This is a genomic window from Halorubrum sp. SD690R (genome assembly GCF_005435035.1).
Classification (GTDB): Archaea; Halobacteriota; Halobacteria; order Halobacteriales; family Haloferacaceae; genus Halorubrum; species Halorubrum ezzemoulense.
The window spans coordinates 1-44,315 of record NZ_SGTV01000025.1; the positions used below are offsets into that span (position 1 = coordinate 1).

The 44,315-nt window shown below is 56.1% G+C and carries 32 protein-coding genes and 4 pseudogenes; 18 read left to right on the plus strand and 18 right to left on the minus strand.

What is annotated here, in order from left to right; genetic code table 11:
- Positions 1-119, plus strand: a pseudogene (locus tag EXE41_RS13900) (IS630 family transposase); the annotation flags it as partial.
- A gap of 2 nt (positions 120-121) precedes the next feature.
- Entirely contained in the window at positions 122-1,021 is a 900-nt protein-coding gene (locus tag EXE41_RS13905) for a sensor histidine kinase (protein WP_241987252.1), read from the plus strand.
- 52 nt (positions 1,022-1,073) lie between these two features.
- Here the strand turns inward: EXE41_RS13905 and EXE41_RS13910 are convergent, their stop codons facing one another.
- From EXE41_RS13910 to EXE41_RS19355, 10 genes and pseudogenes are all read right to left on the minus strand, one after another.
- Entirely contained in the window at positions 1,074-2,393 is a 1,320-nt protein-coding gene (locus EXE41_RS13910) for a methyl-accepting chemotaxis protein (RefSeq protein WP_137691319.1), read from the minus strand.
- A gap of 176 nt (positions 2,394-2,569) precedes the next feature.
- Complete coding sequence (locus tag EXE41_RS13915; RefSeq protein ID WP_137691320.1) at positions 2,570-3,844, minus strand: RNA-guided endonuclease TnpB family protein; 1,275 nt, start codon at positions 3,842-3,844, stop codon at positions 2,570-2,572.
- Positions 3,841-4,221, minus strand: a complete 381-nt coding sequence (gene tnpA / locus EXE41_RS13920; RefSeq protein WP_137691321.1) for an IS200/IS605 family transposase — start codon at positions 4,219-4,221, stop codon at positions 3,841-3,843. Before tnpA ends, EXE41_RS13915 begins: the two co-directional genes overlap by 4 nt.
- A 269-nt stretch (positions 4,222-4,490) precedes the next feature.
- A complete protein-coding gene (gene rdfA / locus EXE41_RS13925) occupies positions 4,491-5,087 on the minus strand; it encodes a rod-determining factor RdfA (RefSeq protein ID WP_137691322.1) in 597 nt (198 codons plus the stop codon).
- Between the two features lie 162 nt (positions 5,088-5,249).
- Positions 5,250-8,189, minus strand: a complete 2,940-nt coding sequence (locus EXE41_RS19700) for a plasmid replication protein RepH (RefSeq protein ID WP_241987253.1) — start codon at positions 8,187-8,189, stop codon at positions 5,250-5,252.
- Positions 8,189-8,533: a hypothetical protein gene (locus EXE41_RS13940; RefSeq protein WP_137691324.1), complete on the minus strand. Its 345-nt coding sequence runs from the start codon at positions 8,531-8,533 to the stop codon at positions 8,189-8,191. The genes EXE41_RS19700 and EXE41_RS13940 overlap by 1 nt, the downstream gene beginning before the upstream one ends.
- On the minus strand, positions 8,533-9,036 hold the full coding sequence (locus EXE41_RS13945) for a hypothetical protein (RefSeq protein WP_137691325.1): 504 nt from the start codon (positions 9,034-9,036) through the stop codon (positions 8,533-8,535). Before EXE41_RS13945 ends, EXE41_RS13940 begins: the two co-directional genes overlap by 1 nt.
- 216 nt (positions 9,037-9,252) lie before the next feature.
- Complete coding sequence (locus tag EXE41_RS13950) at positions 9,253-9,552, minus strand: helix-turn-helix transcriptional regulator (RefSeq protein WP_137691326.1); 300 nt, start codon at positions 9,550-9,552, stop codon at positions 9,253-9,255.
- A gap of 14 nt (positions 9,553-9,566) precedes the next feature.
- A pseudogene (locus EXE41_RS13955) lies at positions 9,567-9,878 on the minus strand (hypothetical protein); the annotation flags it as partial.
- Positions 9,879-10,950: 1,072 nt separating this feature from the next.
- Complete coding sequence (locus tag EXE41_RS19355; RefSeq protein WP_199240889.1) at positions 10,951-12,159, minus strand: HNH endonuclease; 1,209 nt, start codon at positions 12,157-12,159, stop codon at positions 10,951-10,953.
- Between the two features lie 152 nt (positions 12,160-12,311).
- Between EXE41_RS19355 and EXE41_RS13975 the strand changes: the two genes are divergently transcribed.
- Entirely contained in the window at positions 12,312-13,349 is a 1,038-nt protein-coding gene (locus EXE41_RS13975; RefSeq protein WP_137691328.1) for a hypothetical protein, read from the plus strand.
- A gap of 127 nt (positions 13,350-13,476) precedes the next feature.
- Here EXE41_RS13975 and EXE41_RS19360 read toward each other — a convergent pair whose 3' ends face one another.
- The 4 genes from EXE41_RS19360 to EXE41_RS13995 form a co-directional block, all read right to left on the minus strand.
- Positions 13,477-14,283: a hypothetical protein gene (locus EXE41_RS19360; protein ID WP_199240890.1), complete on the minus strand. Its 807-nt coding sequence runs from the start codon at positions 14,281-14,283 to the stop codon at positions 13,477-13,479.
- A 60-nt stretch (positions 14,284-14,343) separates the two neighbouring features.
- Positions 14,344-16,911, minus strand: coding sequence for a DEAD/DEAH box helicase family protein (locus EXE41_RS13985; RefSeq protein WP_137691329.1), 2,568 nt, complete (start codon positions 16,909-16,911; stop codon positions 14,344-14,346).
- Positions 16,912-17,016: 105 nt separating this feature from the next.
- A complete protein-coding gene (locus EXE41_RS13990; protein ID WP_137691330.1) occupies positions 17,017-18,378 on the minus strand; it encodes a hypothetical protein in 1,362 nt (453 codons plus the stop codon).
- Positions 18,375-21,551, minus strand: coding sequence for an AAA family ATPase (locus tag EXE41_RS13995; RefSeq protein ID WP_137691331.1), 3,177 nt, complete (start codon positions 21,549-21,551; stop codon positions 18,375-18,377). Before EXE41_RS13995 ends, EXE41_RS13990 begins: the two co-directional genes overlap by 4 nt.
- A 201-nt stretch (positions 21,552-21,752) precedes the next feature.
- Between EXE41_RS13995 and EXE41_RS14000 the strand changes: the two genes are divergently transcribed.
- The 3 genes from EXE41_RS14000 (at position 21,753) to EXE41_RS14010 (ending at position 26,868) form a co-directional block, all read left to right on the plus strand.
- Positions 21,753-22,622 (plus strand): DNA adenine methylase, encoded by an 870-nt coding sequence (locus tag EXE41_RS14000; protein ID WP_137691332.1) that lies wholly within the window; start codon positions 21,753-21,755, stop codon positions 22,620-22,622.
- Positions 22,623-22,693: 71 nt separating this feature from the next.
- The gene (locus EXE41_RS14005; RefSeq protein WP_137691333.1) at positions 22,694-24,322 is read left to right on the plus strand and encodes a ribonuclease H-like domain-containing protein; all 1,629 of its coding nucleotides are present in this window, start codon (positions 22,694-22,696) and stop codon (positions 24,320-24,322) included.
- Positions 24,323-24,357: 35 nt separating this feature from the next.
- Positions 24,358-26,868 carry a DEAD/DEAH box helicase gene (locus tag EXE41_RS14010; RefSeq protein WP_241987256.1) on the plus strand — a complete coding sequence of 837 codons (2,511 nt, stop codon included), beginning with the start codon at positions 24,358-24,360 and terminating at the stop codon, positions 26,866-26,868.
- An 86-nt stretch (positions 26,869-26,954) separates the two neighbouring features.
- Here the strand turns inward: EXE41_RS14010 and EXE41_RS14015 are convergent, their stop codons facing one another.
- Complete coding sequence (locus tag EXE41_RS14015; protein ID WP_137691334.1) at positions 26,955-28,202, minus strand: hypothetical protein; 1,248 nt, start codon at positions 28,200-28,202, stop codon at positions 26,955-26,957.
- A gap of 196 nt (positions 28,203-28,398) precedes the next feature.
- Between EXE41_RS14015 and EXE41_RS14020 the strand changes: the two genes are divergently transcribed.
- The 5 genes from EXE41_RS14020 (at position 28,399) to EXE41_RS14040 (ending at position 32,791) form a co-directional block, all read left to right on the plus strand.
- Entirely contained in the window at positions 28,399-28,860 is a 462-nt protein-coding gene (locus EXE41_RS14020; protein WP_094520216.1) for a 6-pyruvoyl tetrahydropterin synthase family protein, read from the plus strand.
- Complete coding sequence (locus EXE41_RS14025) at positions 28,860-29,636, plus strand: 7-carboxy-7-deazaguanine synthase QueE (protein WP_137691335.1); 777 nt, start codon at positions 28,860-28,862, stop codon at positions 29,634-29,636. The genes EXE41_RS14020 and EXE41_RS14025 overlap by 1 nt, the downstream gene beginning before the upstream one ends.
- 94 nt (positions 29,637-29,730) lie before the next feature.
- Positions 29,731-30,420: a 7-cyano-7-deazaguanine synthase QueC gene (gene queC, locus EXE41_RS14030; protein ID WP_137691336.1), complete on the plus strand. Its 690-nt coding sequence runs from the start codon at positions 29,731-29,733 to the stop codon at positions 30,418-30,420.
- 255 nt (positions 30,421-30,675) lie between these two features.
- A complete protein-coding gene (locus EXE41_RS14035; RefSeq protein WP_137691337.1) occupies positions 30,676-31,188 on the plus strand; it encodes a hypothetical protein in 513 nt (170 codons plus the stop codon).
- 238 nt (positions 31,189-31,426) lie between these two features.
- Entirely contained in the window at positions 31,427-32,791 is a 1,365-nt protein-coding gene (locus EXE41_RS14040; RefSeq protein WP_137691338.1) for a hypothetical protein, read from the plus strand.
- Between the two features lie 77 nt (positions 32,792-32,868).
- On the opposite strand, the gene EXE41_RS14045 is transcribed toward EXE41_RS14040, so the two are convergent.
- Positions 32,869-35,259, minus strand: coding sequence for an MBL fold metallo-hydrolase (locus tag EXE41_RS14045; protein ID WP_158294419.1), 2,391 nt, complete (start codon positions 35,257-35,259; stop codon positions 32,869-32,871).
- 223 nt (positions 35,260-35,482) lie between these two features.
- Here EXE41_RS14045 and EXE41_RS14050 point away from each other — a divergent pair, with 223 nt between their 5' ends.
- Entirely contained in the window at positions 35,483-37,354 is a 1,872-nt protein-coding gene (locus tag EXE41_RS14050; protein ID WP_137691340.1) for a hypothetical protein, read from the plus strand.
- Between the two features lie 343 nt (positions 37,355-37,697).
- On the opposite strand, the gene EXE41_RS14055 is transcribed toward EXE41_RS14050, so the two are convergent.
- Complete coding sequence (locus tag EXE41_RS14055; protein WP_137691341.1) at positions 37,698-38,465, minus strand: SDR family oxidoreductase; 768 nt, start codon at positions 38,463-38,465, stop codon at positions 37,698-37,700.
- Positions 38,466-38,724: 259 nt separating this feature from the next.
- Positions 38,725-39,402: a helix-turn-helix domain-containing protein gene (locus tag EXE41_RS14060; RefSeq protein ID WP_137691342.1), complete on the minus strand. Its 678-nt coding sequence runs from the start codon at positions 39,400-39,402 to the stop codon at positions 38,725-38,727.
- A 239-nt stretch (positions 39,403-39,641) separates the two neighbouring features.
- Here EXE41_RS14060 and EXE41_RS14065 point away from each other — a divergent pair.
- The 6 genes and pseudogenes from EXE41_RS14065 to EXE41_RS14090 all read left to right on the plus strand — a co-directional run.
- Positions 39,642-40,280: pseudogene (locus EXE41_RS14065) on the plus strand (IS6 family transposase).
- A 169-nt stretch (positions 40,281-40,449) separates the two neighbouring features.
- Positions 40,450-41,436 (plus strand): PstS family phosphate ABC transporter substrate-binding protein, encoded by a 987-nt coding sequence (locus EXE41_RS14070; RefSeq protein WP_049933002.1) that lies wholly within the window; start codon positions 40,450-40,452, stop codon positions 41,434-41,436.
- The gene (gene pstC / locus EXE41_RS14075) at positions 41,430-42,377 is read left to right on the plus strand and encodes a phosphate ABC transporter permease subunit PstC (protein ID WP_394338103.1); all 948 of its coding nucleotides are present in this window, start codon (positions 41,430-41,432) and stop codon (positions 42,375-42,377) included. The genes EXE41_RS14070 and pstC overlap by 7 nt, the downstream gene beginning before the upstream one ends.
- A complete protein-coding gene (locus EXE41_RS14080; RefSeq protein ID WP_049933000.1) occupies positions 42,374-43,231 on the plus strand; it encodes a PstA family ABC transporter permease in 858 nt (285 codons plus the stop codon). Before pstC ends, EXE41_RS14080 begins: the two co-directional genes overlap by 4 nt.
- Positions 43,228-44,088, plus strand: coding sequence for a phosphate ABC transporter ATP-binding protein (locus tag EXE41_RS14085; protein ID WP_089309028.1), 861 nt, complete (start codon positions 43,228-43,230; stop codon positions 44,086-44,088). The genes EXE41_RS14080 and EXE41_RS14085 overlap by 4 nt, the downstream gene beginning before the upstream one ends.
- Positions 44,089-44,149: 61 nt before the next feature.
- Positions 44,150-44,315 (plus strand): annotated as a pseudogene (locus EXE41_RS14090) (IS1595 family transposase); the annotation flags it as partial.

Sequence of the window (44,315 nt, forward strand, 5' to 3'; positions counted from 1 at the left end):
AACTTGATCAAGAACTTGGGAACCGCCTGTTTGACACACTCGACGATCTCCGTGAGGCTGCTCTCTCTGCACTCGACCGGGTCGAAATCCCAGATGTGTTTACGTATTTATGTCCGTGAGTATGAATGACAACGTGATTAACGTCAATGGTCCAGCACTAGAGATGCTTAATGTACAAAGAGACGAACTGCTCGGATCATCTGCGCCAGAGACGATTCCTAAGTACGAGGCATTTCCAGATTCTGGAGTATTTGAAGACTTCCTTACGATACAAACCCACTCAGGTAAGCGGGACTTCAAGATCAAAACTGTCGAGATTACCACACAGCGAGGGCAGGTCATTGGGAGCATGGTGACGTTACAGGACGTGACTGAGTTCTTGCGCCAAGAACAGCGTCTACAGGTTCTCAATCGCGTGCTTCGCCACAACATCAAGACAGAAACTAACCTGATACTTGGGTATAGCGAGGACCTGCCGACGGAAGCAGCCGAGCGCGTAAAACAAAGCGCATTTCAAATCGATGAGTTAGGACAGAAAGGTCGCGAGGCAATCCGGCTTTTCAGTCGCGCTCGAGAAGAATCCGACGTCAGATCGATAGAGATGATACTTAAAGAGCGGCTGAGAGAGGTTAGATCACGCTTTTCCGACGTTACATTCGAGCTTCAGTGTCCTGACCAGGATGTACCCGTCGATGTGCTTGTTAGTCCAGTGCTTTCGAACGCTATCGAAAACGCTGCTGAACACAATACCAGTGACAGTCCACATGTTGAGATTGTCGCCAGCGTAGGCGAGCAGGTACAGATCGAAATCCGCGATAACGGGCCGGGGATACCCGAGCACGAACTATCCGTACTTTCTGAAAGAACCGAATCTGTGCTTCACCATGGAAGTGGGCTCGGGCTCTGGATCATCAAGTGGGGAACCGATCTCCTCGGCGGTCGTGTCCAGTTTGGCGAAAATGAGGTGACCGGAACTGTCGTCAGCATCTCACTCCCACGAAAAGAGCCGTCAGCGAACTAGAGCGGAAACGTGGGATGAGACTGTTCGTCTGTCCGATCACGAGACGTCTACCTTAGACAGACGTGTTCATGACCTCTGCGAGTTCGCGGTCAATTTGTTTGACCTGCCGGGTTAGCCCCGCGACCATCTCTGTTTGATTGTCGTTTTCGTCAGCAATCTCTGTGACTTCTTCACTCACGAGGGCAGCCCGTTCAGAGACATCGTCGACAGCGCTCGATATCCCTTCGGCCACGCTCGCCTGCTCATCCGTTGCGTCTGCGATCTCGGTGATCCCGCTTTCGGTTTGCTCAACCACCGTTAGAATCTGTTTCTGGTTTTCGAGGAGGCCTTGGATGTCGTCTCTCGCGGACTGGATCTCGGCGTTTCCTGCTCTTACTTCGGTAGTCGCCGTCGCAGCCTTCTCTTTGATTCTTGCGACGATTTCTTCGATCTCGTCAGCTTGATCTTGTGAGCGATTGGCGAGGTTCTTCACCTCGTCGGCGACGACCGCGAACCCATCACTGTCGCTGCGTGCCGCTTCGATGTTGGCGTTCAACGCGAGCATGTTCGTCTGTTCGGCGATATCGTTGATCACGCCGACGAGCTCTTCGACTTGTTCGATCTCGTTTTTCAACTCAGCGACGTCGTCTGCGACCGAAGCTGACTTCTCGGCTGTGTCGTCCACTTGGTCGATAACCTCCCCCGCGGTGTCGACGGACTCTTCGGCGAGGGTTCTCGATTCCGCGCTTTGGTTGCTGACTTCCTCGGCACTGGACGCAATCTCTTCGATAGTGGCGCTGAATCCGGAGATCTCGCCTTGGGTACTCTCGAGCTCGGCTGCTTGCTCGTCGACGAGCTGGCTGATTTCATTCGAGCGATTCGCAACTTCGGTTGTCGACTCGCTCAGCTGTTCCATGGATGTCTCGACATTGTCCGAGAGCTCTTCTTGGAGGTCGGCGAGCGTCTCCCGCTGTTCGACGACGGTGGTGACATCGAAGAGCAACTCGACAGCCCCAACGACCTTGCCAGTGGGTGTCTGTATCGGGGTTCCGATCGCGCGGGCGTGTGCTTTCGTGCCGTCCGGTCGTTCTGCGGATCGGAACTGGTCTTCACGGAGGGGGGTTCCAGTACGGAGGACTTCTTCGGCGAGGGTCTCATCTTCGCCTTCAGTGCCGAAGACATCGTATGCGTTCATGCCGACGGCTTTGCTTGCGGGAAGGCCGAGGAGGTCGGCTGTTGCGGTGTTCCACTGGGTGATGTCACCATCGGCGTCGACGACGAATGCTGCTTCAGGAAGGTCCTCGATGAACTGCTCGAACGACTGTCGCCAGAAGTCCCCGCCAGATTCGGCGCTACTCTCTTGTAGCTGGTCGTTGTCTGTGGCTGCGGCCATATCGGGAGGCGTCTATCGGGGTTGATATGGGTTTTGACTGTATTACTATATTTGATAGAGATGTGTAACAAATCCGCCTCATACGATGATCATGAGTCTTATATCACCGCCTATTTTACCAGCTGTTGACATCCTCCCCGCGCTAAAGCGCGAGGATTCCTCCGTTGGGGGTTCGGCTACCGACCCACGGAGGCAACTTGCGGGTTTGTGCGCACTTCTTTGGGACTTTCGTGAGGGTGTGGTTTCCCCGACCAGTCGTGGTCGTCCCACTCGAATCGCACGGGCCGTGCCATCGGCCTGATTTCGGTATCGCTGTTTTCTCGAAGGAACGTCTCTGACGCCGTGAGGTCGGCGTGTCCCTCGAAACCGCACGGACACGTCAGCGTATCCTCATGGCGAACCGTCTCCTCGTGGTCGCCACACTCGGGACACATCTGACTCGTCCACGCTTCCGACTCGACTTCGAGAGAGATGCCGTATTCCTCACAGACACACGCGAGACGATGGATGAACTTCTTGAACGCCCAGAAGTTGTGCGTCTTCTCGTTCACCCTGACCGACCAGTGCGTGTCCAGCACGTCGGTCAAGTCGCCCACGTACACCGTTGCCACGCCCTCGTCGTACAGCCGTTCAACGAGGTCACGCACCAGCGCGTTCTGTGCGTGGTCACGGCGCTTCGTCCGCTGTCGGTACAACCGTCGAATCCGTTTGGAACTGTAGCATCCCTCTCGGAGTTTCGACTGTAGGCGGGCGATTTCGTCGGTCGTCTCGCGGAACCGTCCGAACAACTCTCGACCGTCGTAGAGGTACTGGTTCCCAGTAGTCGTGGAACAGGCGACGAGATTGTTTGCGCCAACGTCGAGGGCGGCTTCGTGAGAAGCCAGTGGTGAATCCAGTCGAGAATCAGGCACGGTGACTGGTTGGAAGGCCCTGAATGTGTCACTAACCTCGTCGTACTCAAGTTCCAGACGGCCCTGTTTGCCGTCCCACTTCGGGTTGCCTCGGACTTCGAGGCGGAGTCGTTCGTGGTAGCCGAGTCCGTATTCGTCTTTCAGTTCTTGACCGACAGGGATTTCGAGACGGCTGCGCTTCCCCCACTGAATCGTGTACTGGTTGCATCGGATGTATGTGCGGAGTTCGCGTCCGTCCTCTTCGTTCCCCCAGTACGACGGTGGGTTGGCGTACTCGCCTTTCTCCTTGAGGGCAAAGAACGACCGCCACGCTTCACTGTTCTTGCGCGTGACCTGTTGGACGGTCGCGCTTCCGACGACGCCGTTGTACTGTCCACGGTACTCGGAGGTTTCCCACACGTCGCCGTCGCCGAAGTAGTTCTGACGACGTTCGTAGGTCAGTTCGTTCCACAGGGAGGCTGAGGCGTCGAGTAGCCGTAGAAGGCACTTTTTGTCGTTCTCGGTCTGTGGCACGACCTCGAAGGTGTTGACGCGCTTCATTCGTCCTCACCCTCTTGTTCAGCGATGTATCGTTCGACAGCGCCTTTCGATGCGCTCCCCGCCGTACCGACGTAGTACGAGCGAGTCCACTTCACGCGGTCGTCGTACCGCTGGTTATACTTCCGCGCCGAGATGCCCTTCACCCAGTTGACGATGAGTGATGGGGCGTTCTTGGGTGGACTTCCGATGAACAGGTGTACGTGGTCTGGCATGACCTCGGACTCGGCCAGTTCAAGATCTTTGTTTTCACAGATTTCCGCGAAGATGGTTTCGAGACGTTCCTTCGTCTTCCCCGTCAGGTGCGAACGCCGATATTTCGGCACGAATACTATGTGGTAGTAGAGTTCGTATTTCGCGTGACGGGTACTCTTTACCATCTATGTATACTATCTGGTCAGATGGCTTAAAAATTGCGTTGGAACCCCGTCTATGCCATCGACGGCAGTTGAATACTGTTAGTCGGCTTCATCCCCGCCCTGAAGGGCGAGGCTTTCGCCTCGAATTTTCCGTAAATTAACACTTGCTCAGTAGTATGTCGGTTTCCTCTCCGGCCTACTCGCTCCCTCCGGTCGCTCCTTGAGGCCGGAGGCTCCACCTCAAAGTATGCTGAGTATTTCAATAGAATGACAAAAAAGAATGAGCGAAATTAACGCGACTGACTACAGGCAGGACAGCCACCGTTCTGAAGATACACCGACATCTCGGTGTTGCTCCCGCATGTTTCACAAATACATTCCGTCGTAACCTCTATTTGAGGCTCTGCCCCCTGTACTTGGTTGTGGGATACAGACTGTGAGATGATTCCAGTGACAATCGTTTCTGCCTTTGTCTCGATCTGCCGTAAACTCTTAAGTCGTGAGTGGATATCATTGATCTCACGCTCGTACTCAGTATCACAATACTCTGTCAGATACGTATATATTGATTGATATGAAACCATGTCTTCGCCGACTTCGTCGATTTCTACTCCCCTACTATCGAGATCAAATCCTGTCAGCGATTTATCTCTGTCTTTGATGATCGCAGCACACTCCTCTACAAGTGATCTATCCCAGATGATACCCGCTTCGCGGAGTGCTGCATCGAGTACACGGATGTTGAAGAATTCCGCGAGTTCACGACAAGAGCGTCGGGTACTCTCGGGCTTTGTCCACTCCGCAACCATTTCGTCGCCAATGCCGTCGAGGTCGTATTTATCAATTACTCGAATAATCTTCGGTCGTGTACTTGTGGCGTTACGCATCGTTATTTGACACGGCGAGACACAGGCGCTGATTCCGCGGTTCGACGCTGGGTGTGAGTTTGGAACGGCCCCCTCCACAGAGGGTAACGTGGATTTGTGCCTCCTCTTTGGTGAGCTGGCGCTCGCAGATGGCGTCGGTTGTACGATCGCTTGCTGAGTGTCTCATTGGGACACACCCCGTGGTAAGAGGAGACGTCGGTGGTCGAGAAGCGATACGGTCGGTGCGTAGTATTGTGGTGTCATGCGTGGTTCATCGGTGATGGTTTTGAGCGCTGCGGCTGGTCGGTGGCTGTGATGAGTTGGTGCGTCGGTGATTGCGGTACAGTCCTCCCGGCGCGGTCCCCACTGGTTCACCGGAAGGGCGGTGTCAAGGGAGGTGACAGTCGGGGCGTGTTGATCCCACGTGGGGATTCGATGTGGGTGTCGCCAGCCGACTCGAAGTGGAACCCACAGGGTGGGGGCGAAACGGACTGAATGTGTTCGTGAGCGATGCGTCAACAGCGGGAGCCAGGAATGGGGGTGACCGAGGCACGGCGACGGCTGTAGTGACGGGTGACTGGGTTCGTCGGTGGTGACCCAGCGTCGGTGGCCATCTATCTGGACGGCCTGTACTCGGTCAAGCGCTTGGACAGTGCCAATCCGGCGATCATAGCTACTGGCCGCAATGTCGGCCCGCTCGAGTAACGCTGAGCGGCCGAGCGGCTCGTCGGCTCTGAGTAGGGTCGCATACAGCGCCGTCGCCGTTGGCACGAGATCGGGGCGGAACCGCGCGACAGAGAGCGTCGCCGCCGCGCGTTCAACCGCAGCCACGGTCGGAGCGTGAGACTCGTTCAGCGCGCGCAGGAGGCTCACCACGACGTCGTACGGACACGCACGCCGCGTGGAGTCCGACGGGCCGAACGAGCGCAGACACAGCCGCACAAGCCGCTGTCGCTCGCGGGGTGTCCACTGCGCGTCGTGGTTCATCGCAATCTCGTCGATCACCCGCCGGATGGCGGGGTAGGTCGTCCCGTCGACGACCGGAATCGAGAGGGTCGGGGCGGTTTCAGTTCCCTCCGCGATCGCTTCTCGCACCGAGGTGAACTCTGCGGTGAGCGCCTCTTGGATCGCATCGCGAAGGTCGGTGATGCTCGGACCCGCAAGCACCCACGACATCGTCAGATCCATCGTCGCGTCGGGCTTGACATCGTAGGGGAGCCGCCGTCGCAGTTTGGGCGGGCGCTCTTCGAACAACATGCGGTAGCCCGAGTGAACTCCGTAGACGGATTGTTTGGGCACCGTCTTCGCGAGGAACGTACAGAGCTGCCGGCGTTGCGCCGAGTTTCGCGCGAGCGCCGCGGTGTCCGGGAACCTCATTGTGGTCGTTAGATCGACGCCGATTGCGTGATACAGGTGAGTGGCCGAAGCGACCAACCCGTGGAGGTCTTCGAAGAGCTTGCTTCGGGCGGCACTATTGGTACTGCTCGTGTGTTCGCCGATCTTAGCGAGGAGCGTATCGCGGACGGTTGTAATGCGCTCACGCCACGCCGCATACGTGTGCTCGTCCTCGCTGTACCAGCCAACCTGGTGACCACGACACAGCACTCGTGGGGCGTCCTGCTCGAGATCACCCCGGTGGATTGCCTCGAATGCGCGGCCGAACCGCGACGGCGTTAGGATCTTCGAGAGCGCCTTATCACTGAGTAAGACAGCCGCGAGACGTCCCAGGGTGGCTAAGGGCCCACCCCACTGGAGGACGACCTGCGCCTCGCCGGAGGTGTGGCTCAGATACCCAACCCGGCCGTCATCGAACGGGGTTGGGGTGTCATCGACGAGCGTGACGCTATCGTCTTGGGCGGGGGTTGTGAACCGGTCGTGTAGGTGGGTTTCATCGACGGTGTCGGGCCCCGTTAGCCACTGGATGAACTCTCCGTCGGCGTCGGGGTCACCCGTCGCCGCCAGCCACTCCTCGACTGAGGGTGGGGTGTCACCTGTGGAGCCCTCCGGGCGGGGCGACACTGTACCTGTAGACTCGTGAGTGGTCGCAGTAAGATCGTCAGTCAGTCGACGTTGTTCGGGGTGGACGAGGTCGCCGGCAGCGTCGAGATACCCAGCCACGGCCGTCTGACCGCGTTCAGAGAGTGTGACGCTGTGGTGAGTACCTCGACGGTCGACATCGACGAGCCCACGCGTCTCGAGATCAAGGACGTACCGGCTGACCGTCCCTGCCTCAATGTCGATCGCATGATCATGTTCGAGATCCTGGTAGGTTCGCCCGGTGGTGGCGTCGAGATTGGTGAGGAGGCGTCGTTTCCCCGGTGTGTGTTCGAGCCCATCGAGCGCTTGCCAGGCAGGGTGGCACTCGTCGGTGGTCGGCTCGTGAGACTGAACGCGGCGGGGATGCGGGTGGGACCGATCCCGGCTCTGCGTAAGATCGAGGTGGATTTCAGACCACTGTGGGTACCGCCGGGTGAGGTGGCGTTTGAGCGCCGGGGAGACGACAACGCGAACGTCGAACCCGGCTGCGAGCACGGCGATGGCCGCGAGTGCGCGGACGCCAGTTCGGCGGTCGGTGAGATCGGTCCAGGCTGGGCCATCGAGTACGAGGGTGATCGCTCGGGGAGTCGCGTCGAACTCGCGGTGGAGCGCGACTGGTCCCTTTGCGAGTGCGCCAAGCCCGGCGTTGACTGCGCCGCGGCCGGTGCCGACTGTATGAACTGTGTCGCGTAATTCGTCGTGGCGTTGCGTGTGATATGACGACTCGGTGTCGCCGTCGAGGAGCGCCAACTCGGTAATCGCCTGCGTGTACGCGACGGCCTCGGCGGTCGCATCGTCCCACGTGTTCTCGAGAGAGTTCCACTCTGGGAGTGTGGTATCGAGGAGTGCCGAACTCGCCCGCCACGGGTCGCTGTGGGGTGTCTGGGTTCGGACGGTTTCTGTGGTCGCCTCACGAAGCTGGTCGAGGAGTTCGGGTATCCACTCGGTCAGCCGCGGCGAGACGCTGCCACAGTGGCTACCGGCGGCGTCATACTGTGTGGTTGGGCTCACAAGATGGACGCCACGCTCGTGGCCCTGGCCGGCGGGCTGTGCGTGCCCGCTCTGGGCCTGCTCGTCTGCTGGCATCACTTGGATGGCTCCCAGCAGGTGACCACCGCGACGAGCCGCCGGAGCAGCTCTCGGATGTACTGGCGGATTGTTCGCGAGACAGGATCGACACTACGGGCAATCCGGACTGCGGCCGCGATGTCTGGATGGCGTGTCTCGTCGACAGTCCGGGTCGCTCGGAACAGCGCCGCCGTCACGCCGGCCGCGTCACTGGCGGTACTCGCGGTGAGCGCCCGCCGAAGGTGTGCGATCGTCGCGAGGGTGGTGTCCGGGTTCGTTGTTGGTGGTCGGGTGGACGGACGCGTTCGGTGGTGTTTGGGCCGTCGTTGTTGCGCGGCCTCGGTGCGGGATGGTGACCGCATTAGTCATCCCCCTCCGTCGTTTGTGGGGAACTGACCGTCACCCGCGCCCGAGCGTCGCGCCGTCGCCGCCGGTGGGTCGCCGTCGGCGTGACCTGCTCGGCGAGTGGCGTCTCGGGTGGGAGCCAGCGGATCGTCGTCGTCGCTGGCGCGCTCACACCGAGTGGGACCGGGTCGACGAGAATCGGCCAGGTGGATTGGGTCGCAGCGTCGGAGGCGAGTCCGATACGCCCGGCGACAAGCAGTTCGTGGACCCCGAGTGTGAACACCTCCTGCTGCCGGTGTTCGTTGTGTGCGCAGACGCAGTGGCCGACCTCGTGGGTTCGCTTCTCGGCCGGCTTGGAGACGTACGCGACGACGTCGTCGCCCTCTGTGAACGAGCACCCGCAGTGTTGACACGCGCCCGACGTGGACGCAAGCGACAGCTGATCGAGACGCGTGGTGAGCTCGCTCACGGGATGGACTGGCGGCGTCGAGCCGGTGGTGGAGTGTTGCTCCCGACTCATGATCCCTTGTTCACGTGTGCGAGAGACCGGCCACAGTACCAGCCACACTGAGGGCAGATCCAGCCGTTGACAAACCGATTAACGAGCCGGTCACACTGACGGCAGCGCCACAGCTTCGTCATTGTGTGTAGGCCTCCACTGCCTGCTGGACGGTGATGTCGTCGTAGTCGCCGGTAAGGCGTTCGCGGGCGTCAAACCGGATATGGGGCGTAGGGTTCACGCGGTCTCACCCTGAATCCACGCGTCGCGCTCTGCGAGCGCTGTCCGCGCCGCGTCAGTCAGGCTGTAGCTGTTGGTACGGCCGTCGCGCTGGCGTTTGTTGATGAGTCCGTGCGCGACGAGCTCGTCGAGATTCTGGTACAGCCGACTGTGGTTGATCTCTTCGCCGTAGTAGGTGTTGAGATCCGTTTTCAGCGAGAGCCCGCTCTGTTCGTCAGTTTTCGCGAGCGTGCGGAGGAGATCACGCTGGAAGGCGGTGAGCCCGGCGATGACGTCGCCGTCGGTCGTCGCGCTCATGCGGGTCCTCCAGTAATCATGTAGTCCGCGTTCGCTTCGCCAAGATAGCACGCCGTGCCGTCCGCTGCTTGGACGACACGCTCACATCTGTGGCGTAGCCATCCCGACAGCAGAAACGGCGATACCATGCCCCTGATTTGGTTCTGCGGGTCGTCAGCTTCGTACCGGTCAGCTGACGCATGGTGTCTGTCTGTGACGATCCCGTCGCCCGGCGCGAGCAGCGGGATTTCAAGCCCCACATACACATCCGGGAGTGTGAGTTCCCCCACGTCATCCGGCAGCGAGAACTCGTAATCAAAGTGCTCAGTGTCGAACGTCGGCACCATCATCGCCCACCCCCATTAGCCAGCGTTCGTTCGCGGACAGCCGCCAGCAGAGGCGTCGGACCATCACGGCGGTCAGCAGTCTCAGTGTACTCAGTGATACCGTCACGCGACGCGTCACCCACCATGTGAGCCGCGCTCGACGACGCCGGACTCACCACCACCGGCATGGGCTCAATCAGCACCAACCACGACGACTGCGTCGACACATCCGAACACAGCCCAATTCGGCCAGTGACGACCAATTCGTGAACACCGCGCGTGAACACTGACGGGTGTTCGTGTTCGTCCGCCCCGCACATCACGTACCCCACTTCAAAAATAGGGTTGCCAGCCGCCCGGAAGGCATACGCCGTCACCCCATCGCCTTCCCGCAGCTCACACCCGCACACCTGACACATCGCGGCCCCTTCCCCGAGCGCAAAACCTTGTATTTTTGATATATCTTCAATTAGCTCAGCACCGACATCGTCTTTAGTTCGTGGCTTGTTGTGTTGCATGGCTATCTCACAGCCCGTGAGAAGCCTGGCCCGAGTGTACCAGCACTCGGGTGTTTCCGTACACCCCTGAGGGACCAGACTTGCTCACCATAACCTACACTGTGTAATGGTATAAAGCTTTGCCATCTCCTATTGTGGTGATGGGATAGAGCGGAACCAACCAATAAATAAGAGATGTACTCTAAGTATGCCGTGTGCCTGGCAAAGATCGTGAGGAAGAGTCTGGAAAATATACTACTACCTATTCAGATTCAGACTTTATAGATGCTATCAGGCAATTAGGCGGACTTGGTGGCACATCTGAGATTGCTGACGCTATTGGCTGTACAAGGCGTACGGCATATACTAGACTACAGAGTCTAGAGAATGAAGGTCAGGTCAGCAGCCGCAAGGTTGGGAATTCGTTGGCTTGGACTATTTCTGAGCAGTAATAATTGTCAAAGGTTCTCGGTTAAAAATGCTGGAATTGGCCTAGTTCAGAAACATGATCTAAACCAGTGTGTGCCCGTCACACCCGTTACGTGTCATAACGGTTCAAGTCCAATTCGAATTCTGTTAATCTAGTACTGATGGGATCACTCTACAACTACTTCATTATGATATTTGAGAAAATCAGATATTATACAGTGATTGTCATTTGTCGTCACTTGAGTGCCTGAAATCTGGTCGTCATATGCGTGAATCACGCTGTGCGTGTCTGGATCAATGGTAAGCATTCCATTGTCAAAGTCGGCGTGGTGGTTGGGACATAGCACTAGCATGTTTTCGGGGATGTCTGGCCCGTTGTGTGGGTCGCCAAGTGGTTTGATGTGGTGGACCTCGGAGTACCCGGTGTCGCTGGCGCTCTGTAACCGGTGACCGCAGATTTGGCACGTGTGGTCGTACTGTGACTTCAGCTCAGTCACAAGAGTCTGGTCACGGAGGATTCGGTCTCGGACTGTCGTCGTTCGTTCCGGGCCAATGGTGCCGTCGGTGTCCGAGACTGAGTTACTCGCATCCTCATCCGCTTGTGTTGGTGATTTTGGAGTAGTGCCGAACAGTGCGCGTTCAAGCGTTCTCTCGTCGCCGCGAAGGTTTTTGAGGCGGTCTGGTTTGACGCGGAGGAAGCCTTGGACGCGCGGGGTTCCGTTGTAACCGAGTGCGTCCCAGATGCGTGTGATTGCTGGCCCCCAGTCACGGTACTCCTCAACGGTGAAAATGAAGCGGCTGTCCGGATTGTTCCAAAGCCATGAGCCAACGTCGGAGTCCTCAAGCGTTCGCCCAACGACGCCGCCAGCAAAGAAGTTGCCGTCACGGTAGAATAACACGCAGTCGCGGGGGCGCATTTCGTCGAAGTATCCTTTTGTTCGTGATCCAGCTGTCGCGCCCCAGATCCGGGTTGGAAGGAGCGACGCGATCGTTTCTGGCGTAGCGCCCGTATCCGAGGGTTCGACGGGCGTATGGACGGTGTTTCTGAAGTGTTCGGTCCAGTCATCGTTAACGGGGACAAGGAACAGGTTTGGTCGCTCAATCTGCCATTTTCCGTGTGCGTCGTGAGGAATGATGCGCGTGTTATTCTTGCGTCCGAGTTGCTGCTGGACGCGGCGCACGGCGTGTTTCCACTCGGGTTGATCGGCTCCGTTAGCACAGACGTCGTCGCACCGTAGGTCGTCGTCACACAGATCCGGGTACGTGGTCTGTACTGCTGGGTAGATGTCCTCGCTTGTGGATTGGACACCCGGCGGGACGCAAGCAAGTTCTGTAGCAGTTAGTGTATCTTGAAGCTCGCGGATATCATCACGCATCGAATACGTAGAATGAGAGCTCGTGGTAAAAATCATGAAGCTACACGAATCCTCTAGCGGTGAGTATGAAGACACACCCATTGGACTACTCAAAATATCCTCGTTGATATCGACGGGCATAGAATTATATTAAAAACCGTTGTCGATTACATATGTACCTCTATACGCCTGATGAGATCGATAAAAAGCGTGCGCATCATCAGGCGGTCATTCAGGGTGCTGATGATGTTGATGTGAAGCGAATCGGGAATCTCGGGGAGCTGGCGTTTGAGCAGTTTTGTCGTGAGTATTTACCAGTAGAGTTGTGGGCGTGGGAGAACGAGGAGGCGATTCGTCGATGTAACCCGGAGAGTTTCTCGGGGCATGATTTCGAGGTGTTCGGGTATACGGTCGATGTGAAGACCTCGCGGGATGTGTCCGCGTTCCGTCCGGCGACGTTACTGGAGAACGATGATGCGGATGATATCCTCGTCATGGTGTGGCATCGGGATAATGAAGATGGGCTGATCTTGTTGGGATGGGAGCGCACGGAAACGCTTCGTTCGAAGGTTGCGTCACAGGAGGCGTATTCGGGGGAGGAACCAACGAAGTTGGCTCACTTGGCGGCGCGGCCGATGAACGAGTTACATGAACTCGGACCGAACACGGCGCATATGAATCAGAAGCCACAGAACCCGTATGCGCCGGGTGATCGGGTGGTGAAGGCTGGTGATGATAACGCATCGGTGGCAGTTGTGGTGGAGGTACTCCCGCCAGAGAAGGATGTGAGTTTGTATGGGCAGTCAGTGAACGGGGAGGCGGTACGGGTTGCGTTCCCGAGTATGCTTGATGAAGGACCGGGTGATTGGCGGACGATTCACCCGGCGAAGCTCGCATCGTACTGCGCTGACCAAGACATCAAACTGTACACGTACAAGCACACTAACCTCGAATACGCCAAGAATCCGTTCGTGGTCGGTGATTACGTGTTCAAAACGGAGTACGACGATCCTGACACGGCTGTCGTTATGGCCGTTACTGACGATGCCGATGTTGAACGGAATGTAGACGTGGTGTTTCGAAAACACATCGACATGAGTGAGAAGGACTCTGATTATATCTCGCCAAGTGAACTCTCAACCCTGACTGGTGAGCTGAAACAGTACTCGTACGCTCACGACGCACTCAGCTTTGCTGACGAGACGTCGTAAGAGTCACTAATTTGTGGATTTTCGGTGAGAGAGACTTCAGTTGACAGCGGCGCTCCGGTTATCTTGTGACAGTAATTAACTGACGTGTTGATGGCTGGTTCAAATAGCCGGTCGGTTGAGTACTGGGTTACGCTTCGGAGGCTACCTCATTGATCCGGAGTGAGTACTGTTTGGGGAGCTCATCGATGATGACTCGAATTTTTAGAACGCGTTCATCGGCTGCGAGCGTTTTCATTGCTTCAACCTGTGATCGTTCGAACGATGCGTTACCGGTCTTGATCTCACAGTAGTACCGTTCGAGTAACTCGCCGTTCCATCCGTCTTTGGCCTCTACGAAACAGTCTGGGGTCCATCTCATTGCTCCCTCAGAGCTAGTAACAGAGAGAAGTTGACCGCGTTCCACAGTGACATTCAAACCCCATTCAAGATCGGTTTCATCGAACTCCAGGTCTTGCCGGATGTAGTGGATGAGTGCGTGTGGTTTCGGAGCGTCGATCAGTATTGCTTCACCAAGCGCACCGTAGAGATTTGCTCCCACGTCGAACGTCCACGTGTTCCCGTTGGTCTCGGCTGGTGTTTTGATAGACGGGTTGTGGTCGGCAAGCAGATATGCGTCGATAGCTTTCGGTTCATTGTCCGGAACGGCTTGGATTCTAATTGAGCCGCCTGAGGCGGATAACTGCTTGGCGTAGTCTTCAGCGGCAGTTCTGGATCCGAATTCGAGCGTTTGGCTGTGGGTTTCAACGGCGTCTCGTAACTCACTGTTCACATCGAGTGCTCCTGATTTCACTTCGACAGTGAACCCTGTCTGGTCACCGGGCGTTACGAGATCGGTGGTGTGATCCGTATCGGAGGAGGTGGTAGTTTCTGACCGGTCAACTAGGCGTCCGTCCTCAAACTTGAGTTGGGATGTGTTCGTGTTGTCGTCACCCATCTTGTCTTGTATTTAGAGGCACAGTAGGTCAAGCAACGCTTCTACTCGAAGGCGTCCAATCTAACCTCCGAATAATGAATCTCGGATGCGTCCGACGATGCTGCTGTCCTCCTCAGCCGGTTCAGCCGCGTCGTCAGGGTCTGTCTCCGGGGCTTGAGCTGGTTCGTCGGGATGCGGGTCAGGTGAGTGGTCTACAGAATAATCAGTAGAGTCCGAGTCAGCAGCATTTGGTGTGGTGAATTCGTTGGAGTGTTCCTGCTTATTTCGCCCGCTGTCAGAGCGTTGTGATGTGTCTTCATTTTCCTCGGGTTTGAGCGCGTCTCGTGTTGCTTCGAGGAGTTCGACGAGTTCGGTCGGTCGTTCGCGGTAGAGTGGGAAGAGCCACCAGACGCGTTGTAGGCCTTCGATTGAGAGGGTTTCTGCTTCGCGGAGATTACGCATCACGGTCTGCCAGTTGTCTTTGTGGACACGGTCGCCGCTGAGGTCGAGGGTTGTCAGGAGTTCTGTTGTGGCCTCGAAGGTCAACGCGTTTAGGAGTTCTTCGAGTTGGACGTTGCCTTGGACGGTTTCGATTTCGAGGTCTTCAAGCAGGTCTTGCGCCCAGAGTTCGTGGCCGCGCTGTTCGGCTCTTTCGAGGAGGTCAGTGTCAACGCCGGCATCGTCGATGATGGGTTGGACACCGATCATTTCGCCGAGTTCTCGCACCCAGTTGAGCTCTTGAACGTATTCTTTTGAGTCGAGCCCGGGGACGTAATTCTCATCCGGCATTGAGATGAAGTGGTGGAAGTGCGGTCGTTGTTCACCGTGTTTCCGGAGGACACGTCCCATTCGCTGTACGAGTTGGAGTTTAGTTTTGGTTCCGGCGACGTTGATTCCGACTTCAGCGTCCGGCACGTCGATCCCTTCGTCGAGCATTTTCGGAGAGATCAGGACGCCGTTGTCGCACTTGCTGAACGCGTCGATGTTCCGCTGTACTGTTTGACGGGTCTTCCGAGAGGAAGATTCGAGTTTTGAGTGGGCGAGGTATACATCACCAGCGGTGTCTTCAAGCCGGTCAGCGATTTCGTCAGCGGTGTCGATATCCATTGCGAAGACGACGAGTTTGATTGGCCGGTCAGGGTCAGCAAGGTACTCCTCAGCAAGGGAGACAGCGTCGTCGATCTTCGGTTGTGACCGGTGGCGAATCCAACTTCGAGAGTGGATGGTCGTCGCAAGATTTTGCCATTCGTCCGGAATTGCGTCCTCGGAGAGGGTGCGGCCGGCAGCTTCATGTGCCCGGATGAAATCACCGAGATCTTCGAATTGGACGAACGGGACCGGAAGATCCTGTAGTAAGTTCGTCGTCGTATCTGCGTGTTTGAGCCGTTTGAATTGGCGTGAGATTCGATCGGTTGTCTCGTCCCACTCGTCTTGTTCGTACGGGTCAAGCGGTGTAGGGTGGACTGTCCAGTCGAAATCCGGAATAATTCCGTCGCGTTGTGCCTGTTCGACACCGTACGTGTACACGACATCGCCGAGTAGTTCTGTGAGTTGGCGACGCTTCATGCTCTGGTCGTCGCCAATCGTTGCTGACAGCCCTATCGCAGCGGTGTAGTTTGGCCGGTCAATCGCTGCTCCGTACCCGCTTTCGTTCGCGTAGTGGTGAACTTCGTCGTAAATGACGAGGTCGTATTGATCGGCGAGGTCACGGTCGTACCGTGGGAGTAGTGATTGAGCAGTTTGGAATTCGACGCGCCCGTTTGTGAACGTCACATCTGTGGCCTTGTCTCCCGGGTCATGTGCGGGCATGGGGAGCCCGAGTTTCTCTTGAATTTCGCGCTCCCATTGCTTGAGGATCGCATTTGAGTGGGCAACGACGAGAATGCGAGCGTTGTCGGGTTCGGAGGTGTCTGATTGACCTGGGAAAGCTCCACAAATATCGGCGATAGCGGCGATCCCAGCAACAGTTTTCCCCGTTGCTGTTGCCATTTCGAGAATCCCTTCACGGTCGTTCTCTTGCCACTGTTGTAGTCCGTCCTCCTGATTGCCCCAGAGCGACACCATCAGGAGTGGTGCGCGGAGTCGCTCACGGGCGGCCGTTTGATCGAGTGAGCCGAGCGCTGCGGCTTCCTTCAAAAGTGGTTGAAGGAGTGACCGGTCATCGTAGGCTTCCTGTTGTGCTGCCGTGACAAACAGTTCCAGTAAGTACAGGCCACTGCCGCGTCCGATATGTGTGATGTCTAGTGCACTCGGATCGAACCCACGTTCCCGAACGTGTTTCAGTAAGACCGTTTCGGCGGGTCCGGACAGAACGTCTGCTCGTGCGGTTCGTTGCGCGGGGAGTTTCTGATTCAGCTCAACGATGTCTTTCCGGAACTGATGGAAGCGTTCACGATTCTGCTCAACTGGTGTCGGATCGATAATCCCCTCAATCCGCTCGGTAATGAAGTCAGCAAAGAGGCCGCTGTAGTACTGTTCGAGGGAGGTCCATTCGACCGGGTCTACAGGTCCTTCATACCGTGTGATGACAATTTTGTTCGCTACCTCATCATCAAGAAGAATGAGTTGCTCAATGGCTGGTCGTTGCGAGAGGACCTTGGCTTGGTACTCATCAAAGAAAGTGTAATCATAATCTCCCAGCCGAGTCATGTGCCATCACTGTCAATATCGGTGGGGAAATAGCTACCGACGGCTGTCTCAAAATTGGTAGACAGCGGTGAGGTAAATGGCTGAACTGGTGTTACAGTGTTCGAGTTATTGATTGAGAACCGATCGGAGTATCGTCGGGAGCTCCTCATCAAGTTCTCCTGCCTGGATAATAGTGATCGGTTCGTCTTCCTGTGCGTCTACAGACGGTGTCTCTTGGTCGAGGTCCTGTACGACCAGTAAACCGTTCCATCCGCTGCCGAAGATGTCCTCTTCATCACTCGTGTCTTGCCCGAAGACGTAGTCTTCGTTGATGCGAAGGAAGGCGAGGTATTCGAGCGTCTCTTTGATTCCAGTTCGGATTGTTTCTTCGCGGGTACTATGCTTCACTTCGGCGATGAGGTATTCGTACGTGATCGGGTCGTCGGATTTGATTTCGAGGACGATGACGTCGGGGCGGCCAGTGTGGTTCTGGAAGTTCTTCTCGAAGTACGTGCTGGCGACGTCGCGTGCGGTTTGTTGGACGCACTCAGCACGGGTTGGTTCACGGTCATCCGGAGTGCCTCCTGTACGGAAGGAGAGGCCACGAGCGCTGGCGGACGTGTCGTGGTACAACACGATTTCTTGCTCACCGTCGATCTTAGCGACTTCTTGCCGTCCGCTCCTGATTGTTTGAAACACTGGTCGTGTGCCTTGTATATCTTCGAGCGTGCTGATGAAGCGGAAGAGGACGTAGAGTTCGAAGAGCCGGGCTTGGTCGTCTGGGGTGATCGCGGTTTGACTCAATAGTGTACGGAGCGCGTCGGGGTCGCCGTCGAACAACTCCTGACGGGCGCGGAGGAGCGTGGCGGCGTCGCGGTAGATTTCTTGTCGGGAGTTGGCGGCGGTGGTGAGCATGCGTTCGGTTGGTTCGTACGTGTCTGGGTCGCGGATGCGGCGGACGTGGACGTTGCGTTCGACGGTGCGTTGGACTTCGTCGATGAGGTCGGTGTTGGCTTGCCACCGGTCGGTGACCCAGTCGTAGTTGCCTTTCAGGTACTCGTCGGCGTCGCAGAGCGTCGTGTAGATGATTGAGAGGAGGCGTTTGAGGACGATGTTTTCGGGGATGTCGTAGTCCTCGGAGCGGTTTTCCGTGACGAACAGCGACCGGTCGTTCGGGTTGGTAGAGTACCGGGCTTTGACGGTTGAGCCCCAGTTGATGTGCCCGTCAATGCCACCGCGTTGCGTTCGGGCGACGGTTTTCGTTTCGGTGCGGACGTTTCGGAGGCGTTGTGAGAGTTGCTCGACGAATGTGACCACGTCGGGTTTGAGGATGAAGTGTAGGTCGAGGAGGAGCTCGTAGTCCTCGAAGCGTTGGTCGAGTGCCTCGGGTTTGATTGAGGTGGCGAGTTCCTGTTTGGGGAACCCGCCGTTCATGACGTACGCGAGGATGTCTTGGGTGAGCCCGTCGATGAGGTCCTCGCGGTTCATGACTCAGTCTCTGTGTCGATCGTGACTTGGAGCATGTCACTCGCCGCGGTTCTGAGCGTGTCGGTGTCGGTTGCGTCGACGGCTGCGATGTGCGTGATGATTTGTTTCCGTTCTGGGACGCCTTCGAGCTGCGGGAAAATATAGCTGATAACGGCCTCGGTAACGCGTTCTGAGAGGTCGTCTGTCGCGGAGGTGCGGCGGTTCGTGACGTACGTGAGCATGTCGCGGACGATTGCGGGGCCGATCGATCGGTCGTCAACGGCTTGGTTCGTCTGCTTCCACACTTGCCCGATCGCGTCGCGTTCCTCGTCGCTCGGGTCGAGTCCGTCCCAGGCGTCGATGTACGCGTTCATCTCGGTCGTCAGCTCAGTACGTGCGGTGTCGTCGTCACCGGTGGTAAATTCGGGAGCCGGGACGCGGATGAATGCGAAGCGCCGCATGAACGCGTAGCTCATTTCGTACAGCGAGGTTTTGTCGTACGTGTTCATGGTGGCGAAGATCCGCCAGGAGTCGGGGACAACGTACTGGTGTTCGGCTGGCAGGTCGTCGAGATGGTCGGTGGTGAGGAGTTCGATTTCGCGGTCGTTTCGCGTGAAGGGGAGTTGAACGGATTGTCCGGAGAGCAGCGTGAATAGTTGGCCGAAGGCTTTGTCGATGTCGGCGCGATTCAATTCGTCAATGATGACGGGCTCGTTCGATTGAACGCCGGTCTGTGTGTCTTTGAGCCGATTGAGGATAATGCCGGGCGTGAACGCGAGATCGGCGTTTGCGTTGTTGTCGTTGGTTTCGGTCGGCATGTACCCACCGACGGTGTCGAACGTGGACCAATCAGCGGTCGCCGTGGTGAGTTCAGATCCGGAGTACAGGTGCGGGTACGCGTCGGCGAGGTGCGTGGCGACGCGTTCTACGATCTCGGTTTTTCCGGTGCCGGGCGGGCCGGTCAGGATGACGTGGTCGCCGGCGAGGAGTGCGGCTTCGATTTGTTCGATAATCGTCTCACCAAGGTCACCCGGGAAGTACAACCCGTCAAGGAGATCATTGGCTGGGAGCGTCCCGGTAAACGGTTTCTCGTAATTGACTGGTGCGAGTTCTGTGAGATCTGGTGCTAGGGCGGTAAGGATGGCGCGTGGACGGGAGAGGTCTTGCGTGCCGTCTTCGCTGCGGAACGTGACGAACGTGTTCTGTGTCGGGAACTCTGTGCCGCTTGCCTCTCGACAGAGTTGTTGAACGCGGTTGATGGTGAGTCCGTTCTGCGTTAACGCGGTGAGTTCGTTGTTGAGTTCCGCGTGGCTTTTCGCTCGCGTGCTGGTTGTGAGATCGAGTGTGTTGATGTCGCTCGTGATGAAGAGTCGGTCGAGCCCGATGACACGCTCTATGAGTTGGTCTGTTTCGTGTTCGTCGTGTAGCCAGTACTCGGTTTTCTGGTACGGGTGGCCGAAGATCCCGACGCCGAACACGACTCCATCTTGGGGTTCCAGCTCGGTGTTCGACGGTTTTTGTTGCGCGTGGAAGATAGCGATGTCACCGGGTGAGGCGTCGCGCCAGTAGTCGGCGTGTGTCTCTTCTACGAGGATGCCGCGGTATTCGATGGCGGTTAGCCAGTAGTCGGGTGGCGCGGTGAGCTTGTAGACGGTGGTGTCGCTGTTTTCGTCGAGATGTGCGAGAACAGGATGGTCAATATCGGGTTCCTCCTCGTCGTCAGTCTCAGTATCGTCTGCTGGCTGCTGTGTTCCCTGTTTGAGGAGGTACTCGCCAGCTGCTTCGCTGAGGTTGTAGAAGTATTGCTGATTGATCCCACCAGCGTTCACGGGATAGTACTGGTCAAGGCGGTGCTCCCACAGTGTTTTAAACACGTCGGCGAATGCGAGCGGGTCTGGAAACCGCGTGAATTCGGTTTCGACACGATAGTGTTCCTCTTCATCGACATCATCATCTCCGTCACCGGTTGTGATGATGTGAGCTGGTTCGACGACTTCGTGATACCCAACGAGTTCGCCGTTGTTGTAGCTGAAGACGATGTCACCGACGGTGAGTTTCGGCAGATCGTACTGAAATAAGCCGTCGGTCGGGGCTCGGAGGAATTCTCCGTCAATTTCTTCTTCACCTTGATTTACCCAGTAGTACGGTGCTGGATCCGTGATTGGCTCGGTGGTGTCTGTCTGGTCATTGTGGGTGAGTATCGCTAGCAGGTCGTGCCAGTTGTTGGCTCGGCCGGTGAACGGGTCGTCGTAGGTCCCGTCATCCGCAACTCCGATCTCGATGCTTTGGGACGCAGAGGCAGCTTCGCTGAGGAGATCTTCTGTGAAATAGAGGAAGTCATCGAGGACCGGGTCGTACAAATCAGCGGTGTCTGTGTTGAGGACGATCCCGACGATCGTCTCAGCCGCATCGCGTTCTAATGCGTTGTGTTCGCTGTCAACGCTGATTTGTAGGAACACCGGATCGGTGTGTGAGCCTGTGTGTGAATCGTCTATGAATGGGTGATGAACACAGATGTGGGTTGGCTGGTCACCCGGAATCTCTACTTGGAATCCTTCGAGTGTGCTGTCTTCGAGAGATATTCCGTGCGTGTCGCAGTGCTGTCTCAGGACATCGATCCAGTCGGTCGTTGCGTCTCCAGTTGCTGGCGGGATTACGCCACGATCGCTGAGTAAATTGAGTGTTTCAACAGCGTCTCGCCCGGCCTTCGTCGGTGAGTTCGTGTCTCCCTCGTGGGTGAGGTATCCGAGCGCTTGGAGCCATTCTCGGTGCCGTTTGATTGCTGTGCCTGTGGACGCAGCATCGAATTCGGCGACGATCAGGTCCTGGATTTCCTCGTCAGTTTGAGGAGAGTCAGCAAGTGCGGTGAGAATTGTATCGAAGCCTTTGATCCCGCTGCGAAGCGCCTGAAGCACCACGAACGGGTCATGGGTTAGATTGTATCGTTCCCCGTACACTCCTAGGCGGCACGTCTCCCCCTCGAACCGCACGAGGTGTAGCGACTCGAAGAACCCCATGTTCCGATCGACAAACGACTCACCTCCACCGCCTGTATTGTGGTCGAACCACTCGTAGAGCGCTTTGCGAGACGGGTGTTCATCACCGACGAACGCGAGAAATTCTTGGAGGATTGAGATGCGGTTATCGACACCGCCGTAGAATCGGTCTGTACTCATGCGGCGATCGTCGTCCATACCCGCACTGTACACGGGAGTGATGTAACTCTAATTACTGAACGCCGCCACGATCGATGGCAGGCACTTGGACGAACTAGTAGAGCTGTTCGTAGATTACAGCGCGATGGCCTGTGTCTCCGAGTATCAGGTCAAATCTATAGCAGGCTGCTCTTGGAGACGAGACAGGCTTTTCTATACCGTATTGAAACGTGAGTGTGAATGGTGGAACCGATTTTGAAGTGGGCGGGTGGGAAACGCCAGCTTCTCTCGGAAGTCACGGGGCTCTTCCCGACGTCGTATGAGGCGTATCATGAGCCGTTCGTTGGCGGTGGAGCCGTGTTCTTTCACCTGAATCCTGATGCGGGGACGATTAATGATCTCAACGAGCGGTTAACGACGTTCTACGAGGTTGTCCGCGATCACCCGGATAAGCTTATTGAGGAGAATAAGACGCACAAGCATTCGGAGGAGTATTTTTACGAGGCACGCTCGGAGTTCAACGAGTTCCTCTCGGCCTCTACCCTGAAACATGAGAACCGTGTTCGGGAAGCGAGTCTGCTGTTGTATCTAAATCGGACGTGTTTCAACGGGTTATATCGAGAGAACAGCGACGGGGAATTCAACGTCTCGTTCGGCCGGTACACGAATCCGGACTGGGTACAGGAACAACGGATTCGGAAGGCCTCCCGCTCATTACAGGGTACCCGAGTGTTCAACACCGATTTTGAATACGTGGTTGAGGAGGCGACGGACGGCGATCTCGTGTATTTTGACCCGCCGTACGAGCCGGTGTCGAAAACAGCGGATTTCAATTCGTATCACGCCGATGGATTTGATCGAGACCATCAGCGTCGGTTGCGAGACGCGGCTGTTGAGCTCACAGAACAGAACGTCTCAGTTCTCATTTCGAATTCACCACCGGTCACAGAGTTGTATGAGGAGCATGACGCGTTCTCAGTGACGTACGTCGATGCGACGCGAGCGATTAACAGCGACGCAAGTAATCGTGGCGAGGTTGCTGAAATCCTGATAACGAACGTCCAACCTGAGAACCGGCGGCGGAAGACGCTCGCAGATTTCACTGAGTGACGACCTCTTCTAATCACTTTCACGCCGCTCTTCGAAGATTAATATGCTCCCGGGTCAACGTATCAGTTGAGATGACCGACGAGCCGGATTCTGCTCGGCACTCCGACTCCACCCGTCCACCACGGTTGAGTACTGACGGTGGGGAGACGGGGCCGCAACTGCCGGCGTTGCCGCCTCCGGATGAGTCGCCGACTCGAATCCTTGCGCTTTCTGGGGCCGCTGTGAGCAGCTCTCACCGCGATACCATCACCGCGATGGTCGATAGCTTGGATCCTGATGTGCTTGTTGCGACGGAGCCGCAGGCGAGTATCGTTGGCCCGGCTCTCAGTCGGGAGTTTGATTTCGATATTCTTGAAGTTGGCACCGGGATGCGGCCGGACGTGGCGATCACAGACGACGATCGATGTGTCGTCGTAGCGCTACCGATGGGTGAGGAGCCGCTCGACCCGGAGCGGATTGCGAGCAGAGTCGGGATATCTTCAGTGGGAGAAGATCCGGCTGATGTAGCGACGACTTCTCAGATCTGTCTGATTGACCAGTCTGTTTCGTTATCTGTGGATCCATATGCTCGGTCAGCAACGCTTGAGGGGTTCTGTACCTATCGTGGCCGGGTTCCGGATCAGTGGTGGACGCCGCGTACAGTTCATCTTTCGACGGCGTTACGAGCTGGGTTCACGACGACACGGAGTCATGGAGACGATGGTGACGCGCAGTTTGTTGGTGTCGGGACGTCGAACGCCGATCTCGGTGTTGGTACGACGGCGGATACGACACAGGCAACGCTCGTTGCGCTGTACTCGAACGGAGCGATCGACGTGTCCGAGATTGATCCGCAGAGATTCGGCTTGCGCGGCGTTCCGGAGATCGGACCGACACGGTTTGAGACGTTGCGTGATGCTGACATCACTACTGCCGATGCGCTCGCTGACACTCCGCTTCGGGAGCTCTCCGAATTGTCTGGGTTGGGGCGAACCTCTGCGAGCACGGTCCAGACCGCTGCGGAGGCACAGTCCACGAACAGTGTCTACCCGACGGGTGATGATTCGTTACCGAATCAGGAGCCGGTGTTCATCGACATTGAGACAGACGGGCTGAATCCATCGACGGCGTGGCTAATCGGGGTGCTCGACGGCGGCCCTGAGGATGGGCACTACATGAATTTCCGCGAGCAGGCGGTCGGTGACGGGTCACACCTGAAAGCGTTTATGACCTGGCTCACTGGTGCCGCAGCGGGGCGGCCGGTCGTCGCGTGGAACGGGTACCAATTCGACTTTCCGGTGATCACCGAACAACTCCAGCAGCATCACCCCGATCTCGTGGAGGCTTGGACCGACCGCTATCAGTTCGATGCGTTGTGGTGGGCTACAAAAAAGAACGGTGGTAACGCAGCGCTTCCTGGGCGAACGAACAAGCTGGAGCATGTCGCTGATGCGCTTGGCTGGGAGCCGTCGACGAATGGGATTGACGGTGAGACCGTTGCCAAGCTGTACACAGCGTATCGAAGCCAAGTTGCCGGAGACACGCATGCCGGAACCGTTGTTGAACCCGACTGGGACCGGTTGGAACGGTACTGCGAAGACGACGTGCGAGCGCTCGCGACGATTTACGAGCATCTCGAAGCAGCTGCGCGACGGGACTCGGAAACGAAGACGCCGACCGGTGAAAACAGCTCACAAGGCTCGCTCGCCGACTTCTCCTGACCATGACTGATAACCATTCACCTCGATCCGAACACGTGAGTTCAACCGACACGCGGATGCTGCGGCCCGACGGAGGGACTGCTCGCCACCGCGAGATTCTCTCTGAGTCGGAACTGAAAGAGTCGTTCCCGGACTGGCGTGAACAGATCCGGCATAGCGAGCGCCTCAACGCGCAGTCTGCTGAGACTGTCGCTCCCGAGGACGTGCTTCAGGATCGGCTCGCGTCACGGCTCGGCCATGATCTGTACTCGCATCAGGCCGAGGCACTGGATCTGCTCGCGGCCGATGAGAACGTGGTGATCACGACGTCGACCTCATCGGGCAAGACGCTGATCTACCAGCTTCAAATCGCACGGAATCACCTCGCTAACGATGATGCGACCGCACTCTGTCTGTTCCCGACGAAAGCGCTCACAAACGATCAAGAACAAGCGCTGAACGATCGGTTGCGCGGTGAGTTGGATCTTGATACTCACATCGGGACGTATGATGGTGACACCAAAGATGAGCGGAAACGGACTGTTCGTGAGAATGCGAACGTTATCCTCACGAACCCAGCCGGGTTGAACGTCTACTTACCGCGCCACAACAAGGATCGCGGCTGGCATCGCTTCTACAGTAATCTTGAGCTCGTGGTGATTGACGAGGGCCACGAGTACGGCGGTGTCATGGGGACCCATGTTGCGTGGATCTTGCGGCGGCTTCGGCGCGTGCTCGCCCACTACGGTGCGGATCCGCAGTTCGTGATCACGACTGCGACGATCGGTAATCCGGCTGCTCACGCCTCCACATTGACCGGGGCCGAGTTCAGCGTGGTCAGCGAGGATGGGTCGCCGCGTGGGAATCGTGATATCGTGTTGTGGGAGCCGCCGCTCGATGACGAGGCGCTTGAAGGGTATGATGATGGCAGCGGCGACCTGATGGAGGGGTTCGAACAGGCGCGTCGGTCCAGTGCGCGTGAAGCGTCCTCCGTGACGGCGCACTTGGCGGTCAACGGGATCCAGACGCTACAGTTCACGACAGCCCGTCAAGGAACCGAGATCGGTGCAAAACAAACGGTACAGGCCGTTCGTGACCACCCGCGTGATGGGTACATCGACGTCGAACCTTACCACGCGGGCCTTGGCAAGCGGAAGCGTCGATCCGTCGAAAACCAATTGAAAAGCGCTGACCTCGATGCGGTCATCTCGACGAACGCGTTGGAGCTGGGGATTGATATCGGGTCGGTGGACGCAACGGTGACGGACTCATATCCGGGGACCAAACAGTCCTTCTGGCAACAGATCGGGCGTGCTGGCCGCGGGACGAGCGACGCACTCTCAGTGCTTGTCGGGGGGAAGGACGCGATGGATGCCTATATTCTCGATAATCCAGGGTATCTATTCGATGACGACACCGTGGAGGACGCGGTGGTCTCTATCAATAACGACCGCGTCTTCGCGGACCATCTGCTCGCAGCAGCTGCAGAGCGTCCGTTGACGGCTGAGGATGCGCCGTATCTCGGTGGCGAGGACCGGTTCCGGGAAATGACTGCCATGTGGCAAGACGCCGGGCTACTTGAACAAGCGGGGGATCTCGACGCTGGCGGTGTTACCTACGCCGGCGACCGACGCCCGCAGAGCCGGATCTCATTGTACGGGACGACAGGCATCGATTACGAGGTAGTCTGTACCAACGGCGAAATTGAGCACGACCCGGTCGCTACGGAACGAGCCTACCGCGACTACCACGAGGGGGCGTTGTTCCTCCATGCGGGCCAACAGTACGAAGTGACAGAGGTGGACCACAGCCAGCCTCACCCGCGAATCCACGTCGAGGAGGTGGAAACTGCCCACTACACGCAGACGCTGTCAACCAAGCAGGTTCAGGATCTCGACGTCAAAGACCACACTTCGCTGGCAGGTGATTATGATATCTACTTTGGGACAGGGACGGTGCGGATCACCTACGGGAACTACATGGTCCGTGACTACCGAACGGGCGAACTCATTGACGGACCGCTTCCGACCGAGACACCACCGCTTGATTTACAGACCGAGCTCCTGTGGGTCTCGCTGCCCGGGGACCATCTACGGACGACGATTAATGCCCTTGATGCGCCGCTCTTGGAACCGACGGAACGCGCAGGCGATGATCCGCGAGTGCCGATGGAACAAGCGCGGTACACGTACGCCGGCGGGCTCCACGCCGCTGAACACGGGATCATCCAGCTCGCACCGCTGGAGCTGATGATCGACAATCACGATATTGGCGGGCTCTCAACGCCGTCGCACCCACACGAGACGATCCCCGGGCCGACATGGTTTGTTCATGATGGAATCGACGGTGGGATTGGCTTCTCAAAAGCGATATACGAGCACATCGAGACACTAGCGGACCGGACACGCGAACACATTGCGGACTGTGAATGTGGCCGTCGCCGGGGCTGCCCGCTCTGTGTCATGAGCGAAGACTGTGGGAACAACAACGACCCGCTCGATACCGCGACCGGGACGATGATTCTCGATGACCTGCTGGCAGCGTTCGATACACAGTCAGAGAGGTAGCGGGGTATTCGACGCGGAACAATCCGTTCGCAGACGGACCTAAGCCGGTGAGTGCGTACAGTTCTCCGTTGAAACTCTCTCTTGGGTCACCGTGGTCCGGATGCGCTACCAACCGCTTGCTCTAACCGCCATGTGTTGCTCAACACGGTCTTCTTGTCGTCGGTGCCGCCGGTGGTGAGGATTCCGACGTGGTAGAGCTGGTATTTGAATTGGAAGTGAATGCCAGACTTGTACACCGTCGGATCAGTCAGCACGGCTTCATTGATGTCGCCGTCTGCGGTGAGGACATCGTCCCGTCGATTCTGGGTGAAGAACACTTCGACGGCGAGTGGTTGGTTGATGCGTGTGGCTTCGAGCGCGACGTTGGCGAGCGTTGCGTCACGGACACCGTCTTGATGAAGTCGCTCAAGCGCGCTGATGATGAGCCGCGTGGGTTCGTATTGGATGGCGACGGACCGTGCGAGCTGCGCCCATCGCGGGGCGAGCTCGGTGAACCTCGTTGATCTGCCTGTCCACGTGTCGAACTCGGCGAGCGCCGCTGTTACACTGCCGTGTTGGTCGCGGGCGAAGCGCACGACTTCTGCGCCGAGGTGCGTGAGCGAGTCGCCGTTTGGCTGGTCGTCGACGATGTTCAACAGAATAGCGCCGCGCCGCCCACCAGAAATAGCGTTGATGACGTTGTCGGCGTACACAGTGTCGGTGTCACTGTCGGCTGCGAGTGCGAGCGCGTATCCGAGATAGTTTTTCGGGTGGTTCACCGGGAAACTCCCGTCGGTGAGGCGGTGCGTGGTTGCTTGGAGTCGCACCGCGTCGATCGTCGTGGAGAACTCGCCGGCCCCAGTAACCCGAGCAGGCTCGACGACACGCGCGGAGTCGGTGTCTTCCACGGCGATGACACCGACGTTAAGACTCCTCGCTTGTGCGCGCGCCGTATCAGTGATACTGGGGGCTGGCGCGGCGACGTACCCGAGGTTGACTTCGGAGAGGTGTGCGTGCGCTTGCGTGATGCCGCGAGCGACGTCGGCAGCGGCCGGGTCCGAGTTGTGGCCTTTCGCCTCGATCACCGCGACTGGTGTCGTGGCCGTATCCCCGTTCAGCACCTTGGTGGCCGGCATTCCAACGCCGAGAAGATCAGGTTCCCCAGCAGCGAGTCGAATCGTGTTGTACGGCGCAAGCCACTCTCGTAGCGCCTGCGGAATGGTCCACCCGCCCCACGTGGATTGCGTGAACTGCGTTTCTGTGACCGCGTACTGATCGGGGCTCGTCTCAATATCAGGATACAGCGTATCTTTCGCAGCAGCAAGCACCGTAGGTTCAGCGAGCGAGGCTGCCATTATACTGCCAATTACGCGTGGGAAACATAATTGGGGGGTTTAGAGATCCCGAATCAGAGGCGTGGTGTATCTATTTGCCATGAGTTCTAAATTTACCGTTGACACTCTTTGATGGCTTCCGTCGATCGTACAGCCTGAGGCATCGGCAGGACGACCAAATCTCAACGCTTATCCCTCACACAAGTATTCTTCAAGTATGTCCCAGAGCATATCGAAAGATGACTCTAAGCCGATCGATCTCGCTGAGGCAGGCCAACGAACACTCCAAATCGGAGCCGACAACCCCATCCGAATCAGCTCGGGCCATCGAATCCTCCATCACGATGGGAAGTGCTCGCGGCCACATGGCCACAACTACGAGATCACCGTGGAAGTGACCGGGGAACTCACCGAAGAAGGCTGGGTCGTCGACAAAGGCGACGTCACGGACGTCATCGACGCGTGGGACCACCGGTTCCTCGTTGAGGAGGGCGACCCACTTGTCGATGCCTTCGAAGCGTCGGGCGACGGCGACGCCCTCGTCGTCCTCGATCACCCGCCGACCGCGGAGGTGATGAGCGTCCTCCTCGAACAACGCATGCTCGATGCGTTCCCGGATACCGTCTCGGACGTGTCGGTGTCGGTGAGCGAAACCGGCGAACTCTGTGCGAGTTACTGATGCCGGTCGCTAGCGATATCGAGGAACCCGCAACGGACGCTGACGTGACTAGTGAGGGCCTCCCGATCAACGAGGTGTTCTACTCGTTACAGGGTGAGGGAACGCTCGCAGGTGTCCCTTCTGTCTTCGTGCGGACGTCTGGGTGTAACCTCCGGTGTTGGTTCTGTGATTCCTACCATACGTCGTGGGAGCCGACCGGGGCGTGGCGCGACGTCGACTCGATCGTCGAGGAAATACAGTCCCACGAACAGGCTGGCCACGTCGTGCTCACAGGTGGGGAACCACTCATCCACGAGGAGTCCGTCGGGCTCTTAGAACGGCTTGACGCAGAGGGGTATCACACGACGGTGGAGACGAACGGGACGATCCATCGGGACGCGCCGATCGATCTGGCGAGTATCAGCCCGAAGTTGGCGAACAGCACGCCGACACCGGAGCGTGACCCGAAGGGGGAGGGCGAGTGGGAACAGAAACACGAACAGAACCGGATCGATATGGATGCGTTGTCTCAGATGGTCGATGCGTACGAGACCCAACTCAAGTTCGTCGTGACCGACGAGTCGGACCTCCCGGAGATCACGGACCTGGTTGACCGAGTGCGAGAAGCGACGGCGACGACCGTTGCCGATGATGACGTCCTGTTAATGCCGGAGGGCATGACGCGCGAGCAACTCGACGGGACGCGAAGCGAGGTCGCCGAGCTGGCGATGGAGTACGGCTACCGGTACACGCCGCGACTGCACGTGGACCTATGGAACGACGCACCGGGTACATGAGTACGTCACTCTCAAAGACCGGTCGGCAGAGCGCGGTGCCGCGAGTGCGGTGTGGTGAACAGAGCGATAATCGATTCGACGCAACCAAGCAGACATGAGCAACAAAAGCGCGGTCATTCTGGTATCCGGCGGGATGGATAGTGCGACGGCTGTGTACGAGGCGATCGAGCAAGGGTACGAGCCGTACTTCCTCCATACGTCGTACGGGCAACGCACCGAAGACAAAGAGTTCGAGTGCGCGAAAGCGCTCGCTGAGGAGGTCGATGCGGCTGACTTCCTCCACATCGAAACGGGGCACCTCTCGCAGATCGGGGCATCAAGTCTGACGGACGAAGAGATGGACGTGGCCGACGCGGATCTTGAGAGCGATGAGATCCCGACGTCGTACGTCCCCTTCCGCAACGCCAATCTGTTGTCGATGGCGACGTCGTACGCGGAGGCGACTGATTCAGAGGCGCTGTTCATTGGGGCGCACTCCGAGGACTTCTCCGGGTATCCCGACTGCCGCCCCGCCTTCTTCGAAGCCTTTCAGAACGTGATCGATGTCGGCACGAAACCGGAGACGGAGATCGAGCTGAAAGCGCCGTTCGTCGAGTGGTCGAAGACGGAGATTGCGGAGCGTGGCTTGGAACTCGGCGTGCCGTACGACATCACGTGGTCGTGTTACCGAGACGAGGAGCCAGCGTGCGGGACGTGTGATGCGTGTGCGTTCCGGCTTGAGGCGTTCCGAAATGCTGGGTCACAAGATCCGATCAAGTATGCTGAGCGGCCGGAGTTCTCGTGATGCGCTTGTTCAAACGAAGTAGGAGGTACTGACCCGAGCTGCTGCGCTCAAGAACCGTCGCTGACGGCACCGGTAAGCTTCTTGTGTTGAATTATCTCGCAATTCTGTTCAGAGTATGGATGAGCGCTACAACGACACCAAACGCTTCTGATACTAACTGAGGGATTAGTTGGGACATGAGTCTCCCCATCATGTGTTTTTGTGATCTCATAATCCTCAGACAACTTTATCAGATTCGGAATATGTACCTGTTCTATGTACTTTTGTGACGACTGTGGGAGTATGATAACCCCACAGAATGGGAGTGGTCAGTGTGAAAATTGCGGCGCAGAGTACGAAATACAGGGTGGGAAGTCAGAATCGTTCGAAAATGAGGCTGAGGAGAATCTTGGTGTTGCCGACGGTGGGGAGTCCACAAAAACAAAACTAGAGTCTCTTCCAACGACAAAATCAGGAAGTATACCGAAATCGGAAGCGATGGATTGGCTGAAGAATCGAGATCGACCGTCGGGGGCCGAGATGAAGCGAGCGATGATGGAAAAGCCGAGCGACTTTGAGGGGAGCACATACCCGACAGATATCTCGAATATTCGAATTACCGGCGATCCCCAATTCATTGAAACCATCGCAGGGCTATTCCGCTGGGTTGTCGATATGGAGGACTACAGTCGTCGGGTTGAGATTAACCTGAAGGAGACTGAGGACCGAGAGACTGGTGAGAAAACGGGAAATTACGCATTGTATTTGTCTGTTACAGAACGCGGATAGCATGCTTGTAGGACGCTATTACAGCCGATTTCTCCGCAAATAGCGATGCGCCGTCGTGATTCGACTGGTAACATTTCGGCTAGTTATGAGCGTCACTGACAGCAACTTCTCGACGGCCCGGATAACGGCCAGTTAACGATCTGTCTGTGTGGCCGCTGCTCAGATTGAGCTAAAAGAACATTCACCAAAGCGACCACAAACACTTATCCGATACTTGTCGGTAGTCATACCAGTACTAATGACTCAGTTTGGGCCCCGCCACGAGAAACTCCTCGACGCATGGGCAACCACTATTGAGACAAATGGGCGGGGAAACGGCTTTGATTTTACATCGCCAACACGGACCAACGTACTTGAACAGAAAGTAGAGGCCTTTCTTGACTCGCCGTCTGAAGACGAGTTTAGGGATGTATGGCAGAGCGAGCTGATCCGGGGTGCAGCGTTTGGTGGATCAAATGCGGTCCTGAATAATTGGAATCTGCCGATAGATGCGTTGGCCGAGTTCATTCGAGAAATTAGGGATGCCACCTCATATGATCCAAGTTGGGAACGACAGATTCCGGAATACGTTATCCCAGCAGTTCGTGAATTTTATGGCAGATGTGATCCTGAGACGAGACCGATTCTTAGCTCAGCTACGCAACGAGGATTGTCCACGTTCGGATTTGGGACGGTCGAATCCTTTTCTGATGCAGCGGGGGCACTGAGGAATTTTCAGGAGCGGTACTGCGAGCAAATTGGCCATATGACTGCAGGAACCGAGCACGAAGTGGCACTTTCTGATGAAATCGAGCAGTTCCTCCATCTTGTGTCTACGTCCGACGAGGCAGAGCTCCGCAAAACACTCGACATGGCTGTGCCGATGTATGAGACGTTTGCCGGATGGGATGCCCTCCAAACTCACGGCAACCCGATCGAACTTCACGGTCTTTCCACGGTACTCGATTCCTTTTCGGCGGCCTCGAATAGTGCGGCATACGAACGGGATACGCCGCTTGAACAGTGGGGCGATAATCACTGGGAGACGTGGAAAGACGAATATTGCGCATACGTTTCCGGCGAGGTCCTGTCGAAATACGATCTAACCGAACTACAGGCCGCCGATGTAGAACCGTTCTTGGACGACCTGTCGGTCGCTGAGCCGCTTTCTGATGTCATTCCAATCTACCTGCTCGGCGGCCGGTGGCAGCCGTGGGACACCTTCCAACAGCTATCGACGACGAAATCGGACAAAGCCGCGACTGTGCTCTCAAATTTGCTGAACGAGGATGCTGGCCCACTGATGGACCGGCTTGAATCGTTCAACGACTTGTACAGTGAACTCTCCGATTCGGGAAGCGAGCGGATGTCTGTTGCAACGATGTTACTGATGATCGTACACCCGGATCAGTACGTCATGTATCGATACCAGATGTTCGATGATTTCTTTTCTGAATTTAGTGACTACAGTGTTCCATACGGGTTCAACCCCGGTGATTACATATTAATGCTTGACGCGCTCCGGGGCGTACAAGCCGATCTTGATACCACAACCGATCACGACATCCGAATGTTGGACGTCCACTCTCTCCTGTGGCTTGTTCATCGAGAAGGTCCGCCGTGAGTACACTTAGAGGTATCATCGCTCGACGCGATTACAGGTCTAACTTTCAACCAGGAGTTCAAAAACCCAGATGTAGACTATGTGTCGGCCCCTGCGTAGCATAAAACCGCGGTAGCGACGACATCATCACGTGATTGAGTAGGCGACGCAGGATGTTCGGTAACGGCGTCGACGAGGGCCGGGTCGACGCCGATCGTTACACTTAGTGTCTGATCGTCTTTGTCGAGCCCGACAAGATCTCCAAGGAGTTCTCCGTAAGCCGTGGTTTTGAACGAATCAAGATCAGTGAACTCATCGGAATCTGTAACTACGCCAGCTAAGGCCTGATCCACTATCGACGAGTGTGAGGAGACACTAGTCTCCGGTTCAGTCTCTATTCCACGAAGTCGGTCACCAAGGTATGCTGTCGTCGCGTCGGTAGCAACATCAGCGATGGTCATCGGACCTTCGTCAGTCTCTGCTATGAGGTGAGTAGCAAGTGACGTTGTTAGCGGATCTAACACGACGAAGAATCCCTGATTATCTTCCTGCTCAGTCGATGTAGTGGGGGATTCTGGTGCGGGGTAAGTTTCGGTTGTTTCCGTTTCGGGATTCTCCGATGTGGATTGAGTTTCGGTTGTTTCTGTTTCCGGCTTCGAATCCGGCGACACGGATGGAGCATCAGGAGAATCCACATTCTTATCACTGTCTGTCGGCGTAGTAGCGTCCGAATCATCCGACTCAGCGGTTGAACGAACTGAATCAGATTGTGATGTATTGTGATCGGCATCACCTGCGCCATCGGTATTTTCATCATCAGGTGACTCGGTTTCGTCTGCCGATGTCGCTGACTGCTGACTACGCCGTGCGATTTCTTTGAGATCTGCTTTTGAGAGTTCTCCGGATTTTATTGCGGAGACAACCCAGTCATCAAGTTGATTGAATGATGCGCCAGTGGTGCGAACAAGCCCTACGGATTCGGCTGGTGAGCCTTGTGAGTCGGATTTAGTATCGTCCTGATCGTCATCTGAGGTTGTCATGCTGGGTGAGTTTGGTTTGCGGGCAGTTGCCGTCGAGGAGCCAGTATCGCTATCAGCGGCCTCTGTTGTGGTCGGGCCGGTATACGCCGTCTCCTGGGCCAGTACCTGTTTCACGTGCTCGATGTCAATGCCTTCAGCAGGAAGATCGACCGTTGGGGAACGTGATAGACTGGGCAAATCGACATCGGAAAAGAGATCTGTTTCAGTTAATGCACCGACGCTTTGCGTCGTGGCTTGTGTTGGGGTCCGACCGCCGTTGGGAGCCCACGGCGGTGCGCGCCACTGTCCATTCGCGTACAGCGTGTACTCGCCAGAATCCGATGGTGACCACACGTTACTATTGAGATGATTGAATTGGTTACCAGCCCCGCGATGCGTGTGCGTGATAACGGTGTGCTGTGGGTTAGCCGACTCATGTACCGATTCTAGGGCGTCGTATTCCGGATGGTTCACGATGCGGAAATCATGAACGGTACACTGTCCGCTCCGAATCGGAGATTGCCCGGACCCAATCAGCTGTACGACACACGCGTCTGGCTGGTCCCGTAACACGCCATATAGTCGGCCAGAACTACGTTCACTCGGAACATCTGGGCCAGCGATCGTGATTATCCCACGTCCCAGGGCCTCATCAGTATGGGAAAACTCCGGGACAGGTCGGACAGCGTCAGCCTCGTACTCCAATCGCTCATACAGCTTTGCGGCCTGCCCCACGACGCGTACTCGGACTCCAAGTTCAAATCGCTCAATCAACGCACCCAATAGATACGCAACGTGAACACCCACAATACCGCTTGTCGTGACGAGTGTCTGCATCCCGCTATGTGCTTGCTGTAGCGCAATGCCAAGCGCCTCAGACAACTCTGAAGAGAAGTTACTGCTCGTCGCCACGGTGAGAAATAGGACATCCACGTCTTGAATCGAGTCAAGTGGGAATTCCGGATACCCGCCTGCCCGGGTGAGCGTAAAGTCACCTGTCGCAAGAATGTAACCGGTGTCGACACCCTGGTCCTTCTCAAATCGGAATAGATACCCGACTGCTCCGGGGACGTGTCCGGCAGGTACCGGATGAAATGCTACTTCGGACCCAACTGATGTCCACCCGTCGACGGGCTCAATTGCTGATGCAAGCGAGTCGTCTGCTTTGACCCCTGGCTGTTGTGCTGCGATGTCGAGTACGTCGCCGATGATCTGGGCCGTTGCTGGTGAGGTGTATACTGACGTGTCGGCGTCTATACACTGATCTAGTGACTGGTAATGATCTGAATGAGCGTGGGTAAGACAGACGGCATCGATCATTTCGTTCCGGTTCAGTATCCGATCAAGCTCAAGTTCTGCACCGGCATCGACCAAGATGGTTGTCGGACTGTCGGCGTTCGCAAATTGAAATCGCAAGAGAAAGGACTCGTTTCCCCCGTGTGGGTTCGCATGATGATATGAGAGATCCACCTGAATTTCTAATAAATTAGCATGTTATAATGATGTGTCGGTGTCTGTGTACAATCTTTGTAGTTCTACTAGCTTAGTAATCAGATGCGTTTTATACCCGGATCCAATTCCGTCAAATATCTATTACTATTGCTAGGTGGACGAATCTATATTCAGTTAGTCGATAAGTCAACTGCGAACCCGATTATCTTAAATAACTACAATTTGACTGATTTATTTGTTCGTGCCTGTCTTTCACAAATATAGTTCAGACTATCATAAGTCAGGGTATTACGTCAACGTGAATTGGAGTGCCCCTCACCCTTATCCACTTCAGACACCGGCAATAACCGAGCAGATATATCGTGAATTTGGATTCGAACCAGGCGACAACGTACCGAATGAACTTACATCACGCCTATTTAATGCGGGTCTTCATTGGACTGAAGGTAATGGAACGGGCGATCCACAGCAACAGACGAATCTCAACCCAATATCTGATGCCGATTTTCCGGAATTAGATTTAGATCAGCTCAACGGTGTTTATGAACTACTAGACAGAGTTGAGGGCAATATCGAGGGACAGACTGTCGATACAGGGTCTATTGATGAACTCCGATCTCAACTAGACAAACTCCGAAAAAAGTCAAACTCAGGGAGAAGTACGATAGATGTGGAAGATGCGCCAGATCAAATAGCACCGCTCATTAGCGATATCTTGGAAGAAGAGATTGACCAGAAAGAGGCAGATAGACTACAAGACAAGGCCGAGTTCCCGAGGAAATTCAGTCAATCACTTTATCAGTTTGTTCGAGACCATCCAATAACTCCTCAAAATGTAGCCGTCAATGATCATGGTGACCCAAGTTATCGATTCCAAAGTGGTTCTGTTGAATGGGAACTTGCGGACTGTCGGCCAAAGAACCTTGATTTCGACTGGGCAGTAACAATATCTCCGGAAGCAAGTCGTCAGTTCGGGATTCGCGTAACATCAGATGGAATCGTGCGACTTGTTCATCAGAAAGACCGCTTAAGCGAACAGCAAGCAGCAGATCTTATTACAATAGTACCCTGTCTAGTCTGGCTACTTGATATCTTAGATGGATATCCAATCCACGACCATTGGAACGGTTCTGGTATCCAAAATGATCTTCCTAGTCCGCATCAAGAGTGGTTTGAGGCACAAATCCGTTCAGCTGTCAGCGCTCTCGATCTAAACCAAAATCCCACAGAGGGCGTGATTATAGACAATCCGGGGCGGTACTTTGCCCGCGTTCGCAGTGTAGATCGTTCTATCGTCTGCGTCCCTGTGAGTTCTCTACCAGACTCTGCTGAAATTGGAACTGAAGTCACATTTGAAACAACAGTAAAGTACGGAAGTCTATATGCTAAAGAGATTACAGGAATAGAGATTAAAGATCCTGGAAGAAGAGAGATCAGAATCCAAGATGATGATAAAGAGTACTCTGTTCAGATTCCCCACCCACAGGAAGCTGCTACTTCGAAGGCTCTTTTAAGAACATTGAGGGCTATATTCGATACAATAAGCCCAGCTGCCGCACTAAGTAATGAGCCAGTTCAGGAGTTGGCAAATTGCCTTGGATCGGCTGAGTTGAATGAATCAGACAAATTGCTCGGAGTACTTCTTGAACACACTCCGTTTGATCCAAACACATTCCCGAAAATTGTTGATGAAATACACACTCATAAACAAATCCCAGATGAGGCAGGTTTTCAATTGGTCCCGCTTACATTTTCTGTCGCCGTCTTCTATGATGTTGTTGATTCAAAGGCAGTTATTGAACAGGCAGACCAACAAGGAGACACAACCGTTCTCTATCAACGAGATGGGGAGATCCTCGTCGTTGGGCAAGAATTACTCTGGCACTCAGTTTCTGAACCGTTAGCAGCAATCCCGGATCAACTTAGAAAATCCATCACTAAGACAGAGCATGGTCGGTTAATAGTCGATCTTCTCCCATCAACCATCGCGGCACTCAGCGAACGACAGTTCTACGCGAGTCGGCCAAGTGGAGACGCGTTCGTAAATCAAATACTCCGCAGTGGGGCTGAAGATGTGGGGGTACACTTGCTCTATCTCGCGTCAGACGATTAATGACCTGAGGCACATCTTTTGGCACAGGAGGGTGCGTTACAAATCACCTCAGCTTTGAACGTTGTCATGTTGACACTATTTGGCCCGAAATCGGAGGAAAAGACGTTCTACGAGGAGTCTACGGTATCGGCCGAACTGGAGGGTGATTCACAGAGGATAATGAAGCCAGCGTTCACGGCGTTTGAACCTCTAGTGGAGAGTGGAGCGTCTGCGGCTGAACTCCCTTTTCCATGCTCACACCGTCTCAGCCGCCATTTTCGGTCCATTAAGTGTTAGATACTCAACGTTCAAAGCTGAGTGAGGTACTGAAGATGCGATCGGCTGCGAGGCTTAGAGGCTGGTGCTAGTTCATCGCTTGTCCAGTCGGGCGAATCATGAGTTCGTTGACGTCGACGTGTTCGGGTTGGTTCGTTGCGTACACGATTCCACGGGCAATGTCTTCGGGAGCCAGCGTTGGCATATCCACTTCGGAAAGTTGTTCAAGCAGTTGCTCGTCAGTGATGTGAGTCGGGAGTTCAGTATCAACCGCACCCGGTTCGATGACCGTGGTTCGGATGTCCTGTGGCGAGAGTTCCTGTCGAATGGCATCGGTGAAGGCAGTGACACCGAACTTCGTGGCGTTGTAGCCACTTCCGTTGGTCATCGTTTCCCGCCCCGCAACTGACGAGACGTTGACGACGTGGCCACCGTCTTGCTGTTGCATGATGGGGACCACAGCGTGCGTGAGATTCATCAGCCCTATCAGATTCACTTCGACCATCTGCCGGAGATTCGACCGGTCTGCTCGTTCCAGTGGCTCGAGAAGCATCACGCCGGCGTTGTTCACGAGGACATCGATCCGGCCGTACTCGTCCATAGTCGTCTCGACCAGTGTGTCGATATCGTCTTCCTCCGTGACATCGGTTTCGACGACGAGTGCGTCTCCACCTTCCGTGGTGATTCGGTCCGCGAGCGCTTCGAGTTCGTCGACACGCCGTGCTGCAAGCACGACACTTGCGCCCTCTGTGGCAAGTGCTTCGGCAGTCGCCTCGCCGATTCCTGAAGATGCGCCAGTTACAATCGCAACACTGTCGGAAAGGTACTTGCTGTCAGTCGATGGGTTATCAGACATCAACAGAAGATATGTGATACCGGAAGGAGCGAGTTGTGCTTACCAGTAAACCCATTTATATAGACGAATGACCGTACTTCACATTCCAGGGTATTGAGCGGGATTCTAATGGAGTTACACTCCGCTAAATTAAACGCTGGGTGCGACAACCTGTGGGGTCAGAGGGTGCGAGGGATCAGACAACAGTCTGGGGAAAAGCGACCGGGAGACAAGATTTACTCACATGGAACAGTCGATGGAATCCCGAAAGAGTCCGAGGCTACTGCGGCAAGACACTCATATACTGCTGTGGACCAACAGTCTCGCTTATCAGCTGTCTCTCAGCTCTGCGCAGGAGATCAGACGCCGCGGCGGCTGAGACATCGAGTTCGGACGCAAGATCATCCGTCGTGAATTCACGCGGAGAATCGTAGTACCCCTCGGCGAAGGCGATCGAGATGGCCCGGTATTGCTTGTCGGTCAACCCGAACTGGTCGCGTTCGCCGTCGTTCTCGGGGTCTGAAGCGATCTTTAACAGCTCGAATGGAATGTCGTGGACCTTACATCGATCTCGCAGTGTGGCCAACGACTCGTAATCCGAGAACACCTTCTGTTCCCGAATCCCTTCGCTGGTCACTGTTGCATCCATGACAACTCCCTCAATTTCTTCTGGGTCGTGAGACCGGGCAAGATTCGAGTCATCTCTCACGATGAGTTGATAGAACCAGCCGTCGGCGGTTTGTCCAATCTCCATCGCATTGATAACCTCCGTAGCCGAATCCAGTTTTCGATCGAACATATCGTGCGAACCTGTATCGACAGTTACCGTCATCAGTATCTTGTTATTGTTGAGAATAAACGGGTTCGAGATCGATAGCTCACCGCTTGGAATCGCTTCTGCAAGTCCAACGAGTGGGAGCGTGCGGTCAGCCAGGAGAATCTCGGCGACGAGCACCATGGGTGATAGTTGGCTTCGGTCTATTTAATTTCGAGTTTCCACGCTGGGGAGACTCACTGTGGTGCTTTCACCGTCTCGGTTGTCTCGAAATCATACTCGACGCCAGTCAGCTTCTCGCTCACGTCCCAGAGTCGCGCTGCGTCATCTACTGATGTCAGTCGCTATTCAACTGAAAGTTTCTGTGGTCTGATCGTGGTCGCGTTAAGTTAGAGGATGAGGCGGACAATTTCTGAGTGTCTATGCCAGAATTCGGCCGCCTCAGCGAACGTATCACGTGGGTCGACCTGTCGTTTGTGGAGCGAGGTCGAACGCCTCGCTGGGCGATTGAACTAGGGCTCCGCTGTCATTTGGTCGGTATGTCACTTCGTGAGGCAAGTAAACATCTTGGACTGTTTGGGATCGATCGGAGCTACGTTGCGGTTCATAACTGGGTTCATAAAGCCAATCTACAGCCGATCTCAACCGTCTCCGAGGATCAACTCGCGGCTGACGAGAAGATGATCCGCCTCCACGGCCAGCAGTTCTGGCTGTACGGCGCGGTTGATCCACAGACGAACGGGATCCTCCCCGTGAGCCTCTATCCAACCGCAAATAAACAGACGACGCGATAGTTTCTCACCGAGCTACACCGGCGCTATCAGCTCGATAACGTGGAATTTCTCGTCGATGACGCAGACTATCTCGGCTCAGTCCTCGCTGAAGACGGCTATCGATTTTAAGTCATTCGGCATGGAAGTTGGAATGCCATCGAACGTGTCTTTTGAGAAATAAAACGACGAACATCTTCGTTTGCGAATAGTTTTAGCAATGTCGCGTTAGAGACAGCTCAAAACTGGCTCGAAGCCTTCGCCGTCTACCACAATTCGCGTCAAAATTAACACGACCGCAAGGTCAGATTTCTTGCCGGCATCTGCGACTTGATTAGTAATTTGTATTTTGTCTCACATATTGAACTTAGATAGGAGCAACAATTACAGGTATGTCGGTGAACAGCCCACATTTGTCGTTTAATGAGCAATTATATGTAGTAAATCCTTCCAATGAGTGATGGCACGACGGCATTCACGACGGTCTGTGCTGAACGCGGCGGCTGCCGGCACCGCGGTTTCACTTACCGGCTGTCTCGGCGGCGACGATGGCGGCCAAACAGTGCGGATTTCTGGTGGTGTCGGGCCACTGCCGATGGTACAGGTGTGGGCTGACATCTATGCTGAGCAAAGCGACCTTGCCTTCGATATCTCCGGCGGCGGCACTGGGGTCGGAGTGTCAGATCTGTTTAATAATCAGGTTGATGTAGCAATGATGGGGCGTGAACCCTTTGAAGAGGAACTTGAACGCGGGCTGGTCGCGGTGCCGATGTTGATCGACACCGTCGTGGGAACGGTTAATAAAGACAACCCGGTTATCGATCAGATTCAATCACAGGGGGTAACTAGAGCGGAGTTAGAAGCAATATTTACTAAAGAGATCACTAACTGGGGAGAACTGTTTCCAGACGCCGGTGTTGACGCCGAGATCGTCGTCTACGGCCGTTCGGACGCCTCTGCGGCGTACAAAAAGTGGGGTGAGTTCCTCGGCGGCGAAGGCGACGCCTACACACAAGACGATCTTGAGGGACTCTCGGACGGCAACTTCAATGGCGATCAGCCGGTTGCCCAGTCGCTCGGCGAGAGCGAGAACGCCATCGCGATGAACAACGTCAATTACGTCTACAATCTCGACAGCGGCGAACTCGACGGTGATATCCGGCCGATTCCCCTTGATCAAAACGGTGACGGACTCTCTGAATCGGAGTCGTTCTATCAAACTCGCGGCGAGTTGCTCGCGGCCGTTGAGCGCGGCGACTACCCGGCACCGCCGGCCCGTGAGATGTGGCTCGCCGCAAACGGCACGTTCGACGCCTCTGTCGCGCCGTTTATACAGTGGGTGCTCACTGACGGCCAACAGTATGTCTCCGAAAACGGTTACGTCCCCCTAACGGAAGACCGTCTTGAAGACGGACGAGCGACCTTGGAAAACAACACGGAATCGTGACCACCGACACCGACAGTCTGCGGAAGCGGGCTCGGTCGAGCCGCCTCGGCCGACGGCTGCTTGCCGAACGCTACAGTAGCTACTGGCTCACCCTGGCGGGGTATCTGGCGATCGCGCTGTTTGGGGGGATCACACTACTACTGTTCTACCGATCGCTGCCAATCCTCTCGGAGTATCCGCTGAGTTCGATGTTAACCTCTACAAACTGGGACCCTGCGCGGAACAATTTCGGCTTTTTGCCGGCGATCGTCGGTACCGTCTACGTCACCGCACTCTCGATGGTAATGGGGGTTCCGATTGCGCTCGGTGCGGCGATCTATATCGCCGAGTACGCTGAAGGGCGAACAAAAACACTCGTCGCCGCACTGATCGATGTGTTGGCGGCGGTCCCGAGTGTGATCTTCGGGCTGGTCGCACTGATCGTCGTCGTGCCGTTTATCGGTAGCTACGTCGCCCCGGTGTTCAACGAGAGCACCGCTGGCGTCGGCATCTTTACTGTCAGTCTTGTGATGGCGATCGTCGTCACCCCGTTTATGACCTCGTTGTCGGTTGAGTCGCTCGAATCGCTCCCCGACGAGCTGCGGGAAACGTCGCTCGGCGTCGGCGCAACCAAGTTTGAGACGATCCGATCGGTGTTGCTTCGGGCGGCTGGGCCTGGGATTTTTTCGGCGATCTTACTCGGCTTTGGGCGCGTGTTCGGCGCGACGATCGTACCAGCGTTGCTGATCGGCGGCCAGACACAGATTCCCACCTCGGTCTTCTCGACCGGCCAGACGCTGCCAACGCTGATCGTCAATGATTTCGGCGAACTGATGTCGCTCCCGCTCACACAGTCGGCGTTGATATTTGTCGGGCTAATGCTCGTCGTCGTCGTCTGGCTGTTTAACTTCGGGGCGATGCTCGTCCAGCGGCGGCTCAAACGGCGGTGGCAGTACCAATGAACCGCTATACCACACAGCGACTGTTCGGTATCGCGGTGCGGGCGGCCGCCCTGCTTGTCGTCGGTGTGTTACTGTTGGTCATCGGGGTCACCGTCGTCAGAGGTGGGGGCGTGTTGCTTGCCGATCCATCGATTGTACTCACGCCACCCGGCTCGCGATACATGCTCGAAGGAACGGGAGGCTTTCTACATGCAGTGCTTGGCAGCCTCTTTATTGTCGGCCCGGCAACCATCGTCTCAATGGTGGCTGCGGTGTCGACGGCGGTCTATCTCCAGAGCGACTACTCCAGTAAACGGTTTTCCGACGCTGTGAACATGTTTCTCAACGTGCTGTGGGGTACCCCGCCAATCGTCTACGGCGTCTTCGTGTTGACGATCATCATCGCTACAGGTGCCCAGACAAGTTTATTTTTCGGCATCGTCGCTATCGCTATCTTCCAGTACCCGATTATGACGCGCTACACCGACGAGGCGTTGCGTGCAGCCCCGGAGACGGTTCGAGAATCGACCTACGGGCTTGGTGCGACCCGGTTTGAGAGCATGCGGATGACCGTTCGGGCGGCCGCACCAGGCGTTATCGCCGGCTTGGTGATGGGGTTTGCCCGCGGTATTGGTGATGCGGCAACCGTGCTGTTTACCACCGGCCGAAGCACCCGGATGCCTGGTGGACTGTTCGAGGCGGCGACGACGCTGCCGGTGCTCATTTTTGATCAGGCGATGTCGTTTAATCCTGAGGTTCGTTCCCACGCTTACGCGGCGGCGTTCGTGTTGACTATTGCTGTGCTCGGCTTGATCCTCCTCTCGAAGCTGTTAGCCGGCCGCTACGCGCGATATACACCCGGAGGAAACAGATGACAGAGATCCCACTCACGACAGACCAGCTTTCAGTAACGTACACCGGCGACCGCGAAATCGAAGCCGTCAAAGGAGTCTCTATCGACTTCCCGGCCAACACGCTCACAACAATTATTGGCCCTTCCGGCTGTGGGAAATCGACGCTGTTGAAATCGCTCAACCGGCTTCACGATATTCAAGAGAACGTTGAGATCGACGGTGATGTCCTGCTCTCCGGGGACTCGGTGTACAATACCAACGTGCCAGCCCCGGAGATACGCAGACAAATCGGCTACGTTCCCCAGACCCCGACCGCACTGCCGGTGTCGATCTACGAAAACGTTGCCTACGGGCTGCGCATCCACGGTGACTACGAGTCGAAGGCCGATCTCGACGAGAAGGTCGAAACCTATCTCCGGAAAGTCAACCTCTGGGATGAGGTCGCCGATCGGCTTGACGCGCCGGGCGCGGAGCTATCAACCGGACAAATCCAGCGGCTCTGTGTCGCCCGGTCATTGGCTGTCGAGCCGGACGTGTTGCTCTGTGACGAGGTGACCTCCGCGCTCGATCCGGTGTCGGCCGAAAGCGTCGAGAAGACGCTCAGAAAATTAAAATCCGAGTATACGATTATTCTTGTCACCCACAGTATGGCTCAGGCACGCCGACTCGCCGACGAGGTCGTGTTCCTCTATCTCGGAGAGGTCATCGAGAGCAACGACGTTCAGTCGTTCTTCGAAGATCCACAAGAGGAGCGGACAAAGACGTTTATTGGCGGTACAACACCGGTTGACCGCGACGACACACCTGCCGAGCAGACGGCCACACCACCAGCCCCTGACGGGAGTAAAGGGTCGACTGCCGGCGATGACAAGCGGTGACGCTCTTCAGTAGACTGGCGGAACCAGGAGTATTAGTGCCTCTGGCCTGGCAAAGACGGGTATGTGTGAAGACCGTCCTGCCTTCGGCCAGAGGCTAGCGGAACTTGCGGAACTTGGGGTAATAGAATTTCGGCCCGAGCCGCTCGACGCCATCGTCGAGCGGCGTCTCAAGACGGTGTGGGAAGAACGCTCCTGTCCACACTGCGGCGCAGACAACCTCCACGCTC

Coding starts and splice junctions, on each gene's coding strand:
- EXE41_RS13905 (WP_241987252.1), top strand. CDS start 122: ATGAATGACAACGTGATTAACGTCAATGGTCCAGCACTAGAGATGCTT.
- EXE41_RS13910 (WP_137691319.1), bottom strand. CDS start 2,393: ATGGCCGCAGCCACAGACAACGACCAGCTACAAGAGAGTAGCGCCGAA.
- EXE41_RS13915 (WP_137691320.1), bottom strand. CDS start 3,844: ATGAAGCGCGTCAACACCTTCGAGGTCGTGCCACAGACCGAGAACGAC.
- tnpA (WP_137691321.1), bottom strand. CDS start 4,221: ATGGTAAAGAGTACCCGTCACGCGAAATACGAACTCTACTACCACATA.
- rdfA (WP_137691322.1), bottom strand. CDS start 5,087: ATGCGTAACGCCACAAGTACACGACCGAAGATTATTCGAGTAATTGAT.
- EXE41_RS19700 (WP_241987253.1), bottom strand. CDS start 8,189: ATGCCAGCAGACGAGCAGGCCCAGAGCGGGCACGCACAGCCCGCCGGC.
- EXE41_RS13940 (WP_137691324.1), bottom strand. CDS start 8,533: ATGCGGTCACCATCCCGCACCGAGGCCGCGCAACAACGACGGCCCAAA.
- EXE41_RS13945 (WP_137691325.1), bottom strand. CDS start 9,036: ATGAGTCGGGAGCAACACTCCACCACCGGCTCGACGCCGCCAGTCCAT.
- EXE41_RS13950 (WP_137691326.1), bottom strand. CDS start 9,552: ATGAGCGCGACGACCGACGGCGACGTCATCGCCGGGCTCACCGCCTTC.
- EXE41_RS19355 (WP_199240889.1), bottom strand. CDS start 12,159: ATGCGTGATGATATCCGCGAGCTTCAAGATACACTAACTGCTACAGAA.
- EXE41_RS13975 (WP_137691328.1), top strand. CDS start 12,312: ATGTACCTCTATACGCCTGATGAGATCGATAAAAAGCGTGCGCATCAT.
- EXE41_RS19360 (WP_199240890.1), bottom strand. CDS start 14,283: ATGGGTGACGACAACACGAACACATCCCAACTCAAGTTTGAGGACGGA.
- EXE41_RS13985 (WP_137691329.1), bottom strand. CDS start 16,911: ATGACTCGGCTGGGAGATTATGATTACACTTTCTTTGATGAGTACCAA.
- EXE41_RS13990 (WP_137691330.1), bottom strand. CDS start 18,378: ATGAACCGCGAGGACCTCATCGACGGGCTCACCCAAGACATCCTCGCG.
- EXE41_RS13995 (WP_137691331.1), bottom strand. CDS start 21,551: ATGGACGACGATCGCCGCATGAGTACAGACCGATTCTACGGCGGTGTC.
- EXE41_RS14000 (WP_137691332.1), top strand. CDS start 21,753: ATGGTGGAACCGATTTTGAAGTGGGCGGGTGGGAAACGCCAGCTTCTC.
- EXE41_RS14005 (WP_137691333.1), top strand. CDS start 22,694: ATGACCGACGAGCCGGATTCTGCTCGGCACTCCGACTCCACCCGTCCA.
- EXE41_RS14015 (WP_137691334.1), bottom strand. CDS start 28,202: ATGGCAGCCTCGCTCGCTGAACCTACGGTGCTTGCTGCTGCGAAAGAT.
- EXE41_RS14020 (WP_094520216.1), top strand. CDS start 28,399: ATGTCCCAGAGCATATCGAAAGATGACTCTAAGCCGATCGATCTCGCT.
- EXE41_RS14025 (WP_137691335.1), top strand. CDS start 28,860: ATGCCGGTCGCTAGCGATATCGAGGAACCCGCAACGGACGCTGACGTG.
- queC (WP_137691336.1), top strand. CDS start 29,731: ATGAGCAACAAAAGCGCGGTCATTCTGGTATCCGGCGGGATGGATAGT.
- EXE41_RS14035 (WP_137691337.1), top strand. CDS start 30,676: ATGTACTTTTGTGACGACTGTGGGAGTATGATAACCCCACAGAATGGG.
- EXE41_RS14040 (WP_137691338.1), top strand. CDS start 31,427: ATGACTCAGTTTGGGCCCCGCCACGAGAAACTCCTCGACGCATGGGCA.
- EXE41_RS14055 (WP_137691341.1), bottom strand. CDS start 38,465: ATGTCTGATAACCCATCGACTGACAGCAAGTACCTTTCCGACAGTGTT.
- EXE41_RS14060 (WP_137691342.1), bottom strand. CDS start 39,402: ATGGTGCTCGTCGCCGAGATTCTCCTGGCTGACCGCACGCTCCCACTC.
- EXE41_RS14070 (WP_049933002.1), top strand. CDS start 40,450: ATGGCACGACGGCATTCACGACGGTCTGTGCTGAACGCGGCGGCTGCC.
- EXE41_RS14080 (WP_049933000.1), top strand. CDS start 42,374: ATGAACCGCTATACCACACAGCGACTGTTCGGTATCGCGGTGCGGGCG.
- EXE41_RS14085 (WP_089309028.1), top strand. CDS start 43,228: ATGACAGAGATCCCACTCACGACAGACCAGCTTTCAGTAACGTACACC.